The sequence below is a fragment of the Kocuria sp. CPCC 205263 genome, from assembly GCF_040981075.1.
In the GTDB taxonomy this organism is placed as follows: domain Bacteria; phylum Actinomycetota; class Actinomycetes; order Actinomycetales; family Micrococcaceae; genus Kocuria; species Kocuria rosea.
Genome location: NZ_JAVKPV010000001.1, coordinates 396,993 through 451,961 on the forward strand (window position 1 = coordinate 396,993; position 54,969 = coordinate 451,961).

General features: G+C 73.7%; 54 protein-coding genes, 1 tRNA gene, 1 other RNA gene, 1 pseudogene and 2 riboswitches (2 of these 59 running past the window's edge). Of the genes and pseudogenes, 34 read left to right on the plus strand and 23 right to left on the minus strand.

Annotated elements, in window-relative coordinates; genetic code table 11:
* Nucleotides 1-495, minus strand: partial view of an MFS transporter gene (locus RF647_RS01850; protein WP_368810244.1) — the 5' end (the start) only. It extends 804 nt beyond the left edge of the window; only the first 495 of its 1,299 coding nucleotides appear in the window; the start codon lies at nt 493-495; the stop codon falls past the left edge of the window.
* Nucleotides 496-869: 374 nt separating this feature from the next.
* Between RF647_RS01850 and RF647_RS01855 the strand changes: the two genes are divergently transcribed.
* From RF647_RS01855 to RF647_RS01865, 3 genes are all read left to right on the plus strand, one after another.
* Nucleotides 870-1,361 (plus strand): nucleoside deaminase, encoded by a 492-nt coding sequence (locus RF647_RS01855; RefSeq protein ID WP_368810245.1) that lies wholly within the window; start codon nt 870-872, stop codon nt 1,359-1,361.
* Between the two features lie 420 nt (nt 1,362-1,781).
* Nucleotides 1,782-2,567 carry a hypothetical protein gene (locus RF647_RS01860; RefSeq protein WP_368810246.1) on the plus strand — a complete coding sequence of 262 codons (786 nt, stop codon included), beginning with the start codon at nt 1,782-1,784 and terminating at the stop codon, nt 2,565-2,567.
* Between the two features lie 14 nt (nt 2,568-2,581).
* Nucleotides 2,582-3,283: a class F sortase gene (locus RF647_RS01865; RefSeq protein ID WP_368810247.1), complete on the plus strand. Its 702-nt coding sequence runs from the start codon at nt 2,582-2,584 to the stop codon at nt 3,281-3,283.
* Between the two features lie 108 nt (nt 3,284-3,391).
* Here RF647_RS01865 and RF647_RS01870 read toward each other — a convergent pair whose 3' ends face one another.
* Entirely contained in the window at nt 3,392-6,898 is a 3,507-nt protein-coding gene (locus RF647_RS01870) for a bifunctional proline dehydrogenase/L-glutamate gamma-semialdehyde dehydrogenase (RefSeq protein WP_368810248.1), read from the minus strand.
* Between the two features lie 128 nt (nt 6,899-7,026).
* On the opposite strand from RF647_RS01870, the gene RF647_RS01875 reads away from it, so the two are divergent.
* Nucleotides 7,027-7,935 carry a LysR substrate-binding domain-containing protein gene (locus RF647_RS01875; protein ID WP_035927786.1) on the plus strand — a complete coding sequence of 303 codons (909 nt, stop codon included), beginning with the start codon at nt 7,027-7,029 and terminating at the stop codon, nt 7,933-7,935.
* Between the two features lie 27 nt (nt 7,936-7,962).
* Here RF647_RS01875 and idi read toward each other — a convergent pair whose 3' ends face one another.
* A complete protein-coding gene (idi, locus tag RF647_RS01880) occupies nt 7,963-8,514 on the minus strand; it encodes an isopentenyl-diphosphate Delta-isomerase (RefSeq protein ID WP_368810249.1) in 552 nt (183 codons plus the stop codon).
* A gap of 122 nt (nt 8,515-8,636) precedes the next feature.
* On the opposite strand from idi, the gene RF647_RS01885 reads away from it, so the two are divergent.
* From RF647_RS01885 to tgt, 5 genes are all read left to right on the plus strand, one after another.
* Nucleotides 8,637-9,578: a pseudouridine synthase gene (locus RF647_RS01885; RefSeq protein ID WP_368810250.1), complete on the plus strand. Its 942-nt coding sequence runs from the start codon at nt 8,637-8,639 to the stop codon at nt 9,576-9,578.
* A gap of 62 nt (nt 9,579-9,640) precedes the next feature.
* Entirely contained in the window at nt 9,641-10,828 is a 1,188-nt protein-coding gene (locus RF647_RS01890; RefSeq protein WP_368810251.1) for a DUF418 domain-containing protein, read from the plus strand.
* Between the two features lie 42 nt (nt 10,829-10,870).
* On the plus strand, nt 10,871-12,184 hold the full coding sequence (locus RF647_RS01895; protein WP_368810252.1) for a glycoside hydrolase family 76 protein: 1,314 nt from the start codon (nt 10,871-10,873) through the stop codon (nt 12,182-12,184).
* A 62-nt stretch (nt 12,185-12,246) separates the two neighbouring features.
* Nucleotides 12,247-12,789: an NUDIX hydrolase family protein gene (locus tag RF647_RS01900; RefSeq protein WP_017833900.1), complete on the plus strand. Its 543-nt coding sequence runs from the start codon at nt 12,247-12,249 to the stop codon at nt 12,787-12,789.
* A gap of 115 nt (nt 12,790-12,904) precedes the next feature.
* On the plus strand, nt 12,905-14,206 hold the full coding sequence (gene tgt, locus RF647_RS01905) for a tRNA guanosine(34) transglycosylase Tgt (protein WP_368810253.1): 1,302 nt from the start codon (nt 12,905-12,907) through the stop codon (nt 14,204-14,206).
* Here tgt and RF647_RS01910 read toward each other — a convergent pair.
* From RF647_RS01910 to RF647_RS01920, 3 genes are all read right to left on the minus strand, one after another.
* On the minus strand, nt 14,188-14,655 hold the full coding sequence (locus tag RF647_RS01910; protein WP_368810254.1) for a universal stress protein: 468 nt from the start codon (nt 14,653-14,655) through the stop codon (nt 14,188-14,190). The two genes, tgt and RF647_RS01910, sit on opposite strands and share 19 nt — an antisense overlap.
* A 139-nt stretch (nt 14,656-14,794) precedes the next feature.
* The gene (locus RF647_RS01915; protein WP_368810255.1) at nt 14,795-15,286 is read right to left on the minus strand and encodes a universal stress protein; all 492 of its coding nucleotides are present in this window, start codon (nt 15,284-15,286) and stop codon (nt 14,795-14,797) included.
* A gap of 67 nt (nt 15,287-15,353) precedes the next feature.
* On the minus strand, nt 15,354-15,779 hold the full coding sequence (locus RF647_RS01920; RefSeq protein WP_165979613.1) for an Lrp/AsnC family transcriptional regulator: 426 nt from the start codon (nt 15,777-15,779) through the stop codon (nt 15,354-15,356).
* Between the two features lie 160 nt (nt 15,780-15,939).
* Here RF647_RS01920 and RF647_RS01925 point away from each other — a divergent pair, with 160 nt between their 5' ends.
* On the plus strand, nt 15,940-16,131 hold the full coding sequence (locus RF647_RS01925; RefSeq protein WP_368810256.1) for a hypothetical protein: 192 nt from the start codon (nt 15,940-15,942) through the stop codon (nt 16,129-16,131).
* 212 nt (nt 16,132-16,343) lie between these two features.
* Nucleotides 16,344-17,897, plus strand: a complete 1,554-nt coding sequence (locus RF647_RS01930; protein WP_368810257.1) for an alanine/glycine:cation symporter family protein — start codon at nt 16,344-16,346, stop codon at nt 17,895-17,897.
* Nucleotides 17,898-18,006: 109 nt separating this feature from the next.
* Here RF647_RS01930 and RF647_RS01935 read toward each other — a convergent pair whose 3' ends face one another.
* Nucleotides 18,007-18,729, minus strand: coding sequence for a TVP38/TMEM64 family protein (locus tag RF647_RS01935; RefSeq protein ID WP_368810258.1), 723 nt, complete (start codon nt 18,727-18,729; stop codon nt 18,007-18,009).
* 61 nt (nt 18,730-18,790) lie between these two features.
* On the opposite strand from RF647_RS01935, the gene RF647_RS01940 reads away from it, so the two are divergent.
* Complete coding sequence (locus tag RF647_RS01940) at nt 18,791-19,264, plus strand: SRPBCC domain-containing protein (RefSeq protein WP_368810259.1); 474 nt, start codon at nt 18,791-18,793, stop codon at nt 19,262-19,264.
* A 43-nt stretch (nt 19,265-19,307) separates the two neighbouring features.
* Nucleotides 19,308-20,117 (plus strand): MBL fold metallo-hydrolase, encoded by an 810-nt coding sequence (locus RF647_RS01945; protein WP_368810260.1) that lies wholly within the window; start codon nt 19,308-19,310, stop codon nt 20,115-20,117.
* Here RF647_RS01945 and RF647_RS01950 read toward each other — a convergent pair.
* Together RF647_RS01950 and RF647_RS01955 are read right to left on the minus strand one after the other, a co-directional pair.
* A complete protein-coding gene (locus RF647_RS01950; protein WP_368810261.1) occupies nt 20,102-20,761 on the minus strand; it encodes a DUF4126 domain-containing protein in 660 nt (219 codons plus the stop codon). The two genes, RF647_RS01945 and RF647_RS01950, sit on opposite strands and share 16 nt — an antisense overlap.
* A gap of 53 nt (nt 20,762-20,814) precedes the next feature.
* Nucleotides 20,815-21,525: a queuosine precursor transporter gene (locus RF647_RS01955; RefSeq protein ID WP_368810262.1), complete on the minus strand. Its 711-nt coding sequence runs from the start codon at nt 21,523-21,525 to the stop codon at nt 20,815-20,817.
* Nucleotides 21,526-21,751: 226 nt separating this feature from the next.
* Here RF647_RS01955 and RF647_RS01960 point away from each other — a divergent pair, with 226 nt between their 5' ends.
* Both RF647_RS01960 and RF647_RS01965 read left to right on the plus strand, forming a co-directional pair.
* Nucleotides 21,752-22,609, plus strand: coding sequence for a hydroxymethylpyrimidine/phosphomethylpyrimidine kinase (locus RF647_RS01960; RefSeq protein ID WP_368810263.1), 858 nt, complete (start codon nt 21,752-21,754; stop codon nt 22,607-22,609).
* Between the two features lie 206 nt (nt 22,610-22,815).
* On the plus strand, nt 22,816-23,484 hold the full coding sequence (locus tag RF647_RS01965; RefSeq protein WP_368810264.1) for a TetR/AcrR family transcriptional regulator: 669 nt from the start codon (nt 22,816-22,818) through the stop codon (nt 23,482-23,484).
* Here RF647_RS01965 and RF647_RS01970 read toward each other — a convergent pair.
* Both RF647_RS01970 and RF647_RS01975 read right to left on the minus strand, forming a co-directional pair.
* Complete coding sequence (locus RF647_RS01970; protein WP_368810265.1) at nt 23,468-23,818, minus strand: type II toxin-antitoxin system VapB family antitoxin; 351 nt, start codon at nt 23,816-23,818, stop codon at nt 23,468-23,470. The genes RF647_RS01965 and RF647_RS01970 overlap by 17 nt on opposite strands.
* Nucleotides 23,819-23,886: 68 nt before the next feature.
* Nucleotides 23,887-25,254 (minus strand): hypothetical protein, encoded by a 1,368-nt coding sequence (locus RF647_RS01975; RefSeq protein WP_368810266.1) that lies wholly within the window; start codon nt 25,252-25,254, stop codon nt 23,887-23,889.
* 182 nt (nt 25,255-25,436) lie between these two features.
* On the opposite strand from RF647_RS01975, the gene RF647_RS01980 reads away from it, so the two are divergent.
* Nucleotides 25,437-26,216 carry a hypothetical protein gene (locus RF647_RS01980; protein WP_368810267.1) on the plus strand — a complete coding sequence of 260 codons (780 nt, stop codon included), beginning with the start codon at nt 25,437-25,439 and terminating at the stop codon, nt 26,214-26,216.
* Nucleotides 26,217-26,355: 139 nt separating this feature from the next.
* Here the strand turns inward: RF647_RS01980 and RF647_RS01985 are convergent.
* Nucleotides 26,356-26,440: transfer RNA gene (locus RF647_RS01985), tRNA-Ser, on the minus strand.
* Nucleotides 26,441-26,572: 132 nt separating this feature from the next.
* Here RF647_RS01985 and ffs point away from each other — a divergent pair.
* The 6 genes from ffs to RF647_RS02015 all read left to right on the plus strand — a co-directional run bounded on the left by ffs (nt 26,573) and on the right by RF647_RS02015 (nt 33,252).
* Nucleotides 26,573-26,669, plus strand: an RNA gene (gene ffs / locus RF647_RS01990) — signal recognition particle sRNA small type.
* Between the two features lie 75 nt (nt 26,670-26,744).
* On the plus strand, nt 26,745-29,825 hold the full coding sequence (locus tag RF647_RS01995) for a DNA polymerase III subunit gamma and tau (protein WP_368810268.1): 3,081 nt from the start codon (nt 26,745-26,747) through the stop codon (nt 29,823-29,825).
* A gap of 91 nt (nt 29,826-29,916) precedes the next feature.
* Nucleotides 29,917-30,513, plus strand: a complete 597-nt coding sequence (gene recR / locus RF647_RS02000) for a recombination mediator RecR (protein WP_368810269.1) — start codon at nt 29,917-29,919, stop codon at nt 30,511-30,513.
* Between the two features lie 96 nt (nt 30,514-30,609).
* Nucleotides 30,610-31,896 (plus strand): aspartate kinase, encoded by a 1,287-nt coding sequence (locus RF647_RS02005; RefSeq protein WP_368810270.1) that lies wholly within the window; start codon nt 30,610-30,612, stop codon nt 31,894-31,896.
* A gap of 46 nt (nt 31,897-31,942) precedes the next feature.
* Nucleotides 31,943-32,878, plus strand: coding sequence for a 3-methyladenine DNA glycosylase (locus tag RF647_RS02010; RefSeq protein ID WP_368810271.1), 936 nt, complete (start codon nt 31,943-31,945; stop codon nt 32,876-32,878).
* Nucleotides 32,875-33,252, plus strand: coding sequence for a Rieske 2Fe-2S domain-containing protein (locus tag RF647_RS02015; RefSeq protein WP_368810272.1), 378 nt, complete (start codon nt 32,875-32,877; stop codon nt 33,250-33,252). Before RF647_RS02010 ends, RF647_RS02015 begins: the two co-directional genes overlap by 4 nt.
* 7 nt (nt 33,253-33,259) lie before the next feature.
* Here RF647_RS02015 and RF647_RS02020 read toward each other — a convergent pair whose 3' ends face one another.
* From RF647_RS02020 to RF647_RS02030, 3 genes and pseudogenes are all read right to left on the minus strand, one after another.
* A complete protein-coding gene (locus tag RF647_RS02020; protein ID WP_368810355.1) occupies nt 33,260-33,448 on the minus strand; it encodes a helix-turn-helix domain-containing protein in 189 nt (62 codons plus the stop codon).
* Nucleotides 33,449-33,493: 45 nt separating this feature from the next.
* A pseudogene (locus tag RF647_RS02025) lies at nt 33,494-33,874 on the minus strand (helix-turn-helix domain-containing protein); the annotation flags it as partial.
* A 53-nt stretch (nt 33,875-33,927) separates the two neighbouring features.
* On the minus strand, nt 33,928-34,449 hold the full coding sequence (locus tag RF647_RS02030; protein WP_368810273.1) for a hypothetical protein: 522 nt from the start codon (nt 34,447-34,449) through the stop codon (nt 33,928-33,930).
* A gap of 170 nt (nt 34,450-34,619) precedes the next feature.
* On the opposite strand from RF647_RS02030, the gene purS reads away from it, so the two are divergent.
* The 5 genes from purS to cls all read left to right on the plus strand — a co-directional run bounded on the left by purS (nt 34,620) and on the right by cls (nt 40,132).
* Nucleotides 34,620-34,883, plus strand: coding sequence for a phosphoribosylformylglycinamidine synthase subunit PurS (gene purS, locus RF647_RS02035; protein WP_368810274.1), 264 nt, complete (start codon nt 34,620-34,622; stop codon nt 34,881-34,883).
* Nucleotides 34,884-34,885: 2 nt separating this feature from the next.
* Nucleotides 34,886-35,680 (plus strand): phosphoribosylformylglycinamidine synthase subunit PurQ, encoded by a 795-nt coding sequence (purQ, locus tag RF647_RS02040; protein WP_368810275.1) that lies wholly within the window; start codon nt 34,886-34,888, stop codon nt 35,678-35,680.
* 17 nt (nt 35,681-35,697) lie between these two features.
* Nucleotides 35,698-37,995: a phosphoribosylformylglycinamidine synthase subunit PurL gene (gene purL, locus RF647_RS02045; RefSeq protein WP_368810276.1), complete on the plus strand. Its 2,298-nt coding sequence runs from the start codon at nt 35,698-35,700 to the stop codon at nt 37,993-37,995.
* Between the two features lie 93 nt (nt 37,996-38,088).
* Complete coding sequence (locus RF647_RS02050; protein WP_368810277.1) at nt 38,089-38,607, plus strand: GNAT family N-acetyltransferase; 519 nt, start codon at nt 38,089-38,091, stop codon at nt 38,605-38,607.
* A gap of 31 nt (nt 38,608-38,638) precedes the next feature.
* Nucleotides 38,639-40,132 carry a cardiolipin synthase gene (gene cls / locus RF647_RS02055; protein WP_368810278.1) on the plus strand — a complete coding sequence of 498 codons (1,494 nt, stop codon included), beginning with the start codon at nt 38,639-38,641 and terminating at the stop codon, nt 40,130-40,132.
* A 16-nt stretch (nt 40,133-40,148) separates the two neighbouring features.
* Here cls and RF647_RS02060 read toward each other — a convergent pair whose 3' ends face one another.
* The 4 genes from RF647_RS02060 to RF647_RS02075 form a co-directional block, all read right to left on the minus strand.
* A complete protein-coding gene (locus tag RF647_RS02060) occupies nt 40,149-40,982 on the minus strand; it encodes an anti-sigma factor (RefSeq protein WP_368810279.1) in 834 nt (277 codons plus the stop codon).
* On the minus strand, nt 40,966-41,529 hold the full coding sequence (locus tag RF647_RS02065) for an RNA polymerase sigma factor (protein ID WP_368795064.1): 564 nt from the start codon (nt 41,527-41,529) through the stop codon (nt 40,966-40,968). Before RF647_RS02065 ends, RF647_RS02060 begins: the two co-directional genes overlap by 17 nt.
* A 123-nt stretch (nt 41,530-41,652) precedes the next feature.
* Nucleotides 41,653-42,213 (minus strand): class F sortase, encoded by a 561-nt coding sequence (locus RF647_RS02070; RefSeq protein ID WP_368810280.1) that lies wholly within the window; start codon nt 42,211-42,213, stop codon nt 41,653-41,655.
* Nucleotides 42,214-42,440: 227 nt separating this feature from the next.
* Nucleotides 42,441-43,259, minus strand: a complete 819-nt coding sequence (locus tag RF647_RS02075) for a DUF4397 domain-containing protein (protein WP_368810281.1) — start codon at nt 43,257-43,259, stop codon at nt 42,441-42,443.
* A gap of 223 nt (nt 43,260-43,482) precedes the next feature.
* Here RF647_RS02075 and RF647_RS02080 point away from each other — a divergent pair, with 223 nt between their 5' ends.
* Nucleotides 43,483-44,229: an SDR family NAD(P)-dependent oxidoreductase gene (locus RF647_RS02080; RefSeq protein ID WP_284563270.1), complete on the plus strand. Its 747-nt coding sequence runs from the start codon at nt 43,483-43,485 to the stop codon at nt 44,227-44,229.
* 38 nt (nt 44,230-44,267) lie between these two features.
* Here RF647_RS02080 and RF647_RS02085 read toward each other — a convergent pair whose 3' ends face one another.
* Nucleotides 44,268-44,486, minus strand: coding sequence for a hypothetical protein (locus RF647_RS02085; RefSeq protein ID WP_368810282.1), 219 nt, complete (start codon nt 44,484-44,486; stop codon nt 44,268-44,270).
* 160 nt (nt 44,487-44,646) lie between these two features.
* On the opposite strand from RF647_RS02085, the gene RF647_RS02090 reads away from it, so the two are divergent.
* Nucleotides 44,647-45,777 (plus strand): Vms1/Ankzf1 family peptidyl-tRNA hydrolase, encoded by a 1,131-nt coding sequence (locus RF647_RS02090; protein ID WP_368810283.1) that lies wholly within the window; start codon nt 44,647-44,649, stop codon nt 45,775-45,777.
* A gap of 93 nt (nt 45,778-45,870) precedes the next feature.
* Here RF647_RS02090 and RF647_RS02095 read toward each other — a convergent pair whose 3' ends face one another.
* The 3 genes from RF647_RS02095 to RF647_RS02105 form a co-directional block, all read right to left on the minus strand.
* The gene (locus tag RF647_RS02095) at nt 45,871-47,289 is read right to left on the minus strand and encodes an LLM class flavin-dependent oxidoreductase (protein WP_368810284.1); all 1,419 of its coding nucleotides are present in this window, start codon (nt 47,287-47,289) and stop codon (nt 45,871-45,873) included.
* A 78-nt stretch (nt 47,290-47,367) separates the two neighbouring features.
* Nucleotides 47,368-47,482: riboswitch (SAM riboswitch) on the minus strand.
* A gap of 142 nt (nt 47,483-47,624) precedes the next feature.
* Nucleotides 47,625-48,089 carry a CoA-binding protein gene (locus RF647_RS02100; RefSeq protein WP_368810285.1) on the minus strand — a complete coding sequence of 155 codons (465 nt, stop codon included), beginning with the start codon at nt 48,087-48,089 and terminating at the stop codon, nt 47,625-47,627.
* Nucleotides 48,090-48,214: 125 nt separating this feature from the next.
* Nucleotides 48,215-48,892: a maleylpyruvate isomerase N-terminal domain-containing protein gene (locus RF647_RS02105; RefSeq protein ID WP_368810286.1), complete on the minus strand. Its 678-nt coding sequence runs from the start codon at nt 48,890-48,892 to the stop codon at nt 48,215-48,217.
* 107 nt (nt 48,893-48,999) lie between these two features.
* A riboswitch (SAM riboswitch) is annotated at nt 49,000-49,104 on the plus strand.
* A 5-nt stretch (nt 49,105-49,109) separates the two neighbouring features.
* On the opposite strand from RF647_RS02105, the gene RF647_RS02110 reads away from it, so the two are divergent.
* From RF647_RS02110 to RF647_RS02130, 5 genes are all read left to right on the plus strand, one after another.
* Nucleotides 49,110-49,943 carry an ABC transporter ATP-binding protein gene (locus tag RF647_RS02110; RefSeq protein ID WP_368810287.1) on the plus strand — a complete coding sequence of 278 codons (834 nt, stop codon included), beginning with the start codon at nt 49,110-49,112 and terminating at the stop codon, nt 49,941-49,943.
* 94 nt (nt 49,944-50,037) lie between these two features.
* A complete protein-coding gene (locus RF647_RS02115; protein ID WP_368810288.1) occupies nt 50,038-51,081 on the plus strand; it encodes an aliphatic sulfonate ABC transporter substrate-binding protein in 1,044 nt (347 codons plus the stop codon).
* Nucleotides 51,078-51,899, plus strand: a complete 822-nt coding sequence (locus tag RF647_RS02120; RefSeq protein ID WP_095649792.1) for an ABC transporter permease — start codon at nt 51,078-51,080, stop codon at nt 51,897-51,899. Before RF647_RS02115 ends, RF647_RS02120 begins: the two co-directional genes overlap by 4 nt.
* Before the next feature lie 59 nt (nt 51,900-51,958).
* Nucleotides 51,959-54,085, plus strand: a complete 2,127-nt coding sequence (locus RF647_RS02125; RefSeq protein ID WP_368810289.1) for an AMP-binding protein — start codon at nt 51,959-51,961, stop codon at nt 54,083-54,085.
* A 200-nt stretch (nt 54,086-54,285) separates the two neighbouring features.
* On the plus strand, nt 54,286-54,969 hold the 5' portion of the coding sequence (locus tag RF647_RS02130) for a succinate dehydrogenase (protein WP_368810290.1). The gene runs 75 nt beyond the window's last position; 684 of the gene's 759 nt are visible here — the first part of the coding sequence; its start codon is at nt 54,286-54,288; its stop codon lies beyond the right edge, outside the window.

Sequence of the window (54,969 nt, forward strand, 5' to 3'; positions counted from 1 at the left end):
GGTCACGGCCACCGCACCGTAGCCGGCGGCCTCGTTGAGCCCCATGGCCAGACCGCGCTGGGCCGGGCCCACGAGGTCGATCTTCATCACCACGGTCGTGGACCAGGTCAGGCCCTGGTTGACGCCGAGCAGCACGTTGGCGGCCACGACCCACCCCCAGTCCGGGGCGAAGATCAGCATCAGCGGCACCGGCACGGCGAAGAGCCAGCCCACCAGCAGCACCGGCTTGCGCCCGTACCGGTCGGAGAAGGTGCCGGCGAACCAGTTGGCGATCGCCTTGGTGATCCCGAACGCGGCCACGTAGGTGAAGATGAAGGTGTAGCCGGTCAGCCCGAACTCGTCCTCGGCCAGCAGCGGCAGCACGGTCTGCTGCTGGCCGACCATCCCGCCGACCAGGGCGTTGACCGCCACCAGGAGCGTGAACTGGGCGGCGTTGGCGCGCAGCCCCAGGCGGACGGGCTCGGGCGTGCCGGGGGGTCTCGTCTGCCGGCCCATGGCCGCTCCCTCCGGTGTCGTGGGCCCGCCGGACGGCGTGCCCGCTGATGCTCCGAGGAACCGGGAGCAGTGCTGTCAGCAGTGTTCCACGGTTCGTCGGAGGATCGACCGAGAGACGGGCGGCGTGACGAGGCGCGGGCGGCGCGGCACGCGGAGTGCGGCGCCCCTCCCCCGCCGGCACGCCGGGGCGCCTGTTGTGGTCGGGCACACTCCTCTGTAACCTCTGGACAGGCCCACGGCGGGTCCGGATCCCCGGGCCATCTACCAGGCAGAACCGCACCATCGACCACGCAGCGGCCGCCGTCGGCGCACGTCCCCCCGTCCCGGCCCGGGACGCTCCCGGCGGCATCTGCCCCAACCCCCGGGAGTTCCGCATGGACACTGACCGCACCCCGCCCGCCGACGCCCGGCAGCTGCTGCTGGAGGCCATCGACCTGGCGGTGGGCAACGCCGCCGTCGACGGCGGCCCCTTCGGCGCCGTCGTCGTCGCCGCCGACGGCCGCCGCTTCAGCGGCGTCAACCGCGTCACGGCCGACAACGACCCCACCGCGCACGCGGAGGTCATGGCGATCCGCGCCGCCTGCCGCGAGCTGGGCACCTTCGACCTCTCGGGCGCGACCCTCTACACCAGCTGCGAGCCGTGCCCCATGTGCCTGTCCGCCTCGCTGTGGGCCCGGCTGGACGCCGTCTGGTTCGCCGCGGACCGGCACGACGCGGCCGCCGGCGGCTTCGACGACGCCGAGTTCTACGAGTACTTCGCCAAGCCCGAGCACGAACGGTCGCTGCCGGTGCGCCCGGTGGTCCTCGCCGAGCGCACCGCACCGTTCGAGGCCTGGGCCAGGAACGTCGCGCGCACGGCCTACTGAGCCCTCCGGGGCACACTCCCCGAGCCGCGAAGACGCCCGGCCCCCGACTGCGACACCGGGCGTCTCAAGCAGTCCCCGCACGTGGGAGCGGGGACCGGCCCACACTGTGAGGCGGCTTACGAAATGATGAACATTCAATTACAGGTCAGTACCCTTGCATCGACGAGCCGCGGCCGGCTCACGGGTCCGATGTGCGATGCACGTGGGGGGACACCGGAGCACAGTCGGCTGAGCTCTCCGGGTGCCGCTCTCGTGCCGATCCGCCGAGGGCGGCGCCTCCCTCCGCCGCCGTCAGGACTTCGGACGTTACTCGGATTCGCAAAAGCACTTGCGCTCCCAACCTCGACGCCCCTAGAACCATCAGTAAACTGTGCTTTGCGTCACTTCCTGTCTTGTCGCTCCCACCGAGAGGCCGATCCCGTGAAGAAGTCCGCTCTGCTCGCAGCACCCGCCCTGGCCCTCGCGGCCCTGGCCCTGCCCGCCACCGCCGCCCACGCCGACGGCGCCCACGCCGCAGCCGACAGCATGTCCTTCCACGCCGAACTCGCTCCCGTCAACAGCAGCACCGCCGCCGGCCACGCCGTCGTGGACGTCGCCGGCCAGGAGGCCACGGTGACCGTCGAGGTCGCCGGTGCCCCCGCCCTGTTCCAGGGCGCACCGTATCCGCACGCCCAGCACATCCACATCGGGGGCCAGGGGATGTGCGCTCCCCCGACGGCCGACGCCGACGGGGACGGCGCCGTGAGCTCCATGGAGGGCCAGCCCTGGACGGGTGGGATCGGGGCCTCCCTCACCACCTCCGGCGACACGACCCCGGCCTCGGCCGTGGCGATCGACCGGTTCCCCGCCGGAGACGCCTACACCTACCAGCGGACCGTCCCGGTGGACGCCGCGATGGTCACGGCCCTGCAGAACGGCACCGCCGTGGTCAACGTCCACGGCGCGGACCCGGCGGCCCTCTCGGCCGCGGCGCAGGCCAAGGCCAATCCGATGGCCCCGGACCTGCCCCTCGCCTCCGACATCCCGGTGGCCTGCGGCGTCCTGGCGCCCGCCCAGATGGCCGTTCCGGAGGGTCCTGCCGACACGGGCGTGGAGACCGCCGGGACCGGCTCGGACACGAACGGGATCATCGGTGCGGCCGTCCTCGCCATGCTCGCGCTGGGCGCCGCCGTGGGCGTGCGCCGCCGGGTGGCCGGCGGACGCTGACCGGCGGGCACCGGATGGCCCGGCACCGCCGCGAGCCCCGCCACCGCCGCACGGGGGTGGCGGGGCTCTCCGTGGTCCTGGCCCTGTGGTGCACCGGTGACAGCCCCGCACCGGGGACGACGACGGAGCGCGGGTCGGTCGCGGAGCGCGTCGTGCCCCTCGCTGCGGGCGCCCTGTCGGCACCGTCCTCGCCGCCGCCCGTTCGGGCGAGCGCCCCCGCGGACGCGGCGCAGGCGCCGGCTCCCGCCCCGGAGGCCCTTCCCGAGTCGCCGCCGGAGCGCCTGTCGGTGGAGCGCATCGGACTGGACGAGGAGCTCGTGCAGCTCGGGCTGCGCCCCGACCGGAGCCTGGAGGTCCCTCCGGAGGGCCCCGGCGCACCGGCCGGCTGGTACCGGCACTCACCGACCCCGGGCGAGGCCGGCCCGTCCGTGCTGCTGGGCCACGTCAACGCCACCGGCAGCGGCCCCGGCGTGTTCGCCGACCTGCACCGCCTGACCCGGGGGGACCTGATCACCGTGACCCGCCTGGACGGCTCCGCGGCGGTGTTCGCCGTGGACGCCGTCGAGCGGTACGAGAAGGCGGCGTTCCCCACGCTGCGCGTCTACGGCAACACCGCCGGCCCGGAGCTGCGCCTGATCACCTGCGACGGCTACGACCCCGCGACCGGCTCCTTCGACGAGAACCTGGTCGTCCACGCGTCCCTGGTCCACGGCTGAGCCGCTGGGGGCCGCACCGCGACCGTGGCAGGACACGGCCCCGGTCCGCGGACCGGGCCCCGGGACGGGCCGACGGTCCACGGCCCGGGGCCGCACCGGGGGGAGCCGCTAGACCAGCTCGTCCGTGAGGTGGTTCGGCGTGCCGAACCGGTGGGCGGTGATGCTGATCGCCTGCTCGTGCAGGAACGGCAGCAGCTCGACCCGGCCGGCCCCGGTGACGGGGTGGGCGTAGACGGCCAGGTCCGGGCGCGAGCCCGTCGCGGCGATGAGGGCCGCGCGGTCCCCGCCGATCAGGCGGACGCGCCCGCCGCCGAGAGCCGGGGCGCCGGCCAACCACGCGGCGTCGTCCTCCACCCGCACGGGCACGCCGCGGTCGGTGAGCACGGCGCGCACCGGGGCGGGCAGCTCGTGCGCCGTGGAGACGGTCAGCGCGGAGCCCGCCCGCAACCCGGCTGCGACGACGCGCAGCAGGTCGGCGAGCGGCTCGCCCTCGGACAGGCGCACCGTGACGGGCAGGGGCAGGTAGCGGAAGACGTTGCGCTCGGCGTAGAGCCCGGTGACGTCCTCGGCGACGCCGAACTCCTCGGCCCAGGCGGCCTCGTCGCTGCGCAGCGCCTGCTCGAGGCCCTGCGCCTCGGCCGGCCCGAGGTCTGCCGTGCCCGAGTGCGCGGCCTGCAGCAGCTCGACGGCGGCCGCGTCGGCCACGGGGAGCCCGGCCCCGCGCAGCGGCGCCGGCTCCCACTCGCCCAGGCCCATGAGGTAGCTGGGCCCGCCGGCCTTGGTGCCGGGGCCGACGGCCGACTTCTTCCACCCGCCGAAGGGCTGGCGCTGGACGATGGCCCCGGTGATGTGGCGGTTGACGTACAGGTTGCCGGCCTGGACGTGCTCGAGCCAGTAGCCGATGTCCTCCGGGTCCAGGGAGTGCAGGCCGGCGGTGAGGCCGTACTCCACCTCGTTCTGGAGGGCCACGGCCTCCTCCAGGGTCTCGGCGGTCATCACGCCGAGCACGGGCCCGAAGTACTCCACGTGGTGGAACTCGGAGCCCCGCTGCACGCCGGTGCGCACGCCCGGGGACCACAGCCGGCCGGTCCCGTCGAGCTGTTGCGGCTCGATCAGCCAGGACTGTCCCTCCTCGAGGGTGGTCAGGGCCTGGAGCAGCTTGCCCTCGGCGGGCTCGGTGAGCGGGCCCATCTGCGCGGCAGGGTTGGTCGGGTGGTCGACGGTCAGGGAGGTCACGGCGTCCACGAGCTGGTTTCGGAACCGCTTGGACTTGGCCACGGAGCCGACCAGGATCACCAGGGAGGCCGCCGAGCACTTCTGCCCGGCGTGGCCGAACGCCGAGTAGGCGACGTCCTTGGCTGCGAGGTCGAAGTCGGCGCTGGGCGTGACGATCAGCGCGTTCTTCCCCGAGGTCTCGGCCAGCAGCGGCAGGTCGGGGCGGAAGGAGCGGAAGAGCTCGGCGGTCTCGTAGGCGCCGGTGAGGATCAGCCGGTCCACCGCCGGGTGGGAGATCAGCTGGCGGCCGAGGGCGCGCTCCTCGAGGTCCACGAGGGCGAGCACGTCGCGGGGGATCCCGGAGGCGTCGAGGGCCTCCCAGAGGGCCTCGGCGACCACGGCGCCGCAGCGCTTGGTCGGGCCGGCCGGCTTGAACACCACCGGGGAGCCGGCGGCGAGGGCCGCCAGCGCGGATCCCGCCGGGATGGCCACCGGGAAGTTCCACGGCGGGGTCACCACGGTGAGCCGGGGGGGCACGAAGGACGCGCCGTCGACCTCGTCCAGCTCACGGGCGCGCTCGGCGTAGTAGTGGGCGAAGTCGATCGCCTCGCTGATCTCCGGGTCGGCCTGGTCGAGGGTCTTGCCGGCCTCGGCGGCGGCGACCTCGAGCAGCTCGGCCCGGCGGGCGGACAGGGCGTCGCCCGCGCGGTGGAGCACCTCGGCGCGCTGGGCACCGCTCAGCGCGGCCCAGCCGCGCCCGGCCTCGAGGGCCGCCTCGATAACACGGTCGAGCTGCTCCTCCGTGCGCAGCGCCGCGGCCGTGACGGTCGCCACGCCGGCCCGGGAGCCGGGGACCCGGGCGAGGATTGCCCGCCCCCAGTCCCGGTTGGCGGCCACGGCCGGGTCGGTGTCCGGCGTGTTGGTGAACGCGTCGGTCGGGGCGGGCGGCTCGGGCAGGCTGCGGTCCTGGACCCGGTGGGGAGCCGGCACGGTGTCGTCGAGGCCGGCCAGGGAGGCGAGGAAGCGCTGCCTCTCGCGCTCGAAGAGCTCCTCGTCGGTGGAGAGCTCGAAGACCGCGGACATGAAGTTCTCGCGGGACGCGCCCTCCTCGAGCCGGCGGATCAGGTAGGCGATGGCCACGTCGAACTCGGCCGGGTGCACCACGGGGGTGTAGAGCAGCAGGGACCCGACGTCGCGCTTGACGGCCTCGGCCTGGCCGGTGGCCATGCCGAGCAGCATCTCGAAGTCCACGGCCCCGGCCACGCCGCGCTCGGTGGCCAGCAGCCAGGCGAAGGCGATGTCGAAGAGGTTGTGCCCGGCGACCCCGATGCGCACGGCGTCCGTGTGCTCGGGCTGCAGCGCGTAGTTGAGGACCCGCTTGTAGTGGGTGTCCGAGTCCTGTTTGGTGCCCCAGGTCGCCAGGGGCCAGTCGTGCAGGGACGCCTCGACCTGCTCCATCGGCAGGTTCGCGCCCTTGACCACGCGCACCTTCACGGGAGCGCCGCCGGCGGCGCGGCGGGCGGCGGCCCACTCCTGCAGGCGGATCATCGCGGCCAGGGCGTCGGGCAGGTAGGTCTGCAGGACGATGCCGGCCTCCAGGTCCTTGAACCGGGGCTGGTCGAGGATCCGGGTGAAGACCTCGAGGGTCATGTCCAGGTCCTTGTACTCCTCCATGTCCAGGTTGATGAACTTGGGCGCGGCGAAGGAGGCGGCCCGCTCGTACAGCGGGGTGAGCTTCTCGACGACCTCGGTCACGGCCTCGTCGAAGGCCCAGGGCGAGTGCGGGGCGACGGTGGAGGAGACCTTGATGGAGACGTAGTCGACGTCGGGGCGGGCCAGCAGGTCGTGGGTGCCCTGCAGCCGGCGGGCGGCCTCGCGGTCCCCGAGCACGGCCTCGCCCAGGAGGTTGACGTTGAGCCGGACGTCGTCCTTGCGGATCTTCGCGATCGACCTCCCCAGCTTGGCCTCGCTGGCGTCCACGATGAGGTGCCCCACCATCTCGCGCAGCGCCTTGCGGGCCGCGGGGATGACGACCTGCGGGGCCACGGGGGCGAGGGCCCCGCCCGTGCGTACCGCGGAGCGCAGGTACCAGGGCAGGAAGCCGGGGACCTTCGGCGCCAGCCGGGCCAGGTTGCGGGCCGCCACCCGGAGGTCCTCGGGGCGGATGACGCCGTCGACGAAGCCGACCGTGAAGTCCAGGCCGGCGGGATCCTTCAGCACCCCCGCCAGCTGCTCCCCCGAGGCGTCCCTGGGGAACTGCTCCGCCTCGGTGAGCCAGCGGCGCACCGTGGCCACGGCCTGCTCGGGGAGCGACGCCGGGATGGCGGCGTGGGGAAGGGTGCGTCCCACCGCGGGGAGGCCGGGGGCCTGCGCTGCCGGGGGGACGGGGATCGTCGTCATGGGTGGTACTCCCTGGGTTGGGTCGAAAGCACTGCGGTACGTCCAGTGTGCGCCCCGGGACGATTCGGATAAAGTGAAGAATTCCACAGATGATTCGTCAGCAATACTAATCTTTCGGAGGCGGCGGAATGCTGGACGTGCGCAAGCTGCGGCTGCTGCGGGAACTTGCACTGCGGGGCACCCTCGCGGAGGTCGCCGCCGCCCTGAACTTCAGCCCCTCGGCGGTCTCCCAGCAGCTCTCGGCGCTGGAGAAGGAGGCGGGGGTGGCCCTGCTCTCGAAGGCCGGCCGGCGGGTCCAGCTCACGCCGCAGGCGGAGATCCTGGTGGCGCGCACCACCGAGCTGCTGGACGTCCTGGAGCGCACCGAGTCGGACCTGGCGGCGTCGCTGAGCACGGTCACCGGCACCGTGCGGGTCGCCGTGTTCCAGTCCGCGGCCCTGGCGCTGCTGCCGGAGGTGCTGGGCGCCATGCGCCGCGAGCACCCGGACGTGCGGGTCGAGATGGTGCAGGCCGAGCCGGAGCGGGCCCTCTACGAGACCTGGGCCCGGGAGTTCGACGTGGTCGTGGCGGAGCAGTACCCGAGCCACGCCGCCGCCCACCACCCGGACCTGGACCGGCGGCGGCTGATCACGGACGCCATCCGCCTGGCTGTGCCCCCGGGCCCCGAGCACGCGTCCGTCGCCTCCCTGCGGGACGCCCGCGAGCTCCCGTGGGTCATGGAACCGCGGGGAGCCGCCTCGCGGCACTGGGGCGAGCAGCTGTGCCGGCGGGCGGGCTTCGAGCCGGACGTCCGGTTCTCGACGGCGGACCTGCAGGCGCAGACCCGGCTCGTGGAGTCCGGCAACGCCGTGGCGCTCATGCCGGACCTGATGTGGGCGGGCGGGGACTCGCCCTGCCGGCTGGTCGACCTGCCGACCGGGCCCCGGCGGACGGTGTTCACCTCGATCCGCGGGGCGAGCGCCCACCGCCCGGCGATCCTCGCGCTGCGCGCCGCCCTCGAGACGGTGGCCGCCGGCCTGGCCGGACGGATGGAGTGAGCCGGAGGGAGCCGGCCGGGCGGAGCGCTACGGGCGCAGCGCGGCCCGTCGCGTGAGCGCCCCGCGCAGCCGGTCGTCCGCGATCTGCTCCAGCAGCCACGGGCTGAGCAGGAAGGGCGCGGCCTCCGCCGCGGCGAACAGCTCCTTCGGGGCGATCCAGGCGACCTCCGCGACCTCGGCGGGCAGCGGCCGGGGCTGCCCGGTGGCCCGCGCCACGTAGACGGGGCAGAACTCGTTCTCCACGATCCCGGAGGCGTCCACCGCCCGGTAGCGGAAGTCGGGCAGCACCTCCGTCATCCCCGTCACCTCGAAGCCCAGCTCCTGGCCGGCGCGGCGCGCGATGGCCTCGACGAACCCCTCGCCGGGGCCCGGGTGACCGCAGAAGCTGTTGGTCCACACGCCGGGCCAGGTCTTCTTCGCGAGCGCCCGGCGGGTCAGCAGCAGCCGCCCGTCGTCGTCGAGGACATAGCACGAGACCGCCAGGTGCAGGGGGGTGTTCGTGGTGTGCACCCCGGCCTTGGGCGCGGTTCCGATGGGACGGTGCGCCTCGTCGAGGAGGACGACTTCTTCGGCTGACATGGGCCTCGTTCCGGTCGGCAGGCGGGTGCGGGTGCTCCTCCATTCTCGCAGGATCCGGGGAGCGGCGGTACGCGGGCCTGCTGAGTGGACAACGGGGCGCGGGCGGAGCACGATCGGGAACCATGCGACGACGTCGGCCCGCCACCGCCCCCCTGCCGCTGCGGGACGGGGTGGACCCGGTCCGGGTGCGGTTGCCGGCCGCGGAGGCCGCCGCCCCCGGGACCGTCCGCGGCTATCTGCTGAGCAGGTTCCCCGCGTCCGCGCCCGAGCTCGAGGAGCTTTTCGCGGCCGGCGGGATCGTCGACGACGCCGGGCGGCCCCTCCCCCACGACACCCCCCTCCGCCCCGGCGGCTCGGTCTGGTACCACCGCGCCCTGCCCGAGGAGCCGGAGCTGCCCGGGGACCTGCCGGTCCTGTACGAGGACGAGTGGCTGCTGGCGGTCGACAAGCCGCACGGGCTGCCCACCACGCCGCGCGGCGGCTTCGTGGCGCAGAGCGCGCTCGTGAAGCTGCGGCGCGCCCGCCGCGAGGACCGGCTCTCCCCGCTGCACCGGCTCGACCGCGGCACCGCCGGGGTGCTGCTGCTCTCGCGGGACCCCGGCACCCGGGGCCGGTTCCAGACCCTCTTCCAGGAGCGTGCGGTGGCGAAGGAGTACGAGGCCGTGGCCGGGCACCGGCCCGGGCTGCGCCTCCCGCGCCTCGTCGAGTCCCGCATCGTCAAGGACCGCACGTCCCTGCAGGCGCGGGAGGTGCCGGGACCCGTCAACGCCCGCACCGAGGTGGAGAGCGCCGGGCCGCCGTTCGCGGACGAGGAGGGGACGTGGGCCCGCTACGTCCTCCGGCCCGAGACCGGGCGCACCCACCAGATCCGGGTGCACCTGGCCGGCCTCGGCATCCCGGTGCGCCACGACCCCCTGTACCCGCGGGTGCGGCCGGCCGGCGCCGAGGACCCCGGCCGTCCGCTGCAGCTGCTGGCCCGCCGCATCGCCCTCGTCCACCCGGTGACCGGCGAGCCGCTCGTGCTCGAGAGCCGCCGCGCCCTGCCGGCCGGGGATGCCGCGTGAGAGCGCCGCACGCCCCCCGGGCGACGGGCCGCGTCCCGGCGCCGGACGTGACTCGGGGGCTCATGCTCTGGGTCATCGCGGTCGCCAACGTCACCGTCTGGATCTGGGCGGCCGGGCCCACGGACGGCCCCCGGGACCGGACGCTGGGCACCGGTGCGGGCACCGCGGCGTGGACGGCGGACGACGTCGTCAACATGGCCATGTCGATGCTCGTGGACGGCCGCGGCTTCCCCCTGTTCTCGTTCCTGGTCGGCTACGGCGTGGGCCAGATCGCCGCGCGGGAGGCCGCCCGCGGCACGCCGCTGCCCCTGGCGCGCCGGCTGCTGCTGCGCCGCTACGGGTGGCTGCTCCTCATCGGGGCCCTGCACGCGTGCCTGCTCTTCCCCGGGGACATCATCTCCGCCTACGCGTTCGGCGGGCTCTTCCTCGCCGTGCTGATCGCCGAGAGCACCCGCACCCTCGTGGTCCTCTCCGCCCTCGGCTCGGTGCTCATGGTCCTCTACGGCGCGGCGAGCTGGTCCGTGCGGACACCCGGTACGCCGCCGTTCCCCAGCCTGGTGGCGGACTCGGTCCCGGAGCGGCTGGTCCTCGGGCTCGTGGAGGGGCTCGGGGTGGTGTCCTTCGCCCCGCTCCAGCTGCTGGGCCTGCTGCCCATGCTGCTGCTCGGGCTGGCCCTGAGCCGGTACCGGGTGCTCGAGGACCCCGGGCCCCGCCGCGGCCGGCTGCTGGTCACGGCCTCGGTCTGCATCGGGCTCGGGCTGCTCACGGGCGTGGGCACCGGGCTCCTGACCACGGACCGGCTCGAGCCCTCGCCGGCCGCCGGTTCCGTGCTCACCGGCCTGGACGCGGTGACCGGCGCCGCGCAGGGCATCGGCTACGCGCTGCTCGTGGCGCTGGTCTGCGACCGCGTGCTGGGCCCCGGGGCCGCGGCCCTCCGGGCGCGCGAGCATCCTGCGCTGTGGTCGCTGCAGGCCCTCGGCCGCCGGTCGATGAGCGGCTATCTGGCCCAGTCCGTGCTGTTCACCGTGCTGATGCCCCCGTTCGCGCTGGGGCTCGGCCGCTCCCTGACGCCCACCGCCGCGCTGCTGCTCGGCTCCGCCGTGTGGCTGGTCACACTGCTCGGCGCGGCCCTGCTGGAGCGGCGCGGCCTGCCCGGACCGGCCGAGATCCTGCACCGGCGGCTCTTCCTCGGCGCCGGCGGGAACCGCGCCGAGGACCGCGGCGGGCCGCCGGCCCCGGCGAGCGCCTAGGCTCGGCACCAGCACCTCTCCCCCGCCAGCACAGGAGTTTCCATGCCCTCGACGACCGGAGCGGGCGCCGCGCCCACCGCGGCGACCCCCGAGCCCACCGCACACCCCGCGCCCACCGAGCACCACGGTGTCGCCGCACCGGGCGCCGCGGCCGCGCTGCGCGCCGACAAGGCCGCCCACTCGGTCCGGGAGCTGTTCGCCGGACGGGCGCTGGGGGTGCCCGGCACGCTGCTCGGCGCCCCGGCGCACCCGCGTCCCACGTCCCCGAAGGCCCCGTGGCACTACTGGTGGCAGGCGCACCTGCTCGACGCGCTCGTGGACGCCGGGCTGCGGCACCTGGACGACCCGGCGCGGGCCCGGCGGTTCCGCCGGGAGGGGCACCGCCTGCTGCGGGGCATCACCCTGCGCAGCGGCGGCCGGGTGACCCACAACTCCTACTACGACGACATGGCGTGGCTGCTGCTGGCCGTGGGCCGTCTCGCCGAGCTGGACCGCGCCCTGACCGGCCGGCCGGACGTCGCGTGCCTGGACGCGGGCAGCGCCCTGCTCGCCCGGCTCGAGCAGGGCCACACCGGGGACCTGGGCGGCGGGGTCTTCTGGAACACCCGCCACGACGTCAAGAACACGGCGTCCTCCGCGCCCACGGCCCTCGGCTTCGTGCGCACGCACCGCCGGGAACAGGCCGGCGCGGTGCTCGACTGGCTGCGGGCCACCCTCTGGGACCCGGAGCGGAAGGTCTTCCACGACGGTCTGCACCTGGTCGCCGCCGGGTCCGGCACCGAGGTGACGCGCCGGGACGAGAGGCTGTTCAGCTACAACTCCGGGCCGGTGCTCGGTCTGCTCCTCGAGCTCGCGGACGCCCCGGGGACGGGCGAGCAGGACCGGGCGGACCTGCTGCGCACGGCTGCCGACGTGGTGGCGGGCGCCGCGCAGGAGTACGGCCGCGACCTGGACGGACGCCCCGTCCTGCGCACCCACGGCGGCGGGGACGGCGGCCTGTTCAGCGGGATCCTGGCCCGCTACCTCGCCGACGCCGCCCTGCACCCGGGAATGCCCGCCGCGGCGCGCCGCACCGCGGCCGCGCTCGTGACCGGCACCGCCGACGCCCTGTGGGCGGGCCGGCGGGAGTTCGATCCCGCGGTGGACTTCAACGCGCCCGCCACCGCGCCGGCGGCCGCCGGCGAGACGGTGGCGATCTTCTCCCCGGACCCGGCGCGGCACGCCGACGAGTCGCAGCGCCCCGGCGTGCCGGTCGAGCTGTCCACGCAGGTGCAGGCGTGGACGGTCCTGGAGGCCGCCGCCCGGCTGGCCCGCCCGGGAGCGGGCCCCGTGGCCACCGGCTCCGCTGAGCGCTGAACCGGCCGCCCCGGGCGGTGCGGGCCGTGGCCCCGCCCGGGGTCTTGGGATAGAACAGCAGTATGAACTTCCTCCGCACCCCCGATCCGAACCCCGGTTGGCTCAACGAGGACGACCTGCAGGAGGCCCGGCGCCGCCTGCCGATGGTCTACGTGCAGGCCCTGCCGGTCCGGCTCGATCCGCTGGGCTACCTCTCCGAGATCGGGCTGCTGCTGCAGGCGACCCCCGAGGGAAAGATGATGTACACCTTCGTCTCCGGTCGGGTGCTGTACCGGGAGACCATCCGGGCCGCGCTGCTGCGCCACCTGGAGAAGGATCTGGGGGCCATGGCGTTCCCGCAGCTGCCGGTCTCCACCACGCCCTTCGCCGTGGCCGAGTTCTTCCCCTCGCCGTCCGAGACGGGGCTGACCGACGACCGGCAGCACGCGGTGGCGCTGAGCTACATCGTGCCGGTGCGCGGGGAGTGCAGCCCCCGCCAGGACGCCCTGCAGCTGTCCTGGATGAGCCCCGAGGAGGCGCTCAGCCCCGAGGTGCAGGCGGAGTTCGCGGGCGGTCGCGGAGACCTGGTGCGCCAGGCCGTGGCCCACGCCGGCTGGGGCCGCTGAGCGGCGTCACCGGCGCACGGGCCCTTCCCCGGGCCGCGGCGGACGGCCGGCGCCGCCGCGGCACCACGGGCGCTCGCCGTCACCCGCCGCCGGGGCGGTGACGCACAATGGACGGGTGCCCGCTCCAGAAGAGACCCTGCTCCCCGCCTCCGCCCGCTCCGACTTCGGCTTCGCGGTGGAGCACCGGCTCGCCGAGACCGCCACGATCGCCGGCGGGCGCCTCGAGACCAACGGCGGCCCGTTCCTGGGCCGCACCGGGACCATCACCACCCCGCACGGGACGATCCGCACCCCCGCGTTCGTCCCCGTCGGCACCGCCGCCACCGTCAAGGCGGTGCTGCCCGAGTCCATGTCGGAGCTCGGCGCGCAGGCCCTGCTCGCCAACGCCTACCACCTCTACCTCCAGCCCGGCGCGGACGTCCTGGACGCCGCGGGCGGGCTCGGGGCCTTCATGAACTGGTCCGGCCCCACCTTCACGGACTCCGGAGGCTTCCAGGTCATGTCCCTGGGCTCGGGGTTCCGGAAGGTCATCGACATGTCCACGGTCGCGGCCTCGGCGGCGGGGGACGACGACGTCGCGACCGGCAAGGAGCGCATGGCGCGGGTCGACGACGAGGGGGTCACGTTCAGGTCCCACATCAACGGGGACGTCCACCGCTTCACCCCGGAGATCTCCATGCAGGTACAGCACCGGCTGGGCGCGGACATCATGTTCGCGTTCGACGAGCTGACCACGCTGCACAACTCCCGCGGCTACCAAGAGACGTCCCTCGAGCGGACCCGCCGGTGGGCGCTGCGGTGCGTCGCCGAGCACGCCCGGCTCACCGAGGAGCGCGCCGACCGGCCCTACCAGGCCCTGTTCGGCGTGATCCAGGGCGCCCAGTACGAGGACCTGCGCCGGAAGGCGTGCCGGGACCTGGGCGCGATGGACTTCGACGGGTTCGGCATCGGCGGGGCCCTCGAGAAGGAGAACCTCGGCACGATCGTGCGCTGGTGCAACGAGGAGCTGCCCGAGGACCGACCCCGGCACCTGCTGGGGATCTCGGAGCCGGACGACATCTTCACGGCCCTCGAGAACGGCGCGGACACCTTCGACTGCGTCTCCCCCACCCGGGTGGCCCGCACGGGGGCCGTGTACGCCCCGGACGGCCGCTTCACCGTCAGCAACGCCCGCTTCCGGACTGACCTAGCCCCGATCGACAGCGGCTGTGACTGCTACACGTGCGCCCACTACACCCGGGCGTACCTGCACCACCTGTTCAAGGCCAAGGAGCGCCTGTCCGCGACACTCACGTCGATCCACAACGAGCGGTTCGTCGTGCGCATGGTGGACGGCGCCCGCGAGGCCATGGCCGACGGGACGTACTTCGAGTACCGGGACGAGGTCCTGGGCCGCTACTACGCGGGACGTTCCTGAGCCGGCCCCTCCGCCTCGGGGTGCTCGTGGATCACGAGCACCGGGCACTTCGCGTGGGCGACGCACGCGGCGCTGACGGAGCCCAGCAGCAGCCCGCGGAACCCGCCGTGGCCCCGGCGCCCGACGACGAGCATCGTGGCGTCCTCGCTCTCGTGCACCAGGACCTTCGACGGGTGGCCGAACACCACGGAGGTGGTGAGCCCGCCCGGCACGTCGTCGCCGAACGCCTCCTGCACCGCCTTGTCCACCTGCTTCTGGGTGACCTCGTCGAAGTTGTCGCTGCCCAGCGGGACGTACCCGGCGTACTCGGGCGGGTAGTCCCACGCTCCGACCGCCCTGATGCCCGCGCCGAAGGACGGCGCGATCCGCGCCGCCCAGCGCAGCGCCTCGACGGACTGCTGGGAGCCGTCGACCCCGACGACGATCGCTGCTGCGGTTCCGTTGCTCATGCCGAATCCCTTGCTCACGTGATCACGCTGATGTGCTCAGTATCACAGAGCGGGCGGCGCCACGAGCACCCTCGCGGGAGCATGTTCTGGGGACACCGCGGACGAGTCCCTCCGCCCCCGGGCGGGACAGGCGGCACCCTCAGCCGGCGGGCCCGGCCCCCTGTGCCTGCCCAGGGCTCTCCGTCTGTCCGGCGCCGACCGTCTCGTCGGGGAGAACGAGCACCGGGCACGGGGCATGGGCGACGCACGCGGAGCTCGTCGACCCCATCAGCAGCCCCTTGAAGCCGCCGTGGCCCCGGCGGCCCACGACGAGCAGCTCGGTCCCCTCGCAGTGGCGGATCAGCACCTTGGACGGGTGGCCGAACTCGACCACGGTGCTGAGCCCGGCCGGCACGTCCGCCCCGAACGCCTCCTGGACGGCCCGCTCCACCCGCTCCCGGGCGAGCTCGTCGAACCGGTCGTCCTTGAAGTGGACGAAACCGACGTACTCGGGCGGGTTCTCCCACGCCCCCACCACCTTGACGGTCGCCCCGTACGCCGGCGCGAGACGCGCGCCCCAGCGCAGCGCCTCGACGGACTGGGGGGATCCGTCGACCCCGACGACGACGACTGCTTCCGCTGCGTTCTCCATGACCGGTCCTCCGATGCGGTGACGAGGGTGCTGTGCGGCCAGTATTCCAGAGCCCGGCGGGCCGCGCTCAGAGGTGCGAGAGGATGACCGAGCTCCTCGTGTGGTTGATTCCCTTCCACTCCCTGATCCGGACCATGACGTCCTCCAGGTGGGTGGTGTTCTCGGCCCGGATGAGGAAGATGCCGTCCGCCTCGCCGGTCACCGTGTAGGCCGCGGTCACCTCGGCGATCTCGGCGGCCATGGTGCGCATCATCGACGGCGAGAGCCCGCCGTCGCAGTGCAGCTCCACGAACGCCTGGATGTTCCACCCCATGACCGACGGGTCGAGCTCCGCCGTGAAGCGCTTGATCGCCCCGGTCTGCTGCAGGACGTCGACCCGCCGCTTCACCGCGGGGGCCGACAGGCCCACCTTGTGGCCGATGGCCGCGTAGCTCTCCCGGCTGTCCTGGACCAAGGACGCAACGATCTGTTGGTCAATCTCATCAAGACGCAACGATTCACTCCTTTCGTGAGCGTTCTCACATTGATTGATTCACTATCAACCCGTTAGACTTTAGATGTCAACCGAGGCGCAGTGTCCGCCCCCCCCTTCCGGCGACCCGCCCTCGGACCCACGGATCTTCTCGCACCGCCCACAGAAAGTTGCCTTTCCCATGGCCCTCGTCCTCGTCTTCGCCCTCCCCGCCCTGCTCTTCATCGCCATCGGCCGGGCCGCGGCCCCCGCCCGAGCCACCTCGATGGGCAACGCCGTGCGCAGCGCCGGCAGCGACCTGGCCCGCGGCCTGCGCGTCTGCGCCATGACCTCCCCCCAGTACCTGGCCGGCGGAACCCGCGCCGGCCGCTGACCCGGCGCCTGCGGCGTCAACGGTGACGCCGCCCCGGCACCGCCTGCGGCCCGGCCTCCTCGCGACGAGACGTCCTCGCGAGGAGGCCGGGCCGCTGCGGGTTAATTCTTTGTTGCAACGGCAAGATGGCTCTTTCGGCGACAAGCGTGTCTGTTGCCAACCGGCTGTCCACAGGGTGTAGTGGGGAGATGCAGATCACGCAGGCGTTACCCATGACTACCGTCACCGACGACGTCGGGTGGCTCGCAGCGATCGACAACGCCATCAACAGCGCGTTCGCTCCGGTCACCGAGGTCTTCTCGACCATCGTCTTCTACCCCATCACCATCGCGGGGGTGAGCTTCCCGTTCGTCGTGGCCTGGCTCATCGCGGCCGGCGTCATCTTCACCCTCTACTTCGGGTTCATCCAGTTCCGCGGTCTGAAGGTCGCCGCCGACGTGGTGCGGGGCAAGTTCTCGACCAAGGACGACCCCGGCGAGGTGCCGCACTTCCAGGCCCTGACCTCCGCACTGTCGGGGACCGTGGGGCTGGGCAACATCGCCGGCGTCGGCGCGGCCATGGCCCTCGGCGGCCCCGGCGCGACGTTCTGGATGATCTGCGCCGGCCTGCTCGGCATGGCGACCAAGTTCGCCGAGTGCACCCTGGGCGTGAAGTACCGCGAGGTCCACGAGGACGGCACGGTCAGCGGCGGGCCCTTCCGCTACCTGCCCATCGCCTTCAGCAAGTTCGGCCGCATCCCCGCCAAGATCCTGACCGGCGTCTTCGCCGTGGCGATCCTGTTCTTCGGCGCGGCCGGCGGCAACATGTTCCAGGCCAACCAGACCTTCGCGCAGGTGCAGAACGTCACCGGCGGCGCCGACGGCTTCCTCGGCAGCGCCGGGGCGGCCCTGATCTTCGGCATCGTCCTCGCGCTGTTCGTGGGCCTGGTCATCATCGGCGGCATCAAGTCGATCGGCGCCACCACCAGCCGGCTCGTGCCGGCCATGGGCGCCATCTACGTCACCGCGTGCCTGATCGTCATCCTGGTCAACCTCAACCAGGTGCCCGCGGCCATCGGCTCCATCATCAACGGCGCGTTCTCCCCGGAGGGCATGGCCGGCGGCGTCCTGGGCGTCATGATCGTGGGCTTCCAGCGTGCCGCGTTCTCCAACGAGGCCGGCCTGGGCTCCGCCGCGATCGCCCACTCCGCCGTCAAGACCCGCCGCCCCGTGAGCGAGGGCTTCGTGGCCCTGTTCGAGCCGCTCGTCGACACCGTGCTGATCTGCACCATGACGGCCCTGGCCATCATCATCGCCGGCGCGCCGAGCCTGCAGGCCGGCATCGACCAGGTGCAGGCCGGCGGGGGCGCCCCCGACGGCGTCATCCTCACCTCGGACGCCTTCGCGACGGTCATTCCCTGGTTCCCGGTCGTGCTGGCCGTCGCGGTGGTCCTGTTCGCCTTCTCCACCCTGATCACTTGGTTCTACTACGGGCTCAAGTCGTGGGAGTACCTGTTCGGGCGCAGCCGGCTCAGCGACAACATCTTCCGCGGCATCTACCTGTTCTTCACGATCGCGGGCTGCGTCCTGACCTTCAGCGAGGTCATCAGCTTCGCGGACGCGGCGCTGTTCGTCTGCGGCTTCGTGAACCTGCTGGGCGTCTACCTGCTGCTGCCCGTCATCAAGCGGGACATGAAGGAGTACCTCGCCGACCGCAAGAGCGGCAAGCTCCACCTCCTCGGCAACGAGCCGACCGACGGGTCCACCGCGGTCCGCCCCCGGGCCTAGGCCCGAGGGCCGCACGGCCGCACCGGCCGGTCACCCCGAACGGCGTCCGCCCGGTCCTCGCCCCGAGGACCGGGCGTCGCCGTGCCGTGGACCCGCGGCGCGGCCGAGCCTAGTCGGCGCTCCCCACGCCGTCGGCCTCGGGCGCGCGCTCGGACTCGCCGCGGGAGCGCCGCCAGGCGAGCACGCCCACGACCACCACGACCGCCCAGGAGGCGGCGACCGCCGCGAGGGCCGGCCACGACGGCCGGGACGTGAAGGCCCCCACGGCGGCGAAGCTCACCTGGCCCGGCATCCCGCCCAGCAGGGTGGCGCCGAGGTAGTCGCGCTGCGGGATGCGCACGAGGCCCGCACCGTAGCTGAGGGTCCAGTTGGGCAGGACGGGCCGGAGCACGAGCACCGTGAGGAAGCCCTTGCCGACGAGCTTGCGCTCCACCAGCTCGACCCGGTTACCCGCGATCCGGTACAGGGCGTCGCGGCCGAGGAACCGCGCGAGCCAGTACCCGAGCCAGGCCCCCGCCGTGGTGGCCACGACCCCGACCACGCTGCCCTGGGCCATGCCGAAGAGGAATCCCCCGGACACGGCCATGATCGTCACGGGGACCGGCGTGGCCGCCACGAGGACGAAGACCGCCGCGAAGACGACGGGCCCCCACGCTCCGAAGCCCTCGACGAAGACCCGGACCTGCTCCACGGTGGGCAGCTCGTGGCCGATGAGGTACCAGACCGCCACGGCCAGCAGCAGCAGGAGCGCACCGCCCTTGAGCGCGGTGACCCAGGCCGGCCGCGTGCCGGGCTCGCGGGGCCCCGGCTCCGGCGCGGGTTCGGTGCTCACGTGCGCCACTGTACCGACCGCCGCGCCCGGGGGCCGAGAACGACCGGGGACAATGGGGGGCATGGACGTCACCGATCTGGACCCCGCGGAGGTCTTCTCCGTCTCCCACGCCCTCGCGCACCCCCCGGCCGCGGTGTTCGCCGCGTTCACGGAGCCGGACCGGCTCGCCGCCTGGTTCGGTCCGCCGGGCTGGAGCGTGCCCCGGGAGTCGGTGCTGCTCGAGGTCAGGCCCGGAGGCCGGCAGCGCTTCCGCATGGTCCACGACACCGACCCAGCCCAGGTGGCACCGGTGCACGGCACCTATCTGCGGGTCGAGCGGGACGCCCTGCTCGAGGGCCGCGAGGCGCTGCCCGGACCGGACGGACGGCCCACCGCCGGCCACGTGCTGACGCGCACCGAGTTCGTCCCCACCGGGGAGGGCGGCACCCTGCTGGTGCTCACGCAGGGGCCGCTGCCCGCCGCGGTGCACCCCGGGGCGGCCGCGGCGTGGCGCGGCTCCTTCGCTCGGCTCGAGGCCCTGCTGGCCGCGGGGTGAGCCGGGGTGCCGGTCCCCCGCCGGGCTCGGATAGTCTGCCCGCATGACCCAGGACGCCGGCACCCGCACCACCGCCCTGACCCGGCGGCTGACCGCCCCCAACCCCGGCCCCATGACCCTGGACGGCACCAACTCGTGGCTGGTCGGGGCGCCGGGGCAGCAGGACGTCGTCGTCGTGGACCCGGGGCCGGCCGACCGCGGACACCTCGCCGCCCTGGCCGCGGCGGGACGGACCGTGCTGACGCTGATCACGCACCGCCACGCCGACCACACCGAGGCCGTCGACGACTTCCACGCGCTCACCGGCGCGCCCGTGCGCGCCATCCTGCCGCAGTTCTGCCGCGATGCCGGACCGCTGCTCGACCGCGAGACGATCGAGGCCGCCGGGTGCCGCATCCGGGTGCTGCACACCCCCGGGCACACCTCCGACTCCGTGAGCTTCCACCTGCCCGACGACACCCCGGTCGCGGGCGCGGCCACCACTGCCGCGAAGCGCACCTCGGGCACGGTGCTCACGGGCGACACGGTCCTGGGGCGGGGGACCACGATGCTCGACCACCCGGACGGGAGCCTGGGCGACTACCTGCGCTCCCTGCAGCGCCTGGCGGTGCTGGGCGACGCCCTGGTCCTCCCCGCGCACGGGGAGGTACGGGAGGACGTGGAGGCGGTGTGCGAGGAGCTCCTCGAGCACCGGATGGAGCGTCTGGCCGAAGTCCGGGAGGCCCTGCGGGTCCTGGGCCGCGCCGCGACTCTCGAGGCCATCACGGCGCGGATCTACGCCGACGTCCCGGAGCACGTGCTGCCCGCCGCCCGGAGCTCGGTGGGCGCGCAGCTGGCCTATCTCGGCTTCTGAGCCGTGCCGGCGGCGCCGGACCGGCCAGGGGCCGTCCCCGGCCGGCGGCGGCGTCGGAGCCCGCGGTAGAGGAAGAACAGCAGGACGGCGACGGCGGCCAGCAGCACGAGGACGAGCAGCGGCAGGAGGACGGCCACGAGGGACAGCGTGAGCGCGGAGACGTCCTCCACGGTCGAGATCACGGGCGCCGCGGCCCCGGCGCTCAGGGTGTTGACGGCCGGCCGCGAGACCGTCTTGGTCACGTGCACCACCAGGGCGATCACCACCCCGGTGGCCACGGGGAGCCAGGCGTGCGAGGAGAGGAACGCCTCCGGGTTCGTGACGGTCGCCGTCTGCCCGCCGAGGTCGATCCCGGCGATCTGGGCGGTGGCCGAGGAGCCGAAGACGATGCCTCCGGCGGTGGGGCGCACGAAGGTCTGCAGCAGGTCGTTGAAGGAGTCCACGACCGGGACCTTGTCCGCCACCACCTCCACGGCCAGCAACACGGCCAGGACCGTCAGGACCCACCCGTTCGACAGCCAGGCGAAGCCCGGCCCGAGGTCGACCACCTCGGTCCAGCGGTCCAGCAGGCCCAGCACCACGAGCGGGATGTAGGCGTTCAGCCCCGCCGAGGCCGCGAGTCCGGTGCCCGTGAGGAGATCCATGCGCTCATCGTAGGCCCGTGCACCGCTCCGGCCGGGCGGGGCACCCGGCCCCCTCAGCGCTGGGGCGCGAGGGCCGCCCCCGGGACGGCGGTCTCGCCGTAGGTCGGCTCCCGGCGCTTGAGCCAGCCGATCACGGCGTAGGTCACCGGCATGACCAGGACCTCGACCAGGACCTTGTACACGTAGCCCACCACCACGTAGTTGAGGAAGTCGGCCGCGGTGGTGATGCCGATGACCGGGGCCGCCACGGTGCAGAAGATCACGGTGTCCACGAGCTCGCCCACGAGGGTCGAGCCGATGAGCCGGGCCCACAGGTGCTTCTCCCGCGTGCGCGCCTTGATCCGGACCATCACGAACGCGTTCAGCAGCTGCCCCGCGAGGTAGCCCAGCAGGGAGCCGGCCACGATGAGCGGGACGGGGCCGAGAACGGACTCGAAGGCAGCCTGGCCCTCGTAGAAATCCGCCGGGGGCAGGGCGATGACCAGCCAGAACACGACCGAGGAGAACAGCCCCGCGGCGAAGGACGTGACGATGGCACGGCGCGCGGCCCGGAAGCCGTAGACCTCCGCCACGACGTCGCCCAGGACGTAGGCGAGGGGGAAGAGGAAGAAGCCTCCGTCGGTGATGACGGGGCCGAACGCGACGCCCTTGGTCGCGGCGACGTTGGAGAGCACCAGGACCACGCAGTACGCCGCGACCACCAGGTCGAAGTACGTGCGGGGACGGCAGGCGAACCCGGCGGGGGCAGGATCGGAGGAGGACACGGTCGGTCACCAATCTGTCGTGACGCGGCGCCGGCCCGCGCGGGGCGGACGCCGAGGGTCGATCTGTGCGGTGTGCTGGACGGACCCGGGGCGCCCGCCTGCCACCCGGGAGCCCCTTTCCCGCCGCCGCGGGTCCCTGCGGGGACCGCGTGCCGGCCGGAGACCATCCGACAGTCTAGCCCCCGCGGTTGGCCCCGGCACCGCGCGGGGGCGCAGAATGGCTCCCATGACCGACACCAGCACCGTTCCCACGCCCGCCGCGGCGGGCCCCGCCGACCAGCCGTCCGTCGCCCTGACGATCGCCGGATCCGAGGCCACCGGCGGCGCAGGCGCGCAGGCGGACCTCAAGACCTTCCAGGAGCTCGGGGTCTTCGGCGCCCTCGCGCTGACCTGCATCGTGTCCTTCGACCCGTCCGCCGACTGGGGCCACCGCCTGTTCCCCGTGCCGCAGGACGTCCTGCGCGAGCAGCTCGAGGCGATCACGGCCGCCCACGCGCTGGACGCCGTGAAGATCGGCATGCTGGGCAGCCCCGAGACCATCGCCACCACCGCCGAGGTGCTCACCGCGCTGGCGCCGCGCCACCTCGTCCTGGACCCGGTCCTCATCTGCAAGGGCCAGGAGCCCGGCGCGGCCCTGGACACGGACGAGGCGCTGAAGGCGAAGATCCTGCCGCTGGCCACGTTCGTGACCCCGAACCACTTCGAGTCCCTCTCCCTGGCCGGCATGGACGAGATCAGCACGGTCGAGCACCTCGAGGAGGCCGCCCGGCGGATCCACGAGACGTCCGGCGCCGTGGTCCTCGCCAAGGGCGGGGTCCGCCTCGCGGGCCCCGACGCCGTCGACGTCTTCTACGACGGGACCACCCTCGAGGTGCTCTCCGAGCCCAAGGTCGGCGAGGTCCCGGTGGCCGGGGCCGGCTGCACGCTGGCCGCCGCGGTCGCCGCGGAGCTGGCGAAGGGTGCCGCGCCCCTCGAGGCGGCCCGCACCGCGAAGGCCTTCGTCTCCGCCGGCATCCGGCGCCGGATCACCTCGCGCGCCCCGTTCGACTCCCTCTGGCAGGGCGGCTCGGCCGCCGAACGGTGAGCGGGCGGCGGGCCCGGCCGCCGGATCGGCACCCGGGCCCGCCGTGCCCCGCCCCACCTGTACTGGGGGTTTCCTGGACGTTTCCCCAGACTGTCTGCGCGAAGGAGCCCGAACGCGGGAAACGGTGGTGTCATAGTCAGACACACCGTCACCAAGGCCCAGAAAAGTGTGCATAATTTGGTGACACGGACAGATAAGGTGTCATCATGCCTCGTATTTCTGCGGCCACCAACGCCGCGCAACGGGAGAACACCAAACGAGCGATCCTCGACTCCTTCGGCCAGCTGCTCTACCAGCAGGGCCTCACCGGTCTGACCATGACGCACGTGGCCAAGAACGCCGGCGTGGGCCGCACCGCGGTCTACAACTACTTCGCGGACATGGGCGAGCTCCTCGTGGCCTACGCCCTGGACGAGACCGAGCGGTTCATGACCGACCTGCGCCGCGACCTCGAGGGCGTCGCCAACCCGGTCGACCGGCTCGCCGTCTACATCCGCGCCCAGATCGAGGACCTCACCCGGCGCCACCTGCCCCCGGGCCCCACCATGCGCACCGTCCTCTCCCCGGAGGACTACCAGAAGCTGGGCGAGCACGTGGGCGAGCTGCAGGGCCTGCTGGCCGCGATCCTGCGGGACGCGATCGGCCGGGCCTACCTGCCGGAGGGCGACATCTCGGAGCTCGCCGCCCTGGTCCACGGATCCCTGACCGCCGCGGCGGACCGCGGCCAGAACTCCGCCCAGGACCGGGCGGCGCGGGAGCAGCACATCCGCTCCACCGTCCGCTTCATCCAGCAGGGTCTGGGGGCGCAGTTCGACGCCGGGGGCCACCCCGTGCCGCTCGCGTCCGAGCGGCCGCCCCTCAGCGCGGCGTCCTGACCGCGCCCCGCCCGCTCCCCGCCCGCGCGCCCGGCGCGGGTGCAAGTTCCAGCACGCGCGCGTGCAGCACGGTGCGGTGGTGCAGCGCGGTGCGCAGCGCCCGGTGCAGTCCGTCCTCCAGGTAGAGGTCGCCCTCCCACCGCACCACGTGCGGGAAGAGGTCGCCGTAGAAGGTGGAGTCCGCGTCCAGCAGGGTCGCCAGGTCCAGGGTGGTCTTCGTGGTGACCAGCTCGTCCAGCCGGACCTGCCGCGGCGCGATGCCGGACCAGTCGGTCGGCGTGACGAGGCCGTGGTCCGGGTACGGGCGGGAGTCGCCCACGGCCTTGAAGATCATGCGTTCATCCTAGGGGCGGGCCCCGCAGGAGGCGCCTGCGGGGCCCGCCGGCCGGCGCGTGCCCGAGGTCAGCCGCGGGTCACGGTGACGGCCCGGGTGGTGGCGTTCCACTCGATCCGCCCGCTGGTGTAGTTCTGGGCCGCGCCGCTCGGGGTGCTGTACTCGTCGGTGGTCGGATAGCCCAGGCCCCGCTCGTGGCCCAGCGCCGCCCACTTCCGGCCGATGGCCCCGTACTCCTTGACCGCGTTGGAGCCGGTGCGCGCGGACCACAGGATCTTGGTCCGCTTCCCGGACGCGTCGAAGAGCTGGTAGGCGCCGCCGTCGGCGGCCCGCTGCTCGTCCGTCCGCGGCGGGCCGTAGCTGCCCGCGTAGCCGCCGGCCGCGAACTTCCGGCCGATGGACCCGCCGTAGTCGACCACCCGGGTCCCGGTGGTCCCCGACCAGTAGAGAGCCTTGTCCCGTCCGTCGGCGCCGGCGAAGCGCTGGTAGACGGAGCCGTGCCCGGAGGCGTACTCCGCGCTGACCGGGGTGGCCCACGCGGTGCCGCCCAGCGCCGCCCACGTGCGCCCGATCGCACCGGTGAGCCGGTAGCCGTCGACCACCTCGTTGCCCGTCGGCGCGACGGTCTGGGGCTTCGGGGCGGCGCCGGCGTAGAGGCGGTCGACGTCGTCGCCGACCAGGTCGGCCAGGTCGTAGTTGGTGTGGTGCAGCCCGGGCATCACCACGCGGTCCGCCTTCGTGAACCCGGCCTTCTGGTACGCGGCGGCGCCCTTGCCGGCCGCTTCCAGCGCGGACCAGGTGGACGGCTGGGTGGCGCCGTAGCTGTCGAGGGAGCCGACGTACCAGGTCGGGTCCGTGGCCCGGAGCACGGCGTCGGGAGTGCTCTCGAGCCTGCCGTTGTAGACGCCGCCGCCGCCGATGAGGGTCGATCCGCCGCCGCGGATCCAACCCGCCCGGTCGGAGAGCACCTCGGTGGAGATGAACTCCGCCCCGCCGGAGTACCCGGCCAGGTGGATGCGGGTCGCGTCGACGCGCTGCTCGGCGACGACCTTGGCCGCCAGGGCGCGGAACCAGTCCCCGACCGCCTCGCTGTTGGAGGTCCAGGACCGGTTGGCCGGGGCGACCGGCACCACGAGGATCATGTTCCTGGCCGCGGCCCGGGCGGCCATGCTCCGGAGCATCGACGTGGTGGGGCGCTGGGCGTAGTACTGTCCGTCGCCGTCGAAGTAGAAGACCACGCCCACGGTCTTCGAGCGGTCCACCCCGGCGTCGTAGAGGTGGTACTGGGAGGAGATGCCGGCGGCGGTGTGGACCGTGTTGGTCGTCGAGGCGTGGGCCGGGGCGGCCGCGCCGACCATCGTCCCGGCGAGCATCGCGCCCGCCAGCAGAGCGGCGGGCAGAGCGGTCGAGGGCATGGGGAATGAAGGCAGCTTCATGAGGACCTCTTGGGGGGAGAGAGGACGGGGGGCGCGCAGCCGGGGGGGCAGCTGCGAGTGCGGCGGAACAGCCCGTTCCGCCACATCAGCAGGGTATTGCATTAGTGAACGCAGGGGACGGAACGACGTAAAGTTACGGTGTGCTCCTGTCCCGCCCGCTTCCCCCCGGAGAGACCGCCCCCATGACCCTTCGCCCCCTGGCGCTGGCCGCCCTGCTCCTGCTCGCCCCCGTGCCGGGAGCGGCCCACGCCGCCGAGACCGCACCGCCTCCCGCGCCGGGCGCGGACTCCCCCGCCGGAGTCCCGTCCCCCGAACCCCCGTCCGACGACGAGACGGCCGACCCCCGGCCGGGGACCGGTCCCGCCGAGGCCCCCGACGCAGCGCCCGAGCCCGGCGGAGCCCCTGCGCCGGAGCCGGGCGGCACGGCGCCGGACGCGCACCCCTCCCCCGCTCCCGGCGGGCACGCGGCACCGGAGCCCGACGGGGTCCGTGCCGAGGACGGCCGCACCGGAGACGCCCGTGCAGGGGACGGCGGTGCGGGGAACGACCGTGCAGGAGGTGACCGCGCAGGGGATGCCCGCCCGGAGGCGGCCCCCGGCACGCCCTCGGATGCGGACTCGAACCGCGGCTCGGACCCGGGCCGGGACCCGGACTCGGGGCAGCTCTCCGCCCTGGAGCGCACCTCCTTCGTCGGGCCCGGCGCCGCCGTGGCCCACCGTCCCGGCTCCGGAGCGCTGGTCCGGGACGGGTCCGCGCTGCGGGCACAGGTCCTGGCGGGGCAGCAGCAGGTGACGCCCGGGACGCTCACGCGCATCTCGGTGGGAACCGTGACCCGGGTTCCCGCGCAGGACGCGACCGGGGACTTCTCCACCACGTGGTGGGTCGGTGGGCTCGCGGCGCTGGGCGCCGCGGCGGCCGGCGTCGTCGTCGCCCGCGGGTCCCGCGCGCGCCGCCCGCACTGAGGGACGGCCGCCGGGGCGCCTCGGCGGCCGGGTCCGCGGGCTGGCGACCCACGGGCCGGTGGGCCGCGAGCCGGTGGAGGAACGAGAAAGAGCCCCGCACCGGGATGTTCGTCCCGGTGCGGGGCTCTTGCTGCGAGTGCGGAGGATGGGGGATTTGAACCCCCGAGGGCGTGAACCCAACACGCGTTCCAGGCGTGCGCCATAGGCCGCTAGGCGAATCCTCCAGGCACGCACGACCGGCGGCCTGACGGCGCCGGAACATGCGGGGTCCAGCATAACCGAACCGCCGGGCAATGCCGAATCCACGGCGCCGGGGCCGGGTTTCGACCCGACCCGCCGCATCCGCTAGACTCGTCGACAGCCCCTCGCGTGGCGTCATCCTGTTGAACTCCCCCAGGACCGGAAGGTAGCAAGGGTAAATGGGCTCTGGCGGGTGCGCGAGGGGTCTTCTCGTCCCCGCGGCGGCCCGCGTCCCCAGCGCCGATCCGCCCGGTCCGCCTGTCGGATTCCGTCGCTAAGGTGTCATCTGTGACTACCGCCCTGTACCGCCGCTACCGCCCGGAGACCTTCGAGGACGTCATCGGCCAGGAGCACGTGACCGAGCCGCTGATGACGGCGCTGCGCAAGGACAGGGTCAGCCACGCCTACCTCTTCTCCGGCCCGCGCGGCTGCGGCAAGACCACGTCCGCCCGCATCCTGGCCCGTTGCCTCAACTGCGCGGAGGGCCCCACCGCCACCCCGTGCGGCCGCTGCGACAGCTGCCGCGACCTGGCCCGGGACGGCGCCGGCTCCCTCGACGTGATCGAGATGGACGCGGCCAGCCACGGCGGCGTGGACCACGCCCGCGACCTGCGGGAGCGCGCCACGTTCGCGCCCGTCCGGGACCGGTACAAGATCTTCATCATCGACGAGGCGCACATGGTCACGCGCGAGGGCTTCAACGCCCTGCTCAAGATCGTCGAGGAGCCGCCGGAGCACATCAAGTTCATCTTCGCGACCACCGAGCCGAGCAAGGTGCTCACGACCATCCGGTCCCGCACCCACCACTACCCCTTCCGGCTGGTCCCCACCGAGCCGCTCATGCACTACCTGGAGCAGCTCTGCGCCGAGGAGCACGTGCAGGTGGCCCCGGGGGTGCTCTCCCTCGTGGTCCGCGCGGGCGCCGGATCCGTCCGCGACACCCTTTCCGTGCTCGACCAGCTCATGGCCGGCTCCGACGAGCAGGGCATCGGCTACGACCTCGCCGTGGCCCTGCTGGGCTACACACACGGCGCCCTGCTCGACGACGTGGTCGACGCCTTCGCGTCCGGGGACGGCGCCACGGTCTTCCGCGCGGTGGACCGGGTGGTGCAGACGGGCCAGGACCCGCGCCGCTTCGTGGAGGACCTGCTCGAGCGGTTCCGGGACCTCATCATCGTCAACGCGGTCCCGGAGTCCGCGGGCAACATCCTGCACGGGATGCCCCAGGACCAGATCGCCCGGCTGCGCAACCAGGCGTCCCAGCTCGGGGCGGCGGAGCTCTCCCGGGCCGCCGACATCACGAACACGGCCCTCACCGAGATGACGGGGGCCACCTCGCCCCAGCTGCACCTCGAACTGCTGTGCGCGCGCATCCTCCTGCCGTCCTCGGAGGACACCACGCGCGGCGTCACGGCCCGCGTCGACCGGCTGGAACGGCGCCTGAGCATCGGGCGGGGCGCCGCCGCGGCCGGTCGGGACGAGACCGCCGACGCCCCCGCACCCTTCCCCGGGGCCTCCTCGGCCGCGCCGACCGCCCCGGCGGGTCCGGTCGCCCCGCCCGAGGGCCGGAGCCTCTCGCAGCCCGCCCCCGCGCCGGAGCGACCGGCACCGCCCGCGCCCGGCGGGGACGCGCAGCAGGCGGTCCCGGCGGTCCCGCGGGGGACGGATCCGCGAGAGCGGACCGCCCAGGGCTCTGGGCAGGACGCCGGGCACGCCGCGGCGGCTCCCGAGCGCCCGTCCGCCCGGGAGGACAGCGGACCGGAGCGGTCCACGGGACGGGAGGCGCCCACCGCAGCGGAGCGTCCTGACGCGCCGCGGCAGGACGCCGCGGCGCAGGCGCCCCGCCGGGACACGCCCCGGGCGGGCGAGCCGGGCGGCAACGAGATCGACCTGCTGCGGGCCTCCTGGCCGGAGATCGTCAACGCCCTCGCGGACATCCGCCGGGTCGCGTGGTTCACGGTCCAGCGCGGCACCCCGCAGTCCTTCGACGGCAAGGTGCTGCGCATCATGTTCGACGCCGAAGGCGACCTCATGAATTTCCCGCGCTTCGAGGACGACCTGCGGCAGGCGGTCCAGCAGATCCTCGGCATCGACTGCCGCGCGGAGGCCGTCCCGCCGGGCGGCGGCGGGCACGGCCGGGGCGGTGGCGGCGGAGCCCCGCGCGGCCCGGAGCCGTCGACGCGCCCGCCCGGGCGCCCGGACGAACCGGGGCCCGGGACCGACGGGGAGCGCCCCGAGCGGCGCGCCCCCGAGGACCGGTCCCGGGGAGGTCAGGACCGGCCGGGCGGATCGCGCGGCCGGGAGCAGCAGCCGACCCCGCCCCGGGCCGCGAGCATGCTCCCGGGCGGCGCACCGGGCACCGCGGCGGACTCCGCGCCGGAGCCGGCCGCGGGCGCGGCGTCCCCGGACGGGGACGGCGGTGGCCAGGACCCCTGGGACGCCCACGGCCGACCCGCCACGGACGCGCCGGCGGAGTGGGCCGACCCCGCCTGGGCCCAGGAGCCCGTGCACAGCTGGTCCGTGGCCGCCATCCCCCAGGGTGGCGCCCCGGCCGCGGCCCCTGCCGGGTCCCCGGCCGCACCCGCACCCCGGGCTCCGGCGCAGTCCGGGGCCCGGCCGCCGGGACCGGCCCGGATGGCGGAGGACCCCGCCGGCGCCCAGCCCGCCGACCGGCCGGCCCCGCAGACCGGGCCGCAGCCCGGAGCAGCGTCCGGCCCCGGGCGGACCGGGCGTCCGGGCCCCGCCTTCCCCGGCGAGGCCCCGGGGGCGCGGGACCGGGACGTCCCTCCGTCGGACGACGACGTCCCGCCGCCCGAGGAGCCCCCGTACCCGGACGAGCCCCCCTACCCCGACGACCCGGACGCGGCGCCCCCGGAGCAGTGGCGGCCCGCGGCCCCCGCACGGCAGAGCCCTGCGCCCGCTCCCGGCTCCGGGGGCGGGCCCGGGAACCGGTCGACCGGCAGCGCCGCGCCCCCCACCGCCCGCCCGGCCCCCCGCCCGGAGGGGTCCCGGACCGCGACGGGCGCCTCTGCCCCGGCTCCGACGGCGAACCCGGCGGCCCCAGCGGCCCCGGCCGCCCCGCAGCAGGACGCCCCGCAGCAGGACGGCCCGGCGGCGGCACCGGCCGGCGCCGACCGGAACGCACGGCTGAGCTTCCGGGAGCGCCACGCCGCGGCCATCGCCGCGGGGCGCAAGGCACCCGCCTCCGCCGCGGCCCCGCAGGACAGCGGCGTAGAATGGGACGACTCCTTCGTGCCCAGCTCGGACGACGAGGCGCTCGAGGACTCCACCCTCTACGGCCGCGCCGCGATCGAGCGGATCCTCGGGGGGATGCTGATCGAGGAGCGGGACCTCCACACCGGGGAGTGAGCCGGGACCGCCCCACGCACCGGCACCCCGGTGACGTCGTGGCCGAGGACGATCAGGAGGGCCGTGCACCGGCCCGGAAATCGAGGGAAACGTGTACGAAGGCGCTGTTCAGGATCTGATCGACGAACTGGGCCGGTTGCCCGGCGTCGGGCCGAAGTCCGCGCAGCGGATCGCGTTCCACCTCCTCGACGCCGACAAGGAGGACGTCCGGCGGCTGGCCGAGGCCATGACGGCGGTCAAGGACAAGGTGAAGTTCTGCCGGATCTGCGGAAACGTGTCCGAGTTGGACGAGTGCGCCATCTGCCGCGACGCCCGCCGGGACGACAGCGTCATCTGCGTGGTCGAGGAGTCGAAGGATGTCATGGCCATCGAGCGCACCCGCAGCTTCCGCGGCCGGTACCACGTCCTGGGCGGGGCGATCAGCCCCATCCAGGGCATCGGCCCCGACCAGCTGCGCATCCGGGAGCTCATGACGCGGCTCTCCGGCGACACCGTGCAGGAGGTCGTGCTCGCCACCGACCCGAACCTGGAGGGCGAGGCCACCGCCACCTACCTCTCCCGCATGCTCAAGACCCTCGGGATCCGCGTGACCCGCCTGGCCTCCGGGCTGCCCGTGGGCGGCGATCTCGAGTACGCCGACGAGGTGACCCTCGGCCGCGCGTTCGAGGGCCGGACGGTCGTCGCCTGACGCACTCGCGTAGGATGTCCTGGTGCCCTGCCGCGGGGAGCGGGCGCACGGCCCGGCCCCGACCGCCGGCCGCCCTCGAGCACAGGAGTTGAACCCATGAGCCTGATCGTGCAGAAGTTCGGTGGATCCTCCGTCGCGGACGCCGACGGCATCCGCCGCGTTGCACGGCGGATCGTCGAGACGCGCAACAGGGGCCACGACGTCGTCGTCGTCGTCTCCGCGATGGGCGACACCACGGACGAGCTCCTGGACCTCGCCCACGAGGTCACCCGCAAGCCCCCGGCCCGCGAGCTCGACATGCTGCTCACCGCCGGCGAGCGGATCTCCATGGCGCTGCTGGCCATGGCGGTGTCGGGGATGGGCGTTCCCGCCCAGTCCTTCACCGGGTCGCAGGCGGGGATGGTCACCGACGGCGCGCACGGCGCCGCCCTCCTCGTGGAGGTCAATCCGCTGCGCGTGCGCGAGTCCCTGGACCAGGGCAACATCGCGATCATCGCCGGGTTTCAGGGCGTGCACCGCCAGACCAAGGACATCACCACCCTGGGCCGCGGCGGCTCGGACACCACGGCCGTGGCGCTGGCCGCGGCCCTCGACGCCGACGTCTGCGAGATCTACTCCGACGTCGACGGCGTGTTCACCGCCGATCCCCGCATCGCGCCCAGGGCCCGCAAGCTGGACGTGGTCAGCAGCGAGGAGATGCTCGAGCTCGCCGCGAACGGCGCGAAGATCCTGCACCTGCGCTGCGTCGAGTACGCCCGCCGCTTCGGTGTGAAGCTGCACGTCCGCTCGTCCTTCTCCCACAACGAGGGCACCTGGGTCATCCCGGGCCCCGAAGACGCCGTCACCTCCCCGAAGGAGATCCCGTTGGAACAGCCGCTCATCTCCGGCATCGCCCACGACCGCACGCAGGCGAAGGTCACCGTCGTCGGAGTGCCGGACAAGCCCGGCATCGCCGCCCGGATCTTCCGGCTGCTCGCGGAGGCGAAGGTCAACGTGGACATGATCGTGCAGAACATCTCCACCGGCGACGACCCGCTGACGGACCTCTCCTTCACGGTGGACGAGTCCCAGGGCGATCTGGCCATGAGCCTGTTGCGCGCCGCCGAGGAGAAGATCGGCTACGCGGGCCTGGAGTACGACGACGAGGTGGGCAAGCTCTCCCTCGTGGGCGCCGGCATGAAGTCGAACCCCGGGGTGACCTTCACGTTCTTCGAGGCGCTCGCGGCCGCGAACATCAACATCGACATGATCTCGACCTCCGAGGTCCGGATCTCGGTGGTCACGGCCGCCGACCGGCTCGACGAGGCCGTGCGCGTGGTGCACAGCGCCTTCGGCCTGGACTCCGACGAGGAGGCCACGGTCCACGCGGGGACCGGCCGCTGATCCCCGTGCCGCACTCCACCGGTCCGACGACGACGGGGCGGGTCCCGTGACCCGCCCCGTCGTCGTCCTGTCCCGCGAGGAGTGGGCGCCGCGGGCGCACGCCCACGAGCAGCGCGCAGCGCGCCGCGCGGACCCGTTCGTGGCCCGCCGCCACCGCGGGCACAAGCACCCGGTCGAGGACTTCCTGTTCACCTACTACACCCTCAAGCCCGCGCAGCTGAAGCGCTGGCACCCCGGGGCGGGCACCGTGCTGCTGGACGCCGCGGACCGCGCCGGGGAGAAGTTCTACCGCGCGCTCACCGGCGCCGAGATCACGGCCCTGGGGCTCAGCGCCCGGGACGGGGCCGTGACCGTCGACGACGACGCCCTCCGGGACCGGCGGGCCCCCGCGATCGACTTCGCCCGGGCGGTGCTGGGCGCGCACGCGGGCAACCCGGGCTTTTTCGGCTGCTTCGGCCTGCACGAGTGGGCGATGACCTACCGCTCGGAGGACAACGGCCTCCGCCACGAGCAGCTCGAGCTGCGGCTCGGGGCCGCGGGCACGGACGCCGTGGTGGAGTCCGCCCGGATCCGGTGCACCCACTTCGACGCGTTCCGGTTCTTCCAGCCGCAGGCCGTGCCGCTCAACGAGCTGCGGCCCACCCGGGAGTCCCAGCGCCGGATGGAGCAGCCGGGTTGCCTGCACGCCACCATGGACCTCTACAAGTGGGCGTACAAGCTCGTCCCGGGGATCCCCTCCGAGCTGCTGATGGACTGCTTCGAGCTGGCGTGGGACGTGCGGGAGACGGACATGCGGGCCGCCCCCTACGACCTTTCCGGCTGGGGCTACGAGCCCGTGCGGATCGAGACGCCGGAGGGCAAGGCCGAGTACGTGCGCCGGCAGCGGGAGTTCGCCCGGCGCGCCGAGCCGCTGCGCCGCCGGCTCGGCGCGGCCCTCGAGGTCCTCGACCCGGCCCGCGCCACCGACGGGGCGGCGGCGTGAGCGCGCCCGGGGAGTCCGCCGGCGGCTGGGAGCGGATCGTGGCGGTCTCCGCCGTGCCGGACCCGCTCGACTTCGTGACGGCGCCCTCCAGCACGGGGCCGGTCCTCGTCACCCGTGACGCCGGGGGCGCGCTGCACGTGCTGCGCAACACGTGCACGCACCAGCTGGCCACCGTGTGCCGGGAGTCCGCCGGGCGCGCCGAGACGTTCGAGTGCCCCAACCACTTCTGGGTCTTCGCCGCCGACGGGCGGTTCGTGGGGTCCCGCCTGGCCCTGGCCGCCGGCCGGGAGGCACCACCGGACCCCGCCAAGGACCTCCTCCGGGCGACGGCGGTCGACGTGGTCGAGGGCTGGGTCGTGGCCCGCTTCGGTTGAGGCGGGTTCAGTGCGGCGCGGGCGCGCCGTCGTCGTCGCGCCGCTGCCGCCCGGCGAGCCAGGCCTGGACGTCCGCGCGCCGGATCCGGCGGTGGCTGCCCCGGTACTGCACGGGCAGGGTGCCCTCGGTGGTGAGGTTGCGCAGATAGGTGGCCGAGATCCCGGCGAGCGCGGCCGCCTGCGAGGTGGTCAGCAGGTCCTCCGGGGAGTCAGGGGCGGCCCCGTCCTCGCCGTGGCGGGCGAGCCAGGCCTGGACGTCCGCGCGCCGGATCCGGCGGTGGCTGCCCCGGTACTGCACGGGCAGGACGCCCTCGGTGGTGAGGTTGCGCAGATAGGTGGCCGAGATCCCGGCGAGCGCGGCCGCCTGCGAGGTGGTCAGCAGGTCCCCGGGGTCCGCCGGCGGCTCCGCGGCGGTGGTCACTGCGGCGGACGTCACCGTGACGGTCTCCCCGCGGGTCATCCGGGAGAGGAGGTCCACGACGGCGTCGCGCGCCCCCTCCGGCAGGCGCAGGGAGGTGCCGTCCACGAAGACCGTCACGTCCCGGGCCTGGAGGGCGTCCGCGAGCCGCTCGGCCTCCCGGCCGCTGAGTCCGGGGGTGGTCGTCTCTGGGTGCTGGGTCATGGGCCCATTGTTCCAGCACCGCTCCGCTCCCCTCCGCCGGCGGAGGACCGGGCTCAGTCCGTCCCGCGCCGCCAGCGGAGGACGGCGAGCCACAGCAGCACCCCCGCCAGACCCATCGTGCCGGGCACGAGCACGGGGGACGGCCCGACGGCCCCGCTGGTCGCCGCCCACAGCCGGGCCGCGCCCGACATCGTGTCCCAGGCCTCGGCGTACCGCGGGTCCAGCGGGCCGGCCCGCAGGTTCGCCAGGACGTGCTCGTAGACGCCGTAGGCGCTGCCGAGCACGGAGACGACCGCGGCGACCCGCACGGTGCGGGCCGTCCCGGTGGTGCGCCGCACCAACCAGGCCACGGCCCCGAGCAGCAGCACGGCCAGCACCGCCCACGGCACCAGCTGAGCGGGCCCCTGCCAGTGCCGCAGCATCGCCAGCTCGGTCAGCGCGCCGAGGACGGTGCCGATCCCCACCAACGTCAGGACCCGGCGGTAGACCGGGACCAGCCGCGCGTCCTCCGCGCCGGCCCCGGTGCCGGCTCCGGCGCCGGCTCCGGCTCCGGCGCTCCCCGGTGCAGTGCTCATGGCACCAGGGTCTACCGGAGGCGCCTTGGAGAACACCTGGAGGCCGGCGGGTGACCCCTACCACACCCAGCGGGCGGTCCGGGCCCGACGGGCCCGGCGTGCGGCGAAACGATAGGATGGTCACCGTTCGCCGGATCCCGGCCCGCTGCTCGACCCTCAGGAGTTCCCCGATGGCCCGCATTGTTGTCGAAGTCATGCCCAAGCCCGAGATCCTCGACCCGCAGGGGAAGGCGATCGCCAACGAGCTGCCCCGCATCGGCCTAGACGGCTTCGCCGGTGTCCGGCAGGGCAAGCGCTTCGAGCTGACCGTCGACGGCGAGGCCACCGAGGACGCGCTGGCCCAGGCCCGCGAGGCCGCGGAGAAGCTGCTCTCCAACCCCGTCATCGAGGACGTCGTGCGCGTGGCCGTGCTCGACGAGACCGAGGAGAACTGAGCATGGCAGGTTTCGAGACCCCCCTGATCGCGGACCTCTCCGGCCCCGCGCCGGACGCCGGGCTCGCCGGCGCGCGCGTCGGCGTCGTGACCTTCCCCGGCACCCTCGACGACCGCGACGCGGCGCGGGCCGTCGAGCTCGCCGGCGGCACCCCCGTCCCCCTCTGGTACGCCGACGAGGACCTGCAGGGCGTCGACGCCGTGATCCTGCCCGGCGGCTTCTCCTACGGCGACTACCTGCGCGCCGGGGCCATCGCCCGGTTCGCCCCGATCATGGAGCCGATCATCGACGGCGCGAACGCCGCGGGCACCTCGGGGTCCGCCCCGCTGCCGGTCCTCGGCATCTGCAACGGCTTCCAGATGCTCACCGAGTCGCACCTGCTGCCGGGCTCGATGATCAAGAACGAGCGCCTGAAGTTCCTGTGCCGGGACCAGCGGCTGCGCGTGGAGAACAGCACGACCGTGTGGACCACCGATTTCGAGCAGGGCCAGGAGATCGTGGTCCCGCTCAAGAACCAGGACGGCCAGTACGTGGCGGACGAGCGGACCCTCGACGCCCTCGAGGCCGAGGGCCGCGTGGTCTTCCGCTACGTCGGGGGCAACCCCAACGGGTCCCGGCGGGACATCGCCGGGATCTGCAACGCCGGCGGCAACGTGGTGGGCCTCATGCCGCACCCGGAGCACGCGGTTGAGCCGGGCTTCGGCGCGGACTCCTCGGCCTCCGGCGAGGTCGGCATGCGCGACGGCACGGACGGGCTGGGCCTGTTCGTCTCCGCCCTCAAGGCACTGGTCAAGTAAGGGACACCGAGCACTCCATGAGCGACAAGCACTTCAACCTGGACACCGTCGAGCACGCGACGGCCACCCCCGACACCGAGCTGCCCTGGGCCGAGCTGGGCCTCAAGGACAACGAGTTCGAGGAGATCAAGAAGATCCTCGGCCGCCGGCCCACCGCCGCGGAGCTCGCCATGTACTCGGTGATGTGGTCCGAGCACTGCTCCTACAAGTCCTCCAAGGTCCACCTGCGCCAGTTCGGCGAGAAGGTCACCGAGGAGATGAAGAAGGACCTGCTGGTGGGCATCGGCGAGAACGCCGGCGTCACCGACCTCGGGGACGGCTGGGCCGTGACCTTCAAGATCGAGTCCCACAACCACCCGTCCTACGTGGAGCCCTACCAGGGTGCCGCCACGGGCGTCGGCGGGATCGTGCGCGACATCATCTCGATGGGCGCCCGGCCCGTGGCCGTCATGGACCCGCTGCGCTTCGGGGCGATCGACCACCCGGACACCGCGCGCGTGGTGCACGGCGTGGTGGCGGGCGTGGGCGGCTACGGCAACTCCCTGGGCCTGCCCAACGTGGGCGGGGAGGTCGTCTTCGACTCCTGCTACCAGGGCAACCCGCTCGTCAACGCGCTCGCCGTGGGCGTGATGCGCCACGAGGACATCCGCCTCGCCAACGCCTCCGGCGTGGGCAACAGGGTGGTGCTGTTCGGCGCCCGCACCGGCGGCGACGGCATCGGGGGCGCCTCCGTGCTCGCCTCGGAGTCCTTCGACGACGCCAAGCCGTCCAAGCGGCCGGCCGTCCAGGTCGGCGACCCGTTCGCGGAGAAGGTGCTCATCGAGTGCTGCCTCGAGCTGTTCAAGGGCTCCCTCGTGGAGGGCATCCAGGACCTGGGGGCCGCGGGCATCTCGTGCGCCACCTCGGAGCTGGCCTCCAACGGGGAGGGCGGTATGCACGTGGACCTGACCCAGGTCCTCCTGCGCGACCCCACCCTGACCCCGGGCGAGATCCTCATGTCGGAGTCCCAGGAGCGCATGATGGCGGTCGTGACCCCCGAGAAGGTCGCCGCCTTCGAGGCCGTGATGGACAAGTGGGACGTCGAGCACTCCTGGATCGGGGAGGTCACCGGCACCGGCCGGCTCCTGATCGAGTGGGACGACGAGGTCATCGTCGACGTCGATCCCCGCACCGTCGCCCACGAGGGCCCCGTCTACGACCGGCCCTACGCCCGTCCCGCGGACCAGGACCGGCTCCAGGCGGACCGCTTCGCCGGCTCCCCGGCCGACGCCGGGCGGCCCTCGGGCGCGGAGCTCAAGCACGCCGTCCTCGAGCTCATGGCCTCCCCGAACCTCTGCGCCAAGGACTGGGTCACCGACCAGTACGACCGCTACGTGCAGGGCAACACCGCCATGGCGATGCCCGACGACGCCGGAGTGGTCCGCGTGGACGAGGAGACCGGCCTCGGCGTGGCCCTGTCCACCGACTGCAACGGCCGCTACGCCTACCTGGACCCGTACGCCGGCGCGCAGCTGGCCCTGGCCGAGGCCTACCGCAACGTGGCCACCGCCGGCGCCCGCCCTGCGGCCGTCTCCGACTGCCTGAACTTCGGCTCCCCCGAGGACCCGGAGACCATGTGGCAGTTCGCCGAGGCCGTGCGCGGGCTCGCCGACGGCTGCCAGCAGCTGGGGGTGCCCGTGACGGGCGGCAACGTCTCCCTCTACAACCAGACCGGCGGCGTGGCCATCCACCCGACGCCCGTGGTGGCGATGCTGGGCGTGCTCGACGACGTCAGGCGGCGCACGCCGTCGGGCTGGCGCGAGGACGGCCAGGCGATCTACCTGCTCGGGACCACCCGGGACGAGCTGGACGGCTCCGAGTGGGCGAACCTCCGCGGGCACCTCGGCGGGCTCCCCCCGGCCGTGGACCTCGCCCAGGAGAAGCTGCTCGGCGACCTGCTGATCAACATGTCCCGCGACGGCATGATCGACGCCGCGCACGACGTCGCCGAGGGCGGCCTCGCGGCGACCCTCGCCGAGATGGCGCTGCGCTTCGACACCGGTGCGCGCATCGGGCTGGGCGAGGTGTGCGAGCGCGACGGCGTGGACCTGTTCACCATGCTCTTCTCCGAGACCCAGGGACGGGCCGTGGTGGCCGTGCCGCGCAGCGAGGAAGTACGGTTCAAGGACATGTGCACCATGCGCGCCTATCCCCACACGCGGATCGGCGTGGTGGACACCGAGAACCGCGCGCTGGACGTGCAGAGCGAGTTTGGCATCGGCCTGGACGAGCTCCGCACCGCGCACGAGGGCACGCTGCCGAAGTACTTCGGCTGATCCGCCGGGGGCGGATCCCCGCCCCCTGCACCCCGCTCCACGGATCCACCCAGTCCACCCTCGGCACCCGGACCCGCAGAAAGCAGCACCAGCATGACTGAGGACCTCGAGGCCCAGCGCCCCGCACCCGTCCTGGAGACGGAACGGCTCCTGCTCCGCCCCTTCACCGCCGAGGAGCTCGACGCCGTGGCGGCCGGCGAGCACAGCGCCCACTTCGCCCACGGCTTCCCGACCGCCGAGGACATGGACTTCGCCCGCGAATCCCTCATGGCCGGGGGCTACTTCTTCACGGAGTCCGTGTACGCGCGGATGGCCGTCGTGGAGAAGTCGACCGGCGAGATCGTCGGCACGGCCGGCTTCGTGGGCCCCCCGATCGACGACGAGCTCGAGATCGTGGGCTCCCTCGCCGCGGACCGCCGGAACCTGGGCTACGCGCAGGAGGGCATCACCGCGCTTCTCGGCGTCGCGTTCGCGGACCCCGCGGTCACCGGGGTCCGCGCCAGCGTGCCCGGGGACAACGCGCCGGCCGCGCAGGTGCTCGTCGCCGCGGGCTTCGTCCACCGCGAGACCCCCGGTCCGGAGACCGACTACGTCCTGCCGCGCCCTGCGTAGACCGCGCGGCGCCGGAACCTAGACTGGCGAGGTGATCCCGGCCCTGTTCCCCTTCAGCGGCATCCCCGCGCACCTCCTCCCGGAGACCGCGACGATCGTCGTGCTGGTGCTGGGGCTGCTCATCAACCTGGTGGCCCTGGGCTGGATCCCGCACAACCGGCGGCCCTCCGTGGCCCTGGCCTGGCTGCTCGCGATCTTCCTGTTGCCCTACCTGGGGGTCCTGCTGTTCCTGGCCATCGGCTCCGCCAAGCTGCCGAAGAAGCGGATGGCGATGCAGGCGAAGATGAACGACGTCATCCGCGAGAACACCCCGGACCTCCACATCCTGGGCAACACGGACGAGGAGCTACCCGAGTGGGTGGCCTCCACCGCGGCCCTGAACTACAAGCTCGGCGCCCTGCCCATGGTCGGCGGCAACTCCTTCGAAATCCTCACCGACAACCACGAGGCGATGCGGATCATGGCGGACGCCGTGGACCGGGCCCGGGACTACGTCCACTTCGAGTTCTACATCGTGGCCATCGACGACGCCTCCCGTCCCCTCCTGGAATCCCTGGTGCGCGCCCACCGGCGGGGGGTGCGGGTGCGGGTGCTCATCGACCACCTCGGCTCCGTGGGCTATCCGGGGTACCGGGGGATGATCAAGCGCTTCGACGAGGCCGGGCTGCCGTGGCAGCGCATGCTGCCCGTCCGACCGTGGAAGGGCGAGTGGCAGCGGCCCGACCTGCGCAACCACCGCAAGATCCTCGTGGTCGACGGCTCCCTGGCCTACACGGGTTCGCAGAACATCATCCACCGCTCCTACAACAAGCGCCGGAACCGCCGGAAGGGGCTCGAGTGGAAGGACCTGATGCTCGAGTGCACCGGTCCCGTGGTCGCCGAGCTCAACGCCCTGTTCACGAGCGATTGGTACTCCGAGACCGGCGACCTCCTGCTCGACGAGGCCGCCCGCGACCTCCCGGACACCCAGGGGCCGGTCTTCGCCCAGGTCGTGCCCTCCGGCCCCGGGTTCGAGACGGAGAACAACCTGCGCCTGTTCAACCACCTGATCTACAACGCCAACGAGCAGATCGTCATCGCCAGCCCGTACTTCGTCCCGGACGAGTCGCTGATGCACGCGCTGACCACCGAGGCGCAGTCCGGGGTGGACGTGCGGCTGTTCGTGGGCGAGACCTCCGACCACTTCCTCGCCTACCACGCCCAGAACTCCTACTACCAGGAGCTCGTCGAGGCCGGCGTGAAGATCTACCGGTACCGCTCCCCCACCGTGCTGCACGCCAAGTTCGTGCTCGTGGACGACTACGTCTCCGTGATCGGCTCGTCCAACATGGACGAGCGCTCGTTCGCCCTGGACCTCGAGGTCTCCGTGCTCATCGCGGACCGGGACTTCCGGCGGCGGATGGACGCGGTGGTCGCCGAGTTCCACGAGGCCAGCACCCTGCTCGACTTCGACGCGTGGAACCGGCGGCCGCTGTGGCACAAGTACGCCGACAACGTGGCCCGGCTGACCTCGGCCCTGCTCTGAGGGGCCGAGCCCGCGCTCAGACCTCCAGGACGCCGCGCACGATCGAGTCCCCCGAGTGCGTCGGGTCACCGTCGATCGGCTCGTTCGAGACGTCCACGACCGGGAACTCGCCGACGTCCAGGTTCTCGGGCAGCACGAACACCGCCTCGTCACCGGCCATCACGCCGAGGCTGACCATCCGCTGCGCGTCGGGGGCGAGCAGCCAGACCTCCTTGAACCCGTCCACGTCGGCGGGGTCGGTCCGCACCACCAGCTGACGGGTCCCGTCCGGGCGCTCGTCCACCTCCGCCGAGCCGCGGGCGGTGTAGCCGGCGAGGGGCTCGAGCTCCGCCGTGGCCAGCACCGTGGGGTCCGGCTCCAGGCCCAGGCGCTGCGCGCCCCAGACCGAGACGCCGCCCACGAGCAGCGCCGCGGCGGCCGCGGCGGCCGCCAGGGGGTACGGCACCCCGCGCCGGGGCCTGCGCCGGTGGGCGTCGAGGTCGACGACGGTCGCCCCGCCGCGCCCGGCGCCGTCGTCGCCCCGCGGGCCGGCCGCGGAGCCCGTGGGGTCACCGGCGGTGCCGGTGCTGTCCTCGGCGGCGGTGTCGCCGCGGGCGCCGTCCCGGGTGCCGGCGAGCGGATCCGCCGCGACCTCGTCGGAGAGGCCCAGCTCGGCGTGGATCGCGGCCCAGACCCCGGGGCCGGGGGGCGCCACGGCGGGCGCCTCGGCCCGGCCGGCGTGCACGACGCGCTGCAGGGACGCGAGCTCGGCCGCGCAGTCCGGGCAGGCGGCGACGTGCTCCCGGCTCTGGGGGCCGACGGCCTCACCCAGAGCCAGGAGCGTCAGCGACTCCTCACTCAGGTGTGCCATGACCGTCTCCCAATCGTGTTCGTAGGTTCGTGAGGCCGCGCCTCAGATGACTCTTGACCGTGCCGAGGGGCAGGTCCAGGTGCTGTGCGATCTGCTGGTGCGTGAGCTCCTCGTAGAACGCCAGCGCCATGATCGTCGACTTCGGGGGCCCGAGCCGCTCGACCTCCGCCCGCACCACGAGCCGGTCCACCAGCAGGTCCGACTCCTCGTGCCGCGGCTCCCGGTCGGTGCGCACCGCGTCCGCCTGGCGCCGCTCCGCCTCGCGGCCGGCGGTCCTCGCGGCGTCGGCGATGCAGTTGCGCGCGATCCCGATGAGCCAGGCGGGGGCCGAGGAGTGCTCGGGACGGTAGCCGGACCGGTACTTCCACGCCCGGATGAAGACCTCCTGCACCACGTCGTCGGCACCCGCGTCGTCGCGCAGGGCCCGGAGGGCGAGACCCCGGATGACCCCGGCGCAGTGCCTGTACGCGGCACTCAGCGCCTGCTCGTCCCCCGCGGCGAACGCGGCGTCGAGCTCGGGTCCCCATTCCGGGGGCGGCGTCGGCATCGTGGAAGGGCTCCTCGTGGGGCGGAGGTCGCGGGCGGTCGGGCGGTGCCCGGGCGCACGAGTCGTGCCCAGCCTAGTGGACACCGGCCATCCGGTCATGCGCCTCTCGCCTCCCTCCGCCGCTCAGGGCACCGGGACCGCCCGCAGCACCACGTTGTCCTCGTAGTCCCCGATCTCCTCGAGCCACTCCCCGCCGCACGTCACGAGGTGGAGCACCGGCTCGCCGGTCCGGCGGAACAGGTCTGCCTCCGCGAGGGACTTCTTGTGCACGTGCTGGACGGACTCGGTGCGGTAGCGCTGGACGCTCCCGTCCGCGCGCTCCACGCGGACCTCCGCCCCGACCGGCACGTCCTTGAGCTGCGCCATCGGCGTGACCTCGGTGAGGGTGTCGACGTGGCCGGCGACGACCGCGGCGCCCTCGTCCGCCCCGGGGGACGGACCGTACCGGTACCAGCCCAGCTCCACGTGGTTGTCCGGGATGGTCATGGCCCCGTTGTCCTCGACCCCCACCGGGACCACCGGCATGTCGATCGGGGAGCCGTCCACGACCACCCGCACGGGGGCGGGGATCTTCTCGGCGGGCGCCTGGGTGGCGGGAGCGACCGGGATCTCCGCGGGTGCCGTGGCGGACTGCGCCGGGGCACCCGCGGAGACCGGACGGTCGAGTCCGGCGCGTGCCGGCACCGCCTCCTCACCCTGGTACGGTCCCGCCGCCAGGGAGTTCGCGGGCGGCGTGGCCCCGCTCTCCGGGAGAGCGGTGACGGCCGCTGCCGCGAGCAGGGACACCGAGGCGACCGCCCCGGCACCCACCGCCGCCAGACGACGACGACGGGTGCCGGGAGTTGTCGGTCCGGGCGCGCGGTGGGCCGCGGCCTGCCGCGCACCCGGACCGTGCCTGTCAGGACCGCTCACTACCGGCGGTTCCCCGCGAGCACCCGGCGGGCACCGTACGCCGCGCCGATCAGCCCGAGCGCACCGGCGGCCGCGAGGCCGGCGGTCAGCATCGGGCGCTGCTCCTGGGCCGCGAGGCCGGACTGGCCGCCCGGCACGGCCTCGGGCGCCTGCTCCATGCCCTCCAGGGTCTGGACGGCGAGGTCCAGGTTCCCGGCCTCGAGGGAGCCCCACGCGTACACGATGTTGTGGGTGCCCTCGGCGAGCTCGAGATCGGCGGGGCCGATGACCGGGTCGGTGGTGCCCGCGGCGGCCACGGACGCCGAGACCGTGCCGGCGTCAACCGGGAGGGTCTCCTCGTTCGGGTTCTCGAGCCCGGTGATGATCGCCTGGTCGCCCACGAGGACGTCCACGGCCGGGGCCGCGGCCACGTGCCGGACCGTCAGGTGCGACTTCCCGGCCTCGATCTCGGACATGTCGTTGGTGAACACGGCGGCCGTGGGGCTGCCCTCGCCGTCGAGGTGGGCCGCGGCCGTGTAGCTCATCGCGGTCTGCAGGTCGGCGGTGACGGGACCGATGATCGGCTCCGAGGCATCGGCGGCGTCGGGGGCCGTGATGGCCAGGTCGTAGCTGCCGGCGGGCAGCTCCAGCGGGCCGGCCAGGGTGCCCGGCTCGAAGTCGTCGAGGGTGAGCTCACCGTTGACGTAGACGTCCACGACGGTGTCGGGGACGCCGTGGAGCACGGAGAGCTCGGCGTGCTCGGCGGCGAACGCCGAGCTCATGCTGAGGGCACCGGCACCGAGGCCGAGGGCTGCTGCGGCGGAAAGGGTCTTGCGCATGGTAACTGCTCCTTGAACGGGCTCCCTGGCGGAAGCGGAATCGACCTTGCACCCGTACTACTGCCGTGGACCCCTCCGTGGATGCAGCAGGTCACATTTTTTCCGAGAAGTTCTTCCGGGCCCGTTCCGCACCACAATGAAGAGGGCGGCGCCGTGGCCCGCGCGGCCCGCGGGAGCCGCCGTCCGGGCACCCCTCGCATCCCTCGCATCCCCAGGAGGAACCGTGGACACCCATCGCTTCACCGGCAGGACCGCCGTGGTCACCGGGGCGGGCTCGGGCATCGGGCGCGCCACTGCGCTGCGCCTGGCCGGCGAGGGGGCCACGGTGGTGGTGGTCGACCTGTCGGCCCGCCGGCTGGAGGCCCTGGTGGCGGGCGCGCCGCGCCTGCCGCTGTTCCCCGTGCTCGCGGACCTCACGGACGAGGGGGCGGTGGGCCGCGTGCTGGCGGCGACCGAGGGGCGGCTCGACGTGCTGGTCAACAACGCCGGGATTATGGACCGCTTCGAGTCCGTCGCCGAGGTGGACGACGCGACGTGGGATCGGGTCTTCGCCGTGAACGTCGGCTCCGTCATGCGGCTGACCCGCGCGGCGATCCCGCTGCTCCGGGCCTCCGGACGGGGAGCGATCGTCAACGTGGCCTCCGAGGCGGCCCTGCGCGGCTCCGCCGCGGGCGCGGCCTACACCGCCTCCAAGCACGCCGTGGCCGGGCTGACGAAGAGCACCGCTCTCATGCACGCCGCGGACGGCATCCGCACCAACGCGGTCGCCCCCGGCGCCACGGCCACGGGCATCGAGGCGCCCATGGTCTCGGACCTCTTCCCCGGGCGGATGGCGGGGTTCATGCAGAACATCCCCTACACGGCCACGGCCGAGCAGGTCGCCGCCGTCATCGCCTTCCTCGCGAGCGACGACGCCTCCAACGTCAACGGCGTGATCATGCCCTCGGACGGCGGCTGGTCCGCGGTGTGACGCACCGCGCGGGGTCCGTGCCCCGCGCGGTGCGCGGCTCACTCCTCCTCGAGCGTGAAGACCTCCTGCGGCTCGTCGAGGACGACCTCCTGGTCCTGCTCCACGAGGTCGTCGGGGTTCGCCTCGAGCGAGGACGCCTCCGAGCGGTCGGGCGCGTGCACCGGAGCCTCCTCGTCCTGGTCGTCGAGATCCTGCTGATCGGCGTCGATCGACTGCTCGAGCCGGTCGGCCTCGTCGTACTCGGGTACGTCGCTCATGGCTGCCTCCTGCGTCGTGGGACCTGCGGGACCACCGGCCGTGGGGCCGGTCGTGTGCCTCCGACCCTACTCGTCGGGTCGTCTGTTCCCAGCCCCCTGGTGGTCGGATAACGTGGTCTGCACCACAGGAAGCACCGCTCAACAGCAGGAGTTGTCGATCATGACGAGCCGATTCCACCGCTACGCCGAACTGTTCAAGAGCAAGGGTCCCTGGTGCACCGTCTACACGGACATCAGCACCGGCACCGTCGACTCGCTGCACGCCATCGACGTGCTTCCGGAGAACATCTGCCGAGAGCTGGAGCGCCAGGGCGCGAGCAAGGCCGATCTCGCCGCGGTGGAGGCCGCCGTGCGCCCGGCCGAGGGCGTGCCGGACCCGGTGTGCCGGTACCTGCTGGTGCGCGGAGGCACCGTGGAGGTCGACGAGGTCCTCCCCGGTCCCCGGGCCGGCCGCGGTGTCGTCCAGGTGGAGGACGTCCCCGATCTCACTCCCCTGTTCCGGCACCGCCCGGACGACTTCCCGTACGTGGTCGCCGAGGTGGGCCGGGACGGCGGCGAGATCTGCCTCCAGCACGCCAGCCGCGTCCGGGCCGCGGACGAGCAGCAGATCGAGGGCGAGACCGAGCACCTGAAGAAGTTCCCCGGGGGCGGCTGGTCGCAGGGACGCTGGCAGCGGCACACGGAGGACGTGTGGCGGCGCAACACCGAGCAGGTGGCCGAGCAGATCGACAAGGTCGTGGCCGAGAGCGGGGCGCAGCTCGTCGTCCTGGCCGGGGACCTGCGGGCCCGGGGCCTGGTCGAGGAGCAGCTGTCCAAGGCGAGCCGGGCGATGCTGAGCGTCGTCGACGCCAACACCCGGGCGGAGGGCAGCAAGTCCGCCGACTTCGACCACCAGGTCGAGGAGCGCGTGGCGGAGGTCGTGGCGCACCGCCAGCAGGCGCTGCTCGAGCGGCTCGCCGAGCAGCAGGGACGCGCGGACCCCACCGCCGTCTCGGGGATGGCGCCCGTGGTCTCGGCCCTGCAGCAGGCCCAGGCGGAGACGCTGCTGCTCGACGACACCCACCTGGACACGGAGCAGCAGCTCATCGCCCTGGACGCCGAGCCGTGGATCGCCCTGGAGGAGTCGGAGGCCGTGGGCGCCGGCGTGCTGGGCCGGGTCTCCGCCGACGCCGCGCTGGTGCGCGCCGCGGTGCTGACCGACGGCCGCCCCGTCTTCGTGCCGCCGGGGGCGCTGCCCCACGGCACGGACGTCGCGGCCCTGCTGCGCTGGAGCGCCGCACCGGCGTCCTGACCCGGCACGGACGAGGGGCCCCCGCACGCGGGGGCCCCTCGTCCGTGCCCTGCCCCGTGCTCCCGGCGGGGCCGCGGGGTCAGGGGACGGGGTTCAGAGGGCCAGCTGGCGGGCGGGGGTGTCCGCGGCGGAGGGCTTGCCCGCGTAGGCGCCCCGGAACGCGGCGGCGGGGTGGGTGCCGAGCACCTTGGTCTGCCCCTCGCCGTAGAGGTTCTCGCGCAGCGTGGTGCCCTCGTACCCGGTGCGGTAGCGGCCGCGCTTCTGCAGCTCCGGCACGACCCACTCCACGAAGTCCTCGAACGAGCCCGGGGACACGTGGTAGGCGAGGTTGATGCCGTCCAGCCCGCCCTCGTCGATCCACCGCTCGAGCTCGTCGGCCACGGTCTGCGGGGACCCGACGATCGGCACGCCCATGCCGCCCATCGAGATGTGCTTGGCGACCTCCTTGATCGTCCACTTCTTGTGCGGGTCGGCCGTGGTGAAGGGGGTCAGGAAGGACTGGATCGAGTCGGTCTTGATGTACTCCAGGACGTCGTTCTCGTCGTAGCGGCCCAGGTCCAGCCCGGACCAGCCGCCCACGAGGCCCAGCGCGCCGTCGGTGTCCGCGTACCGCTCGTAGTCGCGGCGCTTCTGCTCGGCCTTCGCGTCGGTCTCGTCGACGATCACGTGCAGCATGGCGAAGATCTTGAGGTCGTCCCGGTTCCGGCCGCTGGCCTCCGCCTCGTCGCGCAGCTTGTCGGTCACCACCCGGGTCAGGTCCGGGCGGATGCCGCCCACGAACACCGCCTCCGCGTGGCGGCCGGCGAACGCCCGCCCGCGGGAGGAGGCCCCGGCCTGGAAGATCAGCGGCGTGCGCTGCGGGGACGGCTCGGTCAGCCCGATGCCGGGGACGTCGAAGTACTTGCCGTGGTGCTGGATGGGGTGCACGAGCGCCGGGTCGGCGAAGACCCCGTTGACCCGATCGCGCCGGACCGCGCCGTCCTCCCAGGAGCCCTCCCAGAGCTTGTAGCAGACCTCCATGAACTCCTCGGCGATCTCGTAGCGCTCGTCGTGGGAGATCTGCTCCGTCAGCCCGTGGTTCTCGGCGGCCGACTTCAGGTAGGACGTCACCACGTTGAAGCCCATCCGGCCCTTCGTGAGGTGGTCGAGGGTCGCGAACTTCCGGGCGAGCGGGTACGGCTGCTCGTAGGTGATCGCGCTCGTCACGCCGAAGCCGAGGTGCTTCGTCACGGCCGCCATCGCGGAGATCTGCATGAAGGGGTCGTTGACCGGGATCTGGGTGGCGTCCCGGATCACCGGGGCCGCGGAGTTCTGGTAGACGTCGTAGTACCCGACGACGTCCGCGAGGAACAGCGCGTCGAAGAGCCCCTTCTCCAGGACCTGGGCGACGTCCGTCCAGTACTCGATCGTGTTGTACTCGTCCGCCCGGGAGCGGGGGTGCTTCCACAGGCCGGGGGCCTGGTGGCCCACGCAGGTCATGTCGAAGGCGTTCAGGGCGATGCGCTTGCTCATGGGGTGTTCCTCCCGGGTCGATGCCGACCCGCGCCCGTGCGTCGTGGAGACCTGCCCGCGGGTCCGACGCACTGGTGGGCGCCGTACTTGCCGCGGAGCACGTGCACCGCGGCCCGATGTTCATCTGGGGCACCCCGCTACGGGAGAGGGTTGCCGCCCGACCAGCCAGAGCTTCGTGTCGGGACTCGTCATCGTCGTCGGGGGACAGCTTAGCGGGTGGCCCCTGACCGGGTGCAACCCCCGTGCGGTCCCACCGCACGGGGACGGTCCCGGCCGGCAGCGGGACGGTGCCGATCCGGTACGGGCAGCTCCGACGGGGCGCTCAGCCGGGTCGTTCAGCCGGGCGGGGCGAGCGGCGGGGTCCGGCTCGGGTCCAGGGTCCAGCCGCGCCGGAGCAGGGACCGGAGCTCGATCAGGGGGCAGGTGTCCATGACCACGTCGAGGCCGGCCCGCTCCGCCCGGGCGGCGGCGTCCTCGTCGACGACGCCCAGCTGCAGCCACACCGCGGCGGCGCCCACGGCGATGGCCTGGTCCACCACCGCGCCGACGCGGCGGGAGTTCACGAAGCAGTCCACCACGTCGATCGGTCCCGGGACCTCGGCGAGCGTGCGGTAGCCGGGCTCGCCGTGCACCGGCTCGCCCTTCGGGTTGACCGGCACGATCGTCATGCCGAGGTCGTCCCGGATCCGCTTCGCCACCGAGTGCGCCGGACGGGCCGTGTTGCCGGTCAGTCCCACCACGGCCCACCGGCCGGGCCGGGTCATGAGGCGGTCGATGACGGCAGGGTCGTTGCGGCTCATGCCCCCAGCCTGGCACGGAACCCGCTTCCTCTCCTTCTTCCTCCGTGTACCTCCGCGAGGCCGCACGTGTCGGCCACTTCAGGCGCCCGAGGTGGCCGACACGTGCGACCTCGCGGAGGGGGGGGTCAGGAGAAGAGCGGCAGGAGGTCCGCGTGCGCGCCCAGCTCCGCACGCTCCTGGGCGGTCAGCTCCGCCCGGCCGGTGCCCACGCGGGCAAAGTGCTCGTCGCTCCAGTGCTCGAGCGGTTCCCGCTCCCACAGGTCGGTGAGGACCCGGCGGACCTCGGCGAGCCCGTCCACGGCGGGACCCGGGGAGCCGTCCAGGTGCTGGATCAGGTCCAGGTGGTGCACCGTGGCCTCCACCGCGAGGGTGCTCAGCAGGTCCTCGAGGCGCAGCACGTGCCCCTGGGTGCGGACCGCGCCGTCGCCGCAGTGCTGCGCCGCGTGCACGAGCGCCCGGGTGGTCTCGCGGTGGAGGGCGCGCACCGGCTCCCAGTCCAGGACCATGGACGCGGCCACGCGGGTGTGGCGCCGGGCCTCGGCGGCCCCCGCGGGATCGCCACCCCAGTCGGTCCAGTAGGTCGCGGCGTCCCGGTCGGGTCGGGCGGTGGTGGGCGTGTGCAGGGCGACCAGCCCGCGCAGGGCGTCCATCGCGCAGTGGTGGGTGAGGTCCCGGACCGACCACCCCGGGCAGCCCGTGGCGGCCCAGGAGTCGTCGTCGCCGAGCCCGTCGAGGACCGCGCCGAACGCCGTGCAGGCGTCGCGCACCAGGTCCGCCCGGGCCGGGCTTCTGCGGCTCGTCATGGGTCCATGGTGGGGCACGGAGGGCTCCCGTGCCAGCGATGTGTCGCGATCATCACGGATGCGACGGATTTGCCAGGAAACACGCCGAGGACGTTCAATTGGTGGTGTAACCATCCGGAGCGGCTGAGAGACCTGGCTCGTCGACGTCGCAGCAACCGGCACGGATCCGTCTGATCCTCCGTGCGAGGTGCTAATGCCAGGACCGATGGAGTTGATCATGAGCACTTCCCTGCTGGGCTCTGCGCCGGCCACCGCACCGGGCACCGCGAAGCGCGCCTTCTCCGTGGCCTTCGAGCACGTCGGCAAGTCCTTCCCGTCCGGCCGCGAGACCCACCACGTCCTGCAGGACGTCGACGTCACGGCCCGGCCCGGCGAGGTCCTGGCGGTCCTGGGGCCCTCGGGGTGCGGCAAGTCCACGCTCCTGCGGGCCGCGGCGGGGCTCGACACCGCCTCGGCCGGACGGGTGCTCATCGACGGCACCCCCGTGTCCGGCATCGACCCGCGCTGCGCGGTCGCCTTCCAGGAGCCCCGCCTGCTGCCGTGGCGCTCGGTGCGCGAGAACGTCCGCCTGGGCCTGTCCCGCGGAATCCCCCGGGACGAGGGGGACGCCGTGATCGACGACCTGCTGCGCCTGGTGGGGCTCACCGCGCACGCCGGCCACCGTCCCCGCGCGATCTCCGGCGGCATGGCCCAGCGCGCGTCCCTGGCCCGGGCCCTGGCCCGCAATCCCGGGGTCCTGCTGCTCGACGAGCCCTTCGGCGCGCTCGACGCCCTGACCCGCCTGAAGATGCAGGACCTGCTGCTCACGATCCACGCGGCCCAGCCCACCACCGTCCTGCTCGTCACCCACGACGTCGACGAGGCGCTGCAGCTCGCGGACCGGATCGTGGTCCTGGGCCGGACCGGGCCCACCGCCCCCGCCTCGATCAGCACGATCCTCGCCGTCCCCGGCGAGCGCCCCCGGGACCGGGCCTCCGAGGTCCTCGCCGAGCTGCGCGTGCAGCTCCTCGGCCACCTCGGCGTCGACACCCACCACCCCGCGACCCGCTGACGCGGCTGCCCCCACCCCGACTCCCCTCCCCGGACCAGCGGCGGCACCCGCCCGCGCCGCCCGGCACCGTCCGTCCACCACGAAAGGCTCCGCCATGCCCCTGCCCCAGCGCTCCGCCCGCACCATCCCCGCACTCGCCGCCGTCCTGGCCCTCGGCCTGACCGGGTGCATGGCCGGCGAGGGCTCCGGCGAGCCGCCCGCGGAGGCCGCCGGGGACGGCACCGTCCGCGTGGACTGGGCCACCTACAACCCGCTCTCCGTGGTGATCAAGGAGAAGGGCTGGCTCGAGACCGCGTTCGCCGAGGAGGGCATCGAGGTGGAGTGGGTGCAGTCCGCCGGGTCGAACAAGGCCAACGAGGCGCTGCGCGCGGAGGCGGTGGACATCGGCTCCACCGCGGGCTCCGCGGCGCTGCTGGCCCGCAGCAACGGCACCCCGATCCGGGTGATCGACCTCTACTCGCAGCCGGAGTGGTCCGCCCTCGTCACCACCGCCGGCAGCGAGGTGCAGGAGGTCGCGGACCTCGAGGGCCGCACCGTGGCCGCGACCAAGGGCACCGACCCGTACTTCTTCCTGCTCCAGGCCCTCGACGAGGCCGGGGTGGACGCCGAGGACGTCACGATCCAGAACCTGCAGCACGCCGACGGCCGCGCCGCCCTGGAGAACGGCCAGGTGGACGCCTGGTCCGGGCTCGACCCGATCATGGCCGCCGCGGAGGAGAACGGCGCGGAGCTGTTCTACCGCAACGTCGACTTCAACACCTACGGCTTCCTCAACGCCCACGAGAGCTTCCTCGAGGAGCAGCCCGAGGCCGCCCAGACCGTGGTGGACGTCTACGCCTACGCCCGGCAGTGGGCGCAGGAGAACACGGAGGAGACCGCGCAGCTGCTCGCCGAGGCGGCCGGGATCGAGCTGTCCGTGGCCGAGAAGGTGCTCGAGCGCACCAACCTGGACATCGACCACGTGCCGGGCGACGAGCAGCTGGCGGTCCTCGAGAAGGTCGGGCCGATCTTCGTGGAGTCCGACGACGTGGCCGACCAGGAGCAGATCGACGAGGCGCTCGGGAGCATCGTGGAGAGCTCCTACGCCGAGAACGCCGACGCCTCCCGCGCGGCCGAGCTGGTCGGGGACGGGCAGTGACGCAGCCACTGGCCCCCGCCGAGGAGGCGCAGCGTCTCGAGGACGCCCCCGCCGCGGCCCCCCGGCGGCGGCCGCTGCTGCGCACCGGGCTGGGCCTGCTGCTGCCCGCCGCGCTGCTGGTGCTGTGGCACGTGCTGTCCACCGCCGGGGTCTTCAGCGCCGTGCAGCTGCCGGCCCCGCTCGCGGTGCTCGAGGCCGGGATCGGCCTGCTGGCCGGCGGGGACCTGTGGACCCACGTGGGCATCTCGACCCAGCGCGTGCTGATCGGCTTCCTGATCGGCGCCGGGCTCGGCCTCGTGGCCGGGTCCTTCATCGGCCTCTCCCGCTGGGGCTCCACGTTGGTGGGCCCCACGATCGGGGCGTTCCGCGCGGTGCCGTCCCTGGCGTGGGTGCCGCTGCTGCTGCTGTGGATCGGTCTCGGCGAGGACTCCAAGGTCACGCTGGTGGCCATCGGCGCGTTCTTCCCGGTCTACACCACGGTCTCCGCGGCCCTGCAGCACGTGGACCGCAACCTCATCGAGGCGGCGCGGGCGTTCGGGCTGCACGGGCTGCGCCTGCTCACCACGGTGCAGCTGCCGGCCGTCATGCCGTCGGTCATCTCGGGGCTGCGACTGGCCCTGGCCCAGGCGTGGCTGTTCCTCGTGGCCGCCGAGCTGCTGGGCGCCTCCATGGGACTGGGCTGGCTGCTCACCGACTCGCAGAACAACGGCCGCACCGACCGCCTGCTCCTCGCCATCGTGCTGCTCGCGGTGCTCGGCAAGGCGACGGACGCGCTGCTGGGGGTCTTCGAGAAGTGGGCCGCCAAGAAATGGGCCTGACACGTGCGCCTGGCACAGTGGAACCGTCGTCCGTGCCGACCGGAAAGGACAGCAGCACCGTGAGCTTCAGCTGGAGCGACCCCTCCTCCCCCACCCCCAATCCCGCCCTGGTCTCGGACGAGGCCCGGATCGCCTTCTGGGAGGCGCAGGCGTCGCGCCTCGACTGGGCGCGGCCGTGGACCACCGCGCACCGCTTCGAGGCCCCGCGGCGGCTCGGGACGGACGAGCAGGGCGGCCCCACCTGGTCGGTCCCGGAGATCGCCTGGTTCGAGGGCGGCAGGCTCAACGTGGCCCACAACTGCGTGGACCGCCACGTCGAGGCCGGCCGCGGCGCCCACGTGGCCCTGTACTTCGAGGGGGAGCCCGGGGACCGGCTGGTCTACACCTACGCCGACCTGCAGCGGGAGGTCTCCCGCGCCGCCAACGCCCTGCTCGCGCTGGGCGTGGAGCAGGGCGACCGGGTGGTGATCTACCTCCCCGTCATCCCGGAGACCGTCATCATCACGCTGGCCTGCGCCCGCATCGGCGCGGTGCACTCCCTGGTCTTCGGGGGGTTCTCCGCCGAGGCGCTGCGCTTCCGCGTCGAGGACACCGGCGCCAAGGTCCTCGTGACCACGGACGGGCAGCACCGGCGCGGCGCCGTGGTGCCCGTGAAGGCCGTGGCCGACGAGGCCTGCAGCGGCGACAACGCGGTCGAGCACGTCGTCGTCGTGCGCCGCACCTCCCGGCCCGGGCGCACGGACCTGCCGCGGGGCACCCGGGGGACGCACTCGAAGGAGGAGGACGCGGTCCCGTGGACGCGCGGGCGGGACGTGTGGTGGCACGAGCTGGTCGCCGAGCAGTCCGACGTGCACATGCCCGAGGCGTTCGACGCCGAGACGCCGCTGTTCATCATCTACACCTCCGGGACCACCGGACGACCCAAGGGCCTGGTGCACACGATGGGCGGCTACCTCGTGCAGACCGCCTACACCCACGCGCTGCTGTTCGACCTGCTGCCCGACGTCGAGGACGAGGACGGCGGACTGCGCCCGGACGAGCTGGCCACCGTCAACGACCCCGCGAAGGTGGACTCGACCGTCCACTGGTGCACCGCGGACCTCGCGTGGGTCACCGCGCACACCTACGAGATCTACGGGCCGCTGGTCAACGGCGTGTCCGAGGTGATCTACGAGGGCACCCCGAACACCCCGCACTGGGGCCGGCACTTCGAGGTCGTCGAGCGCTACGGGGTCACCGCCTACTACACGGCGCCCACGCTGATCCGCTCCCTGATGGGCGCGTTCCCGAAGGGCGTCCCGCCGCTCTACAACCTCAACTCGATCCGGCTGCTCGGCTCCGTGGGCGAGTCGATCAACCCTGAGGCCTGGCGCTGGCTGCGCGCGCAGCTGGGCAGGGACGAGGTGCCGTTCGTGGACACGTGGTGGCAGTCCGAGACCGGCGCCACCGTGATGTCCCCGCGTCCGCACGACCCCCAGTTCGCGCCCCCGGGGACGTTCGACGACGGAGCCCCGCGCACCGCGCTCAAGCCCGGCTGCGCGACCCGGGCGGTGCCGGGGATCTCCACCCGCGTGGTCGACGAGGCCGGGGAGACGGTCCCGCCCGGGGTGCAGGGCTTCGTGGTGGTGGACCGGACCGGTCCCTCGATGGCCCGCACCGTGTGGGGCGACCCGCAGCGCTACCTGTCCTCCTACTGGGAGTCCTACGCGGAGCAGGGCTGGTTCCTCGCCGGGGACGGCGCCCGCTACGACGAGGAGGGGGACATCTACATCCTGGGGCGGGTCGACGACGTCATCAACGTCTCCGGGCACCGGCTGTCCACCATCGAGATCGAGTCGGCGCTCGTCACCCACCCGTGGGTGGTGGAGGCCGGCGCGGCTCCGGTGCGCGACGAGCTGACCGGGCACGCGGTGCTTGCCTACGTGGTGCTGACCCCCGAGGCCGCCCGGGTCCCGGCGGAGGAGCTGACCGCGGCCCTGCGCGAGCACGTGGCGCACGAGATCGGGCCGATCGCCAAGCCGCGGGCGGTCGTGGCGGTCCCCGACCTGCCGAAGACCCGGTCCGGGAAGATCACCCGGCGGCTGCTCGCGCAGCTGTGGGAGGGCGCCCCGCTCGGCGACCGGTCCTCGCTGCAGAACGAGGAGTCGCTCGAGCGCATCGCCGGCGTCCTGGCCGCACGGCGGTAGACCCCGACGCGAGGGGTCGCTTTCGGTCGGAATGAGCTCCTCACACCGGCGGAAAACAACCCCTCGCGCCGACGCGGAGGCCGGCGCGGAGGCGGGCGCGGAGGCGGAGAACGACCCCTCGGCGCGGCTCCGTGACGGTCCGCGACCCTCTCCGCAAGCACGTTGAGACTTGTGACGTCTCAGCCCGCACCGCCCCTAGGATGAATGCCGTGAACGACTCCCCCCGCCCCGCAGGCACGGCCCGCTCCGCGCCGGACGGGCTGCTGCCCGCCCTGCCGAACACCGACCTCAAGCTCGCGATGGCCGCCTCCGGCGCCCTGTTCTCGGGCTACGTGCTGGTGCACATGCTGGGGAACCTGAAGGTCTACCAGGGCGCCGAGAAGTTCGACGCCTACGCCGAGCTCCTCCGCACGGCGGGCGCCCCCGTGCTGCCGCGCGGCACGGTGCTCTGGGCGGCCCGCGGCGTGCTCGCCGCCGGCCTCGTGGTCCACACGGGCGCCGCCGCGGTGCTCACCGCGCGGTCCTGGGCGGCGAACGGGACGCTGCTGCGGCGCACCGGCCGGCGTCCGCGGGGTCGTCGTCGCTCCCCGTGGACGGTGGCGAAGCGCTCGATGCGCAGCACGGGCGGCGTGCTCGGGCTGTTCACCCTCTTCCACGTGCTCGACCTGACCCTGGGCGCCCGGCCCGCCGCGGCCCGGGGGTTCGAGCACGGCAGCGCCCACGCCAACCTCGTGGCCAGCCTCTCCCGCCCGCCGGTGGCCGCCGCCTACGCCCTGTCCATGGCGGCGCTGGCCGCCCACCTGGTGCACGGCATCCCGGAGATCGCCAACGACGTGGGCGTGGGCGGTGACCGGCGCTTCCAGCGGCGGCTGCGGATCGCCGCG

What these genes read in the sequence shown, in the direction of transcription:
- RF647_RS01855 (WP_368810245.1), top strand. Translation starts at nt 870, where the DNA reads ATGGACACTGACCGCACCCCGCCCGCCGACGCCCGGCAGCTGCTGCTG.
- RF647_RS01865 (WP_368810247.1), top strand. Translation starts at nt 2,582, where the DNA reads ATGGCCCGGCACCGCCGCGAGCCCCGCCACCGCCGCACGGGGGTGGCG.
- RF647_RS01870 (WP_368810248.1), bottom strand. Translation starts at nt 6,898, where the DNA reads ATGACGACGATCCCCGTCCCCCCGGCAGCGCAGGCCCCCGGCCTCCCC.
- RF647_RS01875 (WP_035927786.1), top strand. Translation starts at nt 7,027, where the DNA reads ATGCTGGACGTGCGCAAGCTGCGGCTGCTGCGGGAACTTGCACTGCGG.
- idi (WP_368810249.1), bottom strand. Translation starts at nt 8,514, where the DNA reads ATGTCAGCCGAAGAAGTCGTCCTCCTCGACGAGGCGCACCGTCCCATC.
- RF647_RS01885 (WP_368810250.1), top strand. Translation starts at nt 8,637, where the DNA reads ATGCGACGACGTCGGCCCGCCACCGCCCCCCTGCCGCTGCGGGACGGG.
- RF647_RS01890 (WP_368810251.1), top strand. Translation starts at nt 9,641, where the DNA reads ATGCTCTGGGTCATCGCGGTCGCCAACGTCACCGTCTGGATCTGGGCG.
- RF647_RS01895 (WP_368810252.1), top strand. Translation starts at nt 10,871, where the DNA reads ATGCCCTCGACGACCGGAGCGGGCGCCGCGCCCACCGCGGCGACCCCC.
- RF647_RS01900 (WP_017833900.1), top strand. Translation starts at nt 12,247, where the DNA reads ATGAACTTCCTCCGCACCCCCGATCCGAACCCCGGTTGGCTCAACGAG.
- RF647_RS01910 (WP_368810254.1), bottom strand. Translation starts at nt 14,655, where the DNA reads ATGAGCAACGGAACCGCAGCAGCGATCGTCGTCGGGGTCGACGGCTCC.
- RF647_RS01915 (WP_368810255.1), bottom strand. Translation starts at nt 15,286, where the DNA reads ATGGAGAACGCAGCGGAAGCAGTCGTCGTCGTCGGGGTCGACGGATCC.
- RF647_RS01925 (WP_368810256.1), top strand. Translation starts at nt 15,940, where the DNA reads ATGGCCCTCGTCCTCGTCTTCGCCCTCCCCGCCCTGCTCTTCATCGCC.
- RF647_RS01930 (WP_368810257.1), top strand. Translation starts at nt 16,344, where the DNA reads ATGACTACCGTCACCGACGACGTCGGGTGGCTCGCAGCGATCGACAAC.
- RF647_RS01940 (WP_368810259.1), top strand. Translation starts at nt 18,791, where the DNA reads ATGGACGTCACCGATCTGGACCCCGCGGAGGTCTTCTCCGTCTCCCAC.
- RF647_RS01945 (WP_368810260.1), top strand. Translation starts at nt 19,308, where the DNA reads ATGACCCAGGACGCCGGCACCCGCACCACCGCCCTGACCCGGCGGCTG.
- RF647_RS01950 (WP_368810261.1), bottom strand. Translation starts at nt 20,761, where the DNA reads ATGGATCTCCTCACGGGCACCGGACTCGCGGCCTCGGCGGGGCTGAAC.
- RF647_RS01960 (WP_368810263.1), top strand. Translation starts at nt 21,752, where the DNA reads ATGACCGACACCAGCACCGTTCCCACGCCCGCCGCGGCGGGCCCCGCC.
- RF647_RS01965 (WP_368810264.1), top strand. Translation starts at nt 22,816, where the DNA reads ATGCCTCGTATTTCTGCGGCCACCAACGCCGCGCAACGGGAGAACACC.
- RF647_RS01970 (WP_368810265.1), bottom strand. Translation starts at nt 23,818, where the DNA reads ATGATCTTCAAGGCCGTGGGCGACTCCCGCCCGTACCCGGACCACGGC.
- RF647_RS01975 (WP_368810266.1), bottom strand. Translation starts at nt 25,254, where the DNA reads ATGAAGCTGCCTTCATTCCCCATGCCCTCGACCGCTCTGCCCGCCGCT.
- RF647_RS01980 (WP_368810267.1), top strand. Translation starts at nt 25,437, where the DNA reads ATGACCCTTCGCCCCCTGGCGCTGGCCGCCCTGCTCCTGCTCGCCCCC.
- RF647_RS02005 (WP_368810270.1), top strand. Translation starts at nt 30,610, where the DNA reads ATGAGCCTGATCGTGCAGAAGTTCGGTGGATCCTCCGTCGCGGACGCC.
- RF647_RS02030 (WP_368810273.1), bottom strand. Translation starts at nt 34,449, where the DNA reads ATGAGCACTGCACCGGGGAGCGCCGGAGCCGGAGCCGGCGCCGGAGCC.
- purS (WP_368810274.1), top strand. Translation starts at nt 34,620, where the DNA reads ATGGCCCGCATTGTTGTCGAAGTCATGCCCAAGCCCGAGATCCTCGAC.
- purQ (WP_368810275.1), top strand. Translation starts at nt 34,886, where the DNA reads ATGGCAGGTTTCGAGACCCCCCTGATCGCGGACCTCTCCGGCCCCGCG.
- purL (WP_368810276.1), top strand. Translation starts at nt 35,698, where the DNA reads ATGAGCGACAAGCACTTCAACCTGGACACCGTCGAGCACGCGACGGCC.
- RF647_RS02050 (WP_368810277.1), top strand. Translation starts at nt 38,089, where the DNA reads ATGACTGAGGACCTCGAGGCCCAGCGCCCCGCACCCGTCCTGGAGACG.
- RF647_RS02060 (WP_368810279.1), bottom strand. Translation starts at nt 40,982, where the DNA reads ATGGCACACCTGAGTGAGGAGTCGCTGACGCTCCTGGCTCTGGGTGAG.
- RF647_RS02065 (WP_368795064.1), bottom strand. Translation starts at nt 41,529, where the DNA reads ATGCCGACGCCGCCCCCGGAATGGGGACCCGAGCTCGACGCCGCGTTC.
- RF647_RS02075 (WP_368810281.1), bottom strand. Translation starts at nt 43,259, where the DNA reads ATGCGCAAGACCCTTTCCGCCGCAGCAGCCCTCGGCCTCGGTGCCGGT.
- RF647_RS02085 (WP_368810282.1), bottom strand. Translation starts at nt 44,486, where the DNA reads ATGAGCGACGTACCCGAGTACGACGAGGCCGACCGGCTCGAGCAGTCG.
- RF647_RS02090 (WP_368810283.1), top strand. Translation starts at nt 44,647, where the DNA reads ATGACGAGCCGATTCCACCGCTACGCCGAACTGTTCAAGAGCAAGGGT.
- RF647_RS02095 (WP_368810284.1), bottom strand. Translation starts at nt 47,289, where the DNA reads ATGAGCAAGCGCATCGCCCTGAACGCCTTCGACATGACCTGCGTGGGC.
- RF647_RS02100 (WP_368810285.1), bottom strand. Translation starts at nt 48,089, where the DNA reads ATGAGCCGCAACGACCCTGCCGTCATCGACCGCCTCATGACCCGGCCC.
- RF647_RS02105 (WP_368810286.1), bottom strand. Translation starts at nt 48,892, where the DNA reads ATGACGAGCCGCAGAAGCCCGGCCCGGGCGGACCTGGTGCGCGACGCC.
- RF647_RS02110 (WP_368810287.1), top strand. Translation starts at nt 49,110, where the DNA reads ATGAGCACTTCCCTGCTGGGCTCTGCGCCGGCCACCGCACCGGGCACC.
- RF647_RS02115 (WP_368810288.1), top strand. Translation starts at nt 50,038, where the DNA reads ATGCCCCTGCCCCAGCGCTCCGCCCGCACCATCCCCGCACTCGCCGCC.